General features: G+C 67.8%; 59 protein-coding genes and 2 pseudogenes (1 of these 61 only partly in view). 40 read left to right on the top strand and 21 right to left on the bottom strand.

Annotated features, from left to right (window positions below):
- The 5 genes from C8258_RS28505 to C8258_RS28485 all read left to right on the top strand — a co-directional run.
- A protein-coding gene (locus C8258_RS28505; RefSeq protein ID WP_063013120.1) for a cysteine synthase crosses the window boundary here: on the top strand, positions 1-902 show its 3' portion. 61 nt of this gene lie to the left of the window's left edge; 902 of the gene's 963 nt are visible here — the last part of the coding sequence; its start codon lies off the left edge, out of view; its stop codon occupies positions 900-902.
- 105 nt (positions 903-1,007) lie between these two features.
- Positions 1,008-1,778, top strand: a complete 771-nt coding sequence (locus tag C8258_RS28500) for a rhomboid family intramembrane serine protease (protein ID WP_369974825.1) — start codon at positions 1,008-1,010, stop codon at positions 1,776-1,778.
- 69 nt (positions 1,779-1,847) lie between these two features.
- Complete coding sequence (locus C8258_RS28495; RefSeq protein WP_106957790.1) at positions 1,848-2,612, top strand: cyclic nucleotide-degrading phosphodiesterase; 765 nt, start codon at positions 1,848-1,850, stop codon at positions 2,610-2,612.
- Between the two features lie 52 nt (positions 2,613-2,664).
- Positions 2,665-3,432: a ribonuclease PH gene (gene rph / locus C8258_RS28490; protein WP_036498678.1), complete on the top strand. Its 768-nt coding sequence runs from the start codon at positions 2,665-2,667 to the stop codon at positions 3,430-3,432.
- Positions 3,432-4,040, top strand: a complete 609-nt coding sequence (locus tag C8258_RS28485) for a non-canonical purine NTP pyrophosphatase (protein ID WP_036498681.1) — start codon at positions 3,432-3,434, stop codon at positions 4,038-4,040. The genes rph and C8258_RS28485 overlap by 1 nt, the downstream gene beginning before the upstream one ends.
- 200 nt (positions 4,041-4,240) lie before the next feature.
- Here the strand turns inward: C8258_RS28485 and C8258_RS28480 are convergent, their stop codons facing one another.
- The 3 genes from C8258_RS28480 to C8258_RS28470 form a co-directional block, all read right to left on the bottom strand.
- On the bottom strand, positions 4,241-4,666 hold the full coding sequence (locus C8258_RS28480; RefSeq protein ID WP_106957789.1) for a DUF3817 domain-containing protein: 426 nt from the start codon (positions 4,664-4,666) through the stop codon (positions 4,241-4,243).
- On the bottom strand, positions 4,663-5,118 hold the full coding sequence (locus tag C8258_RS28475) for a transcriptional regulator (protein WP_106957788.1): 456 nt from the start codon (positions 5,116-5,118) through the stop codon (positions 4,663-4,665). The genes C8258_RS28480 and C8258_RS28475 overlap by 4 nt, the downstream gene beginning before the upstream one ends.
- A 64-nt stretch (positions 5,119-5,182) precedes the next feature.
- Positions 5,183-6,058: an oxidoreductase gene (locus tag C8258_RS28470; protein ID WP_106957787.1), complete on the bottom strand. Its 876-nt coding sequence runs from the start codon at positions 6,056-6,058 to the stop codon at positions 5,183-5,185.
- A gap of 230 nt (positions 6,059-6,288) precedes the next feature.
- Here C8258_RS28470 and C8258_RS28465 point away from each other — a divergent pair, with 230 nt between their 5' ends.
- Complete coding sequence (locus C8258_RS28465) at positions 6,289-8,322, top strand: MDR family MFS transporter (RefSeq protein WP_106957786.1); 2,034 nt, start codon at positions 6,289-6,291, stop codon at positions 8,320-8,322.
- A gap of 55 nt (positions 8,323-8,377) precedes the next feature.
- Here the strand turns inward: C8258_RS28465 and C8258_RS28460 are convergent, their stop codons facing one another.
- A complete protein-coding gene (locus tag C8258_RS28460; RefSeq protein WP_106957785.1) occupies positions 8,378-9,586 on the bottom strand; it encodes an NAD(P)/FAD-dependent oxidoreductase in 1,209 nt (402 codons plus the stop codon).
- A 187-nt stretch (positions 9,587-9,773) separates the two neighbouring features.
- Positions 9,774-10,433 (bottom strand): PadR family transcriptional regulator, encoded by a 660-nt coding sequence (locus tag C8258_RS28455; protein ID WP_106957784.1) that lies wholly within the window; start codon positions 10,431-10,433, stop codon positions 9,774-9,776.
- Positions 10,434-10,812: 379 nt separating this feature from the next.
- On the opposite strand from C8258_RS28455, the gene C8258_RS28450 reads away from it, so the two are divergent.
- Positions 10,813-11,427: an NAD(P)-dependent oxidoreductase gene (locus C8258_RS28450; RefSeq protein WP_036498705.1), complete on the top strand. Its 615-nt coding sequence runs from the start codon at positions 10,813-10,815 to the stop codon at positions 11,425-11,427.
- A gap of 50 nt (positions 11,428-11,477) precedes the next feature.
- Here the strand turns inward: C8258_RS28450 and C8258_RS28445 are convergent, their stop codons facing one another.
- Complete coding sequence (locus C8258_RS28445) at positions 11,478-12,263, bottom strand: helix-turn-helix domain-containing protein (RefSeq protein ID WP_106957817.1); 786 nt, start codon at positions 12,261-12,263, stop codon at positions 11,478-11,480.
- A gap of 85 nt (positions 12,264-12,348) precedes the next feature.
- Between C8258_RS28445 and C8258_RS28440 the strand changes: the two genes are divergently transcribed.
- Complete coding sequence (locus tag C8258_RS28440; protein ID WP_106957783.1) at positions 12,349-12,786, top strand: hypothetical protein; 438 nt, start codon at positions 12,349-12,351, stop codon at positions 12,784-12,786.
- A gap of 41 nt (positions 12,787-12,827) precedes the next feature.
- Complete coding sequence (locus tag C8258_RS28435; RefSeq protein ID WP_106957782.1) at positions 12,828-13,487, top strand: pentapeptide repeat-containing protein; 660 nt, start codon at positions 12,828-12,830, stop codon at positions 13,485-13,487.
- Here the strand turns inward: C8258_RS28435 and C8258_RS28430 are convergent.
- Positions 13,484-14,221 carry a VIT family protein gene (locus C8258_RS28430; protein WP_051024369.1) on the bottom strand — a complete coding sequence of 246 codons (738 nt, stop codon included), beginning with the start codon at positions 14,219-14,221 and terminating at the stop codon, positions 13,484-13,486. The genes C8258_RS28435 and C8258_RS28430 overlap by 4 nt on opposite strands.
- 101 nt (positions 14,222-14,322) lie before the next feature.
- Here C8258_RS28430 and C8258_RS28425 point away from each other — a divergent pair, with 101 nt between their 5' ends.
- A complete protein-coding gene (locus C8258_RS28425; protein ID WP_106957781.1) occupies positions 14,323-14,970 on the top strand; it encodes a class I SAM-dependent methyltransferase in 648 nt (215 codons plus the stop codon).
- Here the strand turns inward: C8258_RS28425 and C8258_RS28420 are convergent.
- Both C8258_RS28420 and C8258_RS28415 read right to left on the bottom strand, forming a co-directional pair.
- Positions 14,942-15,904: an MBL fold metallo-hydrolase gene (locus C8258_RS28420; RefSeq protein ID WP_233225399.1), complete on the bottom strand. Its 963-nt coding sequence runs from the start codon at positions 15,902-15,904 to the stop codon at positions 14,942-14,944. The two genes, C8258_RS28425 and C8258_RS28420, sit on opposite strands and share 29 nt — an antisense overlap.
- 22 nt (positions 15,905-15,926) lie before the next feature.
- Positions 15,927-16,373: a MarR family winged helix-turn-helix transcriptional regulator gene (locus tag C8258_RS28415; RefSeq protein ID WP_199195884.1), complete on the bottom strand. Its 447-nt coding sequence runs from the start codon at positions 16,371-16,373 to the stop codon at positions 15,927-15,929.
- A gap of 93 nt (positions 16,374-16,466) precedes the next feature.
- On the opposite strand from C8258_RS28415, the gene C8258_RS28410 reads away from it, so the two are divergent.
- On the top strand, positions 16,467-17,414 hold the full coding sequence (locus tag C8258_RS28410; protein WP_106957780.1) for a phosphotransferase: 948 nt from the start codon (positions 16,467-16,469) through the stop codon (positions 17,412-17,414).
- Between the two features lie 19 nt (positions 17,415-17,433).
- On the opposite strand, the gene C8258_RS28405 is transcribed toward C8258_RS28410, so the two are convergent.
- The gene (locus tag C8258_RS28405; protein ID WP_106957779.1) at positions 17,434-18,000 is read right to left on the bottom strand and encodes a YbhB/YbcL family Raf kinase inhibitor-like protein; all 567 of its coding nucleotides are present in this window, start codon (positions 17,998-18,000) and stop codon (positions 17,434-17,436) included.
- A complete protein-coding gene (locus C8258_RS28400; RefSeq protein WP_106957778.1) occupies positions 17,997-18,899 on the bottom strand; it encodes a PHB depolymerase family esterase in 903 nt (300 codons plus the stop codon). The genes C8258_RS28405 and C8258_RS28400 overlap by 4 nt, the downstream gene beginning before the upstream one ends.
- An 82-nt stretch (positions 18,900-18,981) precedes the next feature.
- On the opposite strand from C8258_RS28400, the gene C8258_RS28395 reads away from it, so the two are divergent.
- The 12 genes from C8258_RS28395 (at position 18,982) to C8258_RS28340 (ending at position 30,045) form a co-directional block, all read left to right on the top strand.
- The gene (locus C8258_RS28395; protein ID WP_106957777.1) at positions 18,982-19,416 is read left to right on the top strand and encodes a MarR family winged helix-turn-helix transcriptional regulator; all 435 of its coding nucleotides are present in this window, start codon (positions 18,982-18,984) and stop codon (positions 19,414-19,416) included.
- A gap of 107 nt (positions 19,417-19,523) precedes the next feature.
- Positions 19,524-20,099 carry an isoprenylcysteine carboxylmethyltransferase family protein gene (locus tag C8258_RS28390; protein WP_106957776.1) on the top strand — a complete coding sequence of 192 codons (576 nt, stop codon included), beginning with the start codon at positions 19,524-19,526 and terminating at the stop codon, positions 20,097-20,099.
- A gap of 79 nt (positions 20,100-20,178) precedes the next feature.
- Positions 20,179-21,258, top strand: coding sequence for a calcium:proton antiporter (locus tag C8258_RS28385; RefSeq protein WP_199195883.1), 1,080 nt, complete (start codon positions 20,179-20,181; stop codon positions 21,256-21,258).
- 277 nt (positions 21,259-21,535) lie between these two features.
- Positions 21,536-22,381, top strand: a complete 846-nt coding sequence (locus C8258_RS28380; RefSeq protein ID WP_106957774.1) for an ABC transporter permease — start codon at positions 21,536-21,538, stop codon at positions 22,379-22,381.
- A 1-nt stretch (position 22,382) separates the two neighbouring features.
- Positions 22,383-23,249, top strand: a complete 867-nt coding sequence (locus C8258_RS28375; RefSeq protein WP_063013084.1) for an ABC transporter permease — start codon at positions 22,383-22,385, stop codon at positions 23,247-23,249.
- Between the two features lie 5 nt (positions 23,250-23,254).
- Entirely contained in the window at positions 23,255-24,280 is a 1,026-nt protein-coding gene (locus tag C8258_RS28370; protein WP_106957773.1) for an MlaD family protein, read from the top strand.
- Positions 24,277-25,275 carry an MlaD family protein gene (locus C8258_RS28365; RefSeq protein ID WP_106957772.1) on the top strand — a complete coding sequence of 333 codons (999 nt, stop codon included), beginning with the start codon at positions 24,277-24,279 and terminating at the stop codon, positions 25,273-25,275. Before C8258_RS28370 ends, C8258_RS28365 begins: the two co-directional genes overlap by 4 nt.
- Complete coding sequence (locus C8258_RS28360) at positions 25,263-26,309, top strand: MCE family protein (protein ID WP_106957771.1); 1,047 nt, start codon at positions 25,263-25,265, stop codon at positions 26,307-26,309. The genes C8258_RS28365 and C8258_RS28360 overlap by 13 nt, the downstream gene beginning before the upstream one ends.
- Positions 26,309-27,394, top strand: coding sequence for an MlaD family protein (locus tag C8258_RS28355; protein ID WP_106957814.1), 1,086 nt, complete (start codon positions 26,309-26,311; stop codon positions 27,392-27,394). The genes C8258_RS28360 and C8258_RS28355 overlap by 1 nt, the downstream gene beginning before the upstream one ends.
- Positions 27,391-28,440 carry an MlaD family protein gene (locus tag C8258_RS28350; RefSeq protein WP_106957770.1) on the top strand — a complete coding sequence of 350 codons (1,050 nt, stop codon included), beginning with the start codon at positions 27,391-27,393 and terminating at the stop codon, positions 28,438-28,440. The genes C8258_RS28355 and C8258_RS28350 overlap by 4 nt, the downstream gene beginning before the upstream one ends.
- Positions 28,437-29,393 (top strand): MlaD family protein, encoded by a 957-nt coding sequence (locus C8258_RS28345; protein WP_106957769.1) that lies wholly within the window; start codon positions 28,437-28,439, stop codon positions 29,391-29,393. Before C8258_RS28350 ends, C8258_RS28345 begins: the two co-directional genes overlap by 4 nt.
- A 22-nt stretch (positions 29,394-29,415) precedes the next feature.
- On the top strand, positions 29,416-30,045 hold the full coding sequence (locus C8258_RS28340) for a hypothetical protein (RefSeq protein ID WP_106957768.1): 630 nt from the start codon (positions 29,416-29,418) through the stop codon (positions 30,043-30,045).
- 25 nt (positions 30,046-30,070) lie between these two features.
- Here C8258_RS28340 and C8258_RS28335 read toward each other — a convergent pair whose 3' ends face one another.
- A complete protein-coding gene (locus C8258_RS28335; protein ID WP_106957767.1) occupies positions 30,071-30,550 on the bottom strand; it encodes a carboxymuconolactone decarboxylase family protein in 480 nt (159 codons plus the stop codon).
- Positions 30,547-31,641, bottom strand: coding sequence for a dihydrodipicolinate reductase (locus C8258_RS28330; protein WP_106957766.1), 1,095 nt, complete (start codon positions 31,639-31,641; stop codon positions 30,547-30,549). The genes C8258_RS28335 and C8258_RS28330 overlap by 4 nt, the downstream gene beginning before the upstream one ends.
- 127 nt (positions 31,642-31,768) lie before the next feature.
- On the opposite strand from C8258_RS28330, the gene C8258_RS28325 reads away from it, so the two are divergent.
- Both C8258_RS28325 and yidC read left to right on the top strand, forming a co-directional pair.
- Positions 31,769-32,065 (top strand): DUF6412 domain-containing protein, encoded by a 297-nt coding sequence (locus C8258_RS28325; protein WP_106957765.1) that lies wholly within the window; start codon positions 31,769-31,771, stop codon positions 32,063-32,065.
- A 113-nt stretch (positions 32,066-32,178) separates the two neighbouring features.
- On the top strand, positions 32,179-33,012 hold the full coding sequence (gene yidC / locus C8258_RS28320) for a membrane protein insertase YidC (RefSeq protein ID WP_106957764.1): 834 nt from the start codon (positions 32,179-32,181) through the stop codon (positions 33,010-33,012).
- On the opposite strand, the gene ctaD is transcribed toward yidC, so the two are convergent.
- On the bottom strand, positions 33,009-34,754 hold the full coding sequence (ctaD, locus tag C8258_RS28315) for a cytochrome c oxidase subunit I (protein ID WP_106957763.1): 1,746 nt from the start codon (positions 34,752-34,754) through the stop codon (positions 33,009-33,011). The two genes, yidC and ctaD, sit on opposite strands and share 4 nt — an antisense overlap.
- A 339-nt stretch (positions 34,755-35,093) precedes the next feature.
- Between ctaD and C8258_RS28310 the strand changes: the two genes are divergently transcribed.
- A complete protein-coding gene (locus C8258_RS28310; RefSeq protein WP_106957762.1) occupies positions 35,094-37,643 on the top strand; it encodes an ATP-dependent Clp protease ATP-binding subunit in 2,550 nt (849 codons plus the stop codon).
- Positions 37,644-37,657: 14 nt separating this feature from the next.
- Positions 37,658-38,068, top strand: a complete 411-nt coding sequence (locus tag C8258_RS28305; RefSeq protein ID WP_199195882.1) for a DUF1801 domain-containing protein — start codon at positions 37,658-37,660, stop codon at positions 38,066-38,068.
- Between the two features lie 73 nt (positions 38,069-38,141).
- Here the strand turns inward: C8258_RS28305 and C8258_RS28300 are convergent, their stop codons facing one another.
- Positions 38,142-38,858 (bottom strand): TetR/AcrR family transcriptional regulator, encoded by a 717-nt coding sequence (locus tag C8258_RS28300; RefSeq protein ID WP_106957761.1) that lies wholly within the window; start codon positions 38,856-38,858, stop codon positions 38,142-38,144.
- A 113-nt stretch (positions 38,859-38,971) separates the two neighbouring features.
- Here C8258_RS28300 and C8258_RS28295 point away from each other — a divergent pair, with 113 nt between their 5' ends.
- Together C8258_RS28295 and C8258_RS28290 are read left to right on the top strand one after the other, a co-directional pair.
- Positions 38,972-39,742, top strand: coding sequence for an SDR family NAD(P)-dependent oxidoreductase (locus tag C8258_RS28295; RefSeq protein ID WP_036498754.1), 771 nt, complete (start codon positions 38,972-38,974; stop codon positions 39,740-39,742).
- 104 nt (positions 39,743-39,846) lie between these two features.
- Positions 39,847-40,329 carry a nuclear transport factor 2 family protein gene (locus C8258_RS28290; protein ID WP_106957812.1) on the top strand — a complete coding sequence of 161 codons (483 nt, stop codon included), beginning with the start codon at positions 39,847-39,849 and terminating at the stop codon, positions 40,327-40,329.
- A gap of 13 nt (positions 40,330-40,342) precedes the next feature.
- Here C8258_RS28290 and C8258_RS28285 read toward each other — a convergent pair whose 3' ends face one another.
- On the bottom strand, positions 40,343-41,410 hold the full coding sequence (locus C8258_RS28285; RefSeq protein WP_233225398.1) for an AraC family transcriptional regulator: 1,068 nt from the start codon (positions 41,408-41,410) through the stop codon (positions 40,343-40,345).
- A gap of 9 nt (positions 41,411-41,419) precedes the next feature.
- Here C8258_RS28285 and C8258_RS28280 point away from each other — a divergent pair, with 9 nt between their 5' ends.
- Positions 41,420-42,892 (top strand): NAD(P)/FAD-dependent oxidoreductase, encoded by a 1,473-nt coding sequence (locus C8258_RS28280; RefSeq protein WP_106957760.1) that lies wholly within the window; start codon positions 41,420-41,422, stop codon positions 42,890-42,892.
- Between the two features lie 22 nt (positions 42,893-42,914).
- On the opposite strand, the gene C8258_RS28275 is transcribed toward C8258_RS28280, so the two are convergent.
- A complete protein-coding gene (locus C8258_RS28275) occupies positions 42,915-43,337 on the bottom strand; it encodes a PPOX class F420-dependent oxidoreductase (protein ID WP_106957759.1) in 423 nt (140 codons plus the stop codon).
- Between the two features lie 150 nt (positions 43,338-43,487).
- Between C8258_RS28275 and C8258_RS28270 the strand changes: the two genes are divergently transcribed.
- From C8258_RS28270 to C8258_RS33415, 3 genes and pseudogenes are all read left to right on the top strand, one after another.
- Positions 43,488-43,973: a methylated-DNA--[protein]-cysteine S-methyltransferase gene (locus C8258_RS28270; RefSeq protein WP_106957758.1), complete on the top strand. Its 486-nt coding sequence runs from the start codon at positions 43,488-43,490 to the stop codon at positions 43,971-43,973.
- Entirely contained in the window at positions 43,963-44,715 is a 753-nt protein-coding gene (locus C8258_RS28265) for a 2OG-Fe(II) oxygenase (protein ID WP_106957757.1), read from the top strand. Before C8258_RS28270 ends, C8258_RS28265 begins: the two co-directional genes overlap by 11 nt.
- Positions 44,708-44,998, top strand: a pseudogene (locus tag C8258_RS33415) (Ada metal-binding domain-containing protein); the annotation flags it as partial. The gene C8258_RS28265 and the pseudogene C8258_RS33415, both read left to right, overlap by 8 nt.
- A 3-nt stretch (positions 44,999-45,001) precedes the next feature.
- Here the strand turns inward: C8258_RS33415 and C8258_RS33410 are convergent.
- A complete protein-coding gene (locus C8258_RS33410; RefSeq protein WP_030516063.1) occupies positions 45,002-45,379 on the bottom strand; it encodes a hypothetical protein in 378 nt (125 codons plus the stop codon).
- Between the two features lie 375 nt (positions 45,380-45,754).
- On the opposite strand from C8258_RS33410, the gene C8258_RS28250 reads away from it, so the two are divergent.
- Positions 45,755-46,459 carry a VIT family protein gene (locus C8258_RS28250; RefSeq protein ID WP_106957756.1) on the top strand — a complete coding sequence of 235 codons (705 nt, stop codon included), beginning with the start codon at positions 45,755-45,757 and terminating at the stop codon, positions 46,457-46,459.
- Between the two features lie 25 nt (positions 46,460-46,484).
- On the opposite strand, the gene C8258_RS32710 is transcribed toward C8258_RS28250, so the two are convergent.
- Both C8258_RS32710 and C8258_RS28245 read right to left on the bottom strand, forming a co-directional pair.
- A complete protein-coding gene (locus tag C8258_RS32710; protein ID WP_156055668.1) occupies positions 46,485-46,658 on the bottom strand; it encodes a hypothetical protein in 174 nt (57 codons plus the stop codon).
- A gap of 118 nt (positions 46,659-46,776) precedes the next feature.
- Positions 46,777-47,775: an acyl-ACP desaturase gene (locus C8258_RS28245; RefSeq protein ID WP_106957755.1), complete on the bottom strand. Its 999-nt coding sequence runs from the start codon at positions 47,773-47,775 to the stop codon at positions 46,777-46,779.
- 217 nt (positions 47,776-47,992) lie between these two features.
- Here C8258_RS28245 and C8258_RS28240 point away from each other — a divergent pair, with 217 nt between their 5' ends.
- The 3 genes from C8258_RS28240 to C8258_RS28230 all read left to right on the top strand — a co-directional run bounded on the left by C8258_RS28240 (position 47,993) and on the right by C8258_RS28230 (position 51,565).
- Positions 47,993-49,237, top strand: coding sequence for a KasA/KasB family beta-ketoacyl-ACP synthase (locus C8258_RS28240; RefSeq protein WP_106957754.1), 1,245 nt, complete (start codon positions 47,993-47,995; stop codon positions 49,235-49,237).
- Positions 49,238-49,333: 96 nt separating this feature from the next.
- Positions 49,334-51,202, top strand: coding sequence for a long-chain-fatty-acid--AMP ligase FadD32 (gene fadD32 / locus C8258_RS28235; RefSeq protein ID WP_199195880.1), 1,869 nt, complete (start codon positions 49,334-49,336; stop codon positions 51,200-51,202).
- 162 nt (positions 51,203-51,364) lie between these two features.
- On the top strand, positions 51,365-51,565 hold the full coding sequence (locus C8258_RS28230) for a hypothetical protein (RefSeq protein ID WP_062963520.1): 201 nt from the start codon (positions 51,365-51,367) through the stop codon (positions 51,563-51,565).
- A gap of 54 nt (positions 51,566-51,619) precedes the next feature.
- Here C8258_RS28230 and C8258_RS28225 read toward each other — a convergent pair whose 3' ends face one another.
- Positions 51,620-52,786: a thiolase family protein gene (locus tag C8258_RS28225; protein ID WP_106957753.1), complete on the bottom strand. Its 1,167-nt coding sequence runs from the start codon at positions 52,784-52,786 to the stop codon at positions 51,620-51,622.
- Between the two features lie 221 nt (positions 52,787-53,007).
- Here C8258_RS28225 and C8258_RS28220 point away from each other — a divergent pair, with 221 nt between their 5' ends.
- The 3 genes and pseudogenes from C8258_RS28220 to C8258_RS33405 all read left to right on the top strand — a co-directional run.
- Positions 53,008-54,522, top strand: a complete 1,515-nt coding sequence (locus tag C8258_RS28220) for a hypothetical protein (RefSeq protein WP_106957752.1) — start codon at positions 53,008-53,010, stop codon at positions 54,520-54,522.
- Between the two features lie 44 nt (positions 54,523-54,566).
- Positions 54,567-55,406, top strand: a complete 840-nt coding sequence (locus C8258_RS28215; protein ID WP_106957809.1) for a DUF72 domain-containing protein — start codon at positions 54,567-54,569, stop codon at positions 55,404-55,406.
- A gap of 86 nt (positions 55,407-55,492) precedes the next feature.
- Positions 55,493-55,680: pseudogene (locus C8258_RS33405) on the top strand (MFS transporter); the annotation flags it as partial.

Here is a 55,680-nt window from a genome sequence, read left to right as displayed (position 1 = left end):
CGCTGTCGCCCCGATGGGACGGTGACGACCACGTCCGGTTGTGGGCCAAACTGGAGGACCGCAACCCGACCGGGTCGATCAAGGACCGTCCGGCCCTGCGCATGATCGAGCAGGCCGAGGCCGACGGCACGCTGCGGCCCGGCTGCACGATCCTGGAGCCGACCAGTGGCAACACCGGCATCTCGCTGGCCATGGCCGCCAAACTCAAGGGGTATCGCCTGGTCTGTGTGATGCCGGAGAACACCTCGGTCGAGCGGCGGCAGTTGCTGACCATGTTCGGCGCCGAGATCATCGACTCCCCGGCCGCCGGCGGCTCCAACCAGGCCGTCGCGAAGGCCAAGCAGATCGCCGCCGAACATCCCGACTGGGTGATGCTGTACCAGTACGGCAATCCGGCCAATGCCGATGCGCACTATCAGGGCACCGGCCCGGAGATCCTGGCGGACCTGCCGGAGATCACCCACTTCGTCGCCGGGCTGGGCACCACCGGAACCCTGATGGGGACCGGCCGCTACCTGCGTGAGAACGTCGCGGAGATCGATATCGTGGCCGCCGAGCCGCGCTACGGCGAACTGGTCTACGGGCTGCGCAACATCGACGAGGGCTTCATTCCGGAGCTCTACGACGAATCGGTGCTGACCTCGCGGTTCTCGGTGGGGCCCTACGACGCGGTGCGGCGCACGCGGGAGCTGGTGCTGGAGGAGGGCATTTTCGCCGGCATCTCCACCGGCGCGATCCTGCACGCCGCCCTCGGGGTGGGCAACAAGGCATTGCGCGCGGGTAAGCGGGCCGATATCGCGTTCGTGGTGGCCGACGGCGGCTGGAAATACCTGTCGACCGGCGCGTACGACGGCACGCTGGAGGAGGCCGAGGAACGTCTCGAAGGTCAGCTCTGGGCCTAGTAGTTCGGTGGACCGTCGCCTCGCGGCCGCACCGCCGGTCCTCGCCGCAGCGGTACCGTTGAGGGCGAGCGACCGGACGGCCGGTCTCGCGAGGAGGTGATGGCGGTGGCCGAGCAGATGGGTCCGTCGTTCGACCCGGATCGGATTGCCGCGCTGCGGGCCGAACTGCAGAAGTCCGCGGGAACGCCCGCCGGTTCCGTACCGTCCGGTTCGCAGTTTCCCTCGCCCCGGCCCACCCCCGCGGCGTCGGCGTCGGAGCCCGGACGTACCGCCGCGCTGAAGTTGTTGTGGCAGCGGGCAATTGCGATGACTCTCACGTTCGTGGCGTTGTTGTACGCGGTCGAGGGCGTCGACACCGTCTCGCATCACGACCTCGACGGTGCGGGGGTGCGGCCCCGGACGGCCGAGGGTCTGGAGGGCATCGTCTTCGCCCCCGTGCTGCACGCGAACTGGGCGCATCTGATCGGCAACACCCTCCCGGTGATCGTGCTGGGACTGCTGACGCTGCTCACCGGGATCGGTCGCGGACTGGCCGCCACCGCGATCGTCTGGGTCGTGGCCGGGGTCGGCACCTGGCTCACCGGCGCGAGTGGTTCGGTGCACATCGGCGCCTCGGTGCTGGTGTTCGGCTGGCTCACCTATCTGATCTCGCGCGGCCTGTTCACCCGCCACCTGTGGCAGATCCTGGTGGGTGTCGTGGTGGGGTTGGTGTACGGCTCGATTCTTTGGGGTGTGCTGCCCGGCCAGGCCGGAATCTCTTGGCAAGGGCATCTTTTCGGTGCGTTGGGTGGACTGCTGGCCGGCTGGGTACTCTCATCGAATGAACGTCGTCATCGTCGCGAGGAGAGTGCCGGCCGCCTCGCATCGTCGGGGTGACTGCGGAACTCGGCCGGCGATTTGGGGGATCCCCAGTTGAGTGAGAATGCAGCGTGGCAGCATGGGGGAATGCGACTCACCGTCCTCGGGTGTTCGGGCAGTGTGTCCGGCCCGGATTCCCCTGCGTCGGGCTATTTGCTGACCGGTCCGGATATGACCCCCACCGTGATCGATTTCGGTCCCGGCGTGCTGGGCGCGTTGCAGCGCTACCTGGACCCCGGCGAGGTCGACATCTTCCTCACCCATCTGCACGCCGATCACTGCCTGGACCTGCCCGGATTGCTGGTGTGGCGGCGGTATCACCCGAACCCGCCGACGGGGAAGGCCATCGTGCAGGGCCCGTCGGATTCGGCGCTGCGGATCGGTAACGCCTCGGCCGAGATCGGCGGCGAATGCGACGACTGGTCCGACGTGATCGATATGCGTCCCTGGCAGGAGGGCGCCGAGCTGCGTTTCGGTCCCGGCCATACGGTGGTCGCCCGCCGGATGTACCACCCGCCGGAGTCCTACGGCCTGCGCATCACCACCGCCGCCGGCCGCACCCTGGTCTACACGGGTGATACCGCCTTGTGCCCCGCGGTGTTCGAACTCGCGGAGGGCGCCGACGTGCTGCTCTCGGAGGCCTCGTGGACCCACGATCCGGCCAATCGCCCACCGGGCATTCACCTTTCGGGTACCGAGGCCGGAATGATCGCTGCCCGTGCGGGTGTCGGCGAACTGCTGCTCACCCACATTCCGCCGTGGACCTCGCGCGAGGACGTCATCGCGGAGGCCAAGGAGCAGTTCAGCGGACCCGTGCACGCGGTCTCGCCGGGTGAGGTCGTCGAAATCTGAGCACCCACCCCGCCGGGGCGGAGGCGTCGTACCCATCCCTTAGGCTGGCGTTGTGTCTAGACGAGCCGATGGCAGAGCGGACGACGAACTCCGCGAGGTAAGGATCACCCGGGGATTCACCACGCATCCGGCGGGTTCGGTACTGGTCGAATTCGGTCAGACGCGGGTGATGTGCACCGCGAGCGTCACCGAGGGGGTGCCCCCGTGGCGGCGCGACTCCGGATTGGGCTGGCTCACAGCCGAATACGCGATGCTACCGGCCGCCACCCACACCCGCAGCGGGCGCGAGTCGGTGAAGGGCAGGGTCGGCGGGCGCACCCAGGAGATCAGCCGTCTGGTCGGCCGGTCGCTGCGGGCGTGCATCGACCTGGCCGCGATCGGCGAGAACACCATCGCCCTGGACTGCGACGTCCTGCAGGCCGACGGCGGCACTCGCACCGCCGCGATCACCGGCGCCTACGTGGCGCTATCGGACGCGATCACCTACCTGGGCGCCGCCGGCCGCCTGGCCGACCCGCAGCCGATCTCGTGCATGATCGCCGCGGTCAGCGTCGGCGTGGTGGACGGGCGGGTGCGCTTGGACCTGCCGTACGAGGAGGATTCGCGCGCCGAGGTCGATATGAACGTGGTCGCGACCGACACCGGCACGCTGGTCGAGATCCAGGGCACCGGCGAGGGCGCTACCTTCCCGCGCTCCACCCTGGACAAGCTGCTGGATTCCGCACTGGCCGGCTGTGAGCAGCTGTTCGAGGTGCAGAAGCAGGCGCTCGCGCTGCCGTATCCGGGGCAGCTGCCCGAGCCGGGCGAGAAGAGGAAGTAATGGCGCGCCGGGTACTGGTGGCCAGCCGCAACGCCAAGAAGCTCGGCGAATTGCGTCGCATCCTCGACGAGGCGGGAGTCGCGGGTCTCGAGATCGTCGGCCTGGACGAGGTGCCGCCGTTCCCGGAGGCCCCGGAAACGGGCGCGACCTTCGAGGAGAACGCTCTCGCCAAGGCGCGCGACGGCGCGGCGGCGACCGGATTGCCTTGTGTGGCAGACGATTCCGGCCTCGCCGTCGACGCCCTCAACGGTATGCCCGGCGTGCTGTCCGCGCGCTGGTCGGGCCGCCACGGTGACGACGCGGCGAACAACGACCTGTTGCTCGCCCAGCTGGGAGACGTCCCCGACGACCGCCGCGGCGCACGCTTCGTCTCGGCCTGCGCCCTGGTCGCCGACGGCCGCGAGGTCGTCACGATCGGCGAATGGCCGGGCACGATCGCGCGAAAGCCGGTCGGCGACGGCGGTTTCGGATACGACCCGCTGTTCGTCCCGGACGGCGGAACGGTCTCGGCGGCCCAGCTCACCCCGGCGGACAAGGACGCCGCCTCCCACCGCGGCCGGGCCCTCCGCGCCCTGCTCCCCGCACTGGCAGACCTGGCGAAGTCCTGAAACATGACTCCCGCGCACCCCTGACCGCGTGCGCGGGAATCTGTTCGAACAGATCTCGGTCACCGCTGATTTGGTGAGCACATGGGTAACTCACCGGGTACGGGCCGACTTGCTACCGACTGACCGTCGGCCGCCAACGCGAGTTTCCCCGCACCTGAGTCCGGCCTGAAGACTCGGAGAGGCGGCTCAGCGGCTGAGCCTCAGCTCAAGAATTCGGCGCGGACCTGGCGGGTGCGGTAGTGCTCGCAGACGAAGGACAGGAACGGGATGGTGCCGGCCAGGGCGGTGATCACCAGCGTGAGCGGCTTCCAGCGCGTCTTGATGCCCAGGTCGATGGTGAACACCAGGTACAGCATGTAGAAGATGCCGTGGATCTGGCCGACGTAGAACAGCCAGTGCGGCGCCTTGCTGCTGTCGTCGAGCAGCAGGTACTTGTACACCATCTCCGCGCACAACAGCAGCAACCAGACACCGGTGATGTAGGCGAGCACGCGGTAGCGGGTCAGCGCCGAGCGGATGCGGCCGGTGTCGCGGGCCGCGGGGGCCGGCGTGGCGGCCGGTGCCGGTGTGGCGGCCGGTGCCGGTGTGGTGGTGGCGGCCGGGGTGGTGGGGTGGTCGGCGCTCAACCGGCTCTCCTCTCGGTGTCGGGGCCATCGAGCCCCACGGCGTGCATCCGCTCGCGCACATCCTGTGCGTGCAGATCGGCAAGATATTTGTTGTATTCGGCCAGCACCGGATCATCGTCGCGTGCGGCGGTCGGCCGTTCCGGCAGGATCCCGGCTGGGATCTCGCGCGGGGCAGCCCGTTCGACCCTCCGCCGGGCCGGGCTCGATGGCTCGGTGGTCTCCGATGCCTCGGCGTGCTGGGCGGCGGTATCGCGCTCGAGTCGCACGAACCGGAAGTAGGCGAAGACCACGAATCCGGCGAACAGCGGCCATTGCAGCGCGTAGCCGAGGTTCTGCGCGGTTCCGGACGAGGATTCGAACCGTCCCCACTGCCACCAGCCCAGCCCCAGGCAGGCCAGCGCGGCCACGACCACCAAGATGATCAGAGCCGGGCGACGATGTGGTGCGGACACGCCTACCACGGTACCCGGTCTACTACACGGCCCGTAGTGTGAGGTGCCCGGCGATCACCGCTGGTCAGAATTTGTAGGTGACGCCGGTCAGGCGCTCGGATTCCTCCCACAGCCGCCGCTGTAGATCGGTGTTCTTCGACAGCGAGCTCGACGGTGACGGCCGGACCGGACCGCGGGAACCGAACAGCAGCGTCGGCCCCCAGTAGATGTTCGGATCGGCGTCCGGCACGGTGGCCGCGAACAGGCTCGACTCGGCGGCCTTGCGCGGCGAGTGCCCGGCCAGGGCGATGAAGGGTTTGGCGACCTTGTCGAGCGGGGTCTCGGTGCGGGTGAACAGATCGGTGGGCGAGACACCGGGGTGTACGGCGTAGGACCGGAGGGCGGATCCCGATTCGGCCAGGCGTCGCTGTAGTTCCCGGGCGAACATCAGATTCGACAACTTCGACTGGGCGTAGGCGAGGTTGCGCTGGTAGCGGCGGTTCTCGTAGTTGAGATCGTCGATCCACAGCTTCGGCGTCTGCCGGTGCGCGATGCTGGCGAGGCTGATCACCCGGTCGCCGATGCGGTCCAGCAGCAGTCCGGTCAGCGCGAAGTGCCCGAGATGGTTGACCCCCCACTGGGTTTCGAATCCGTCCGCGGTGCGCGAGAAGGGGATGTTCATCAGTCCCGCGTTGTTGATCAGCACATCGAATTCCCCGGTGCGCTCGGCGAATTCGCGAATCGATGCGAGGTCGGCCAGATCCAGTGCGGATACCCGGACGTCTCCCTCGATGCCGTCGGCGACCTGCTGTGCGGTCGAGGTATTGCGGCAGGCCATGATCACGGTCGCCCCCTTGGCGGCCAGGGCCTGGGTGGTGTGCTTGCCGATACCGCCGTTGGCCCCGGTGATCACGAACGTGCGTCCGTGCTGCGCCGGGATCTCGCTGGGATTCCACGCCATGGTGAGACCTCACTGTTTACCGTTGGGGAAGGAGCCTCGTCGCATCCTCACCACCCGACCTTACTCCAGAGTAAGTTCCGGCGGTAGGGTTCTGTCACAGTGTCCTCAGGGTATCGATCGTGGTCTCGGTGCACTCGATTTGAGTGCCGAAGATTTGCGGTGTCGGCGAGCGAGCTGGCGTATTGCCGTGTTGCGCCGACCGAATCGGGCTCAGGGCACATACTGAGCTAATGTCCGGTGTTGCCGCAGTCGCCGAATCGCCCGCACCCGTGAGTCATACCCGCGCCAACGTCGTCTTCATCACCGTGGTGCTGGGGATGCTGATGGCCGCGCTGGATCAGACCATCGTGTCGACGGCGTTGCCCACCATCGTCGCCGATCTGGGCGGCGCCGGGCATATGGCCTGGGTGGTGACGGCATATCTGCTGGCCGAGGCGGTCGCCACCGCGCTGGCCGGCAAATTCGGCGACCTGTTCGGCCGCAAACTGATCTTCCAGCTCAGTGGCCTGATCTTCATCATCGGCTCCATGGTGGCGGGGCTCGCCCACGGCATGACGCTGCTGATCGTCGCGCGCGGTATCCAGGGTGTCGGCGCGGGCGGGCTGATGGTGACCTCGATGGCGCTGATCGCCGATGTGATCCCGTTGCGTGACCGGGGCAAATATCAGGGTGCGCTGGGCGCGGTCTTCGGCATCACCACCGTGGTCGGCCCGACGCTGGGCGGACTGTTCACCGACCATGCCAGCTGGCGCTGGTGCTTCTACGTGAACGTGCCGCTGGCGATTCTGATGATCGCCGTTGCGGCGCGGGCGATTCCGTCGATCCGCGCGGCGGTGCGGCCGGTGGTCGACTATGCCGGCATCGCGCTGGTCGCGATCGGTGTCAGCTGTCTGATCCTGGGACTGGAATGGGGTGGTCAGGAATATCCGTGGGGTTCGGCGCCGATCATCGGACTGTTCGCGGCCGCGGTGGTGCTGCTGGCCGCGTTCGTCTTCGTCGAGACACGCGCGGCCGAGCCGATGCTGCCGATGCATCTGTTCCGCAGCAACGTCTTCACCGTCTGCTCGATCCTCAGCTTCATCGTGGGTTTCGCGATGCTCGGCGCGATGACCTATCTGCCGGCCTATCTGCAGTACGTCAACGGTGTTTCGGCCACCGCGTCAGGACTGCGCACGTTGCCGTTGGTGGTCGGCCTGTTCACCACCTCGATCATCTCCGGGCAGGTGGTCGGCCGGACCGGCTACTACAAGTACTTCCCGGTCGCCGGTACCGCGGTCATGGCGGTGGGGCTCTATCTGATGTCGACCATGGGCCGGACCACGGGCTTCTGGCTGCAATCGCTGTACATGCTGATCCTGGGTCTGGGTATCGGCCTGGCGATGCAGGTGCTCACGATCGTCGTGCAGAACACCGTCCCGTACCAGGACCTGGGCACCGCCACCTCGGGTGTCACCTTCTTCCGGACCGTCGGATCGACTTTCGGCACCGCGATCTTCGGCACGCTCTACAGCAATCAGCTGGAACCGAATCTGCGTCAGGCGCTCACCGAGGTGCCCGGGGTGCCGCCCGCGGCGGCGCAGAGTCCGCAACTGCTGCACCAGCTTCCGTACGCGCAGGCGATTCCGATCATCGACGCCTATGCCGACACCATCGATTACGTCTTCCGCTGGGTGGTGCCGGTGGCCGTGGTCGGCTTCGTCGTGGCGTGGTTCCTCGAACAGGTGCCGCTGCGCGACAGCGTTCGTGCGGAGGCGGCCGATGTGGGCGGCGGCTTCTCGGTGCCCGATTCTCCGGATCGCACTGTCCGCCTGGAACATTCACTGGCAAACGTGTTGCGCAGGCTGCGGGACGACGAGCTGCCCGATCCGCGGATCCTGGCGGCCGCCGACAGTCCGCTCGGCCGGGATCAGGCCTGGGCCATCGGGCAGGTGAAGATGTTGCAGCGCGCCCGCGGATCGGCAGATCTGGCAGCCGTGGCCCGTGCGCACTGGATGCCGCCGGAAGTGCTGGAACCGGTGTACGACAAGGCCGTTCGATCCGGATACATCGAAGTGGACGGCGACCGAATGGAATTGACCGCGAGTGGCCAGGCGGAGTACGACCGCATTCTCGCCGCCTGGCGCAAGTGGCTGTGCCGTCATCTCGACGATTGGGATTGCGCCGACCCGGACGATCGCGCACTCTTCGACCGGGCGCTGGACAACATCGCGGCGAAACTGCTGGAGGAAGTGGAACGACCGGAGGCGCTGCGGCTGACGGTGTGATCACCGCCGGCGGCCGCAGCGCCGCCGAATTACCCTGCACTACAGGGTGATACGCTCACGCGACGGCGAGTTCGGCGCGCTCGTCGACCGGTGCGTCCCAGTCGATGGTGTAGCTCTGCTCGCGCGCCATGACCTCTTCCATCTTGAAGAGTTTGGTCGCCAGCGGCATGACCAGCGGCATCATCCGGCGCATCACCGGGCCGACGGTCTTCGACTGGTTGATCTTGGCGCCGCGGGCCGCGATCTTCTCCACCCGCGGACGGCGGATCCGTTCGTAGGCGGCGAAAGCCGTTGCCGGCGAATCGAAATCGCGCAGGCATCGAGCCAGCTGCACGGCGCTCTCGATGGCCAGCGACGCTCCCTGGCCGGTGCTGTTGGACGGCGCGTGCACCGCGTCGCCGACCAGGACCATACGGTCGCGATACCAGTGCGGCACCGGCGGCATGATGTGCAGGCCGCCGGTGACGACCAGCTCCTCCGGCGGCGTGTTGCGCACCAGGTCGGCGCCGGGGGTGTCCTCGGCGTAGACCTCGCGCAGTGTCCGCAACCACTGTTCGGCCGGAACCTCCCGAGCCTCGGTCAGCGAAAGATATTGCTTCTGCGGCAGATTCGCTCCCCAGGCGATCCGGCCGTCGGGCATGGGCCAGTACAGGTAGTAGGCGTTGCGGCCGTAGGCGAACACCATGGTTTCCGGCGGGACCGGAGCCGAGCATTCGGTGTAGGCGCCGAATCCGAGCATGCCGGTGTAGTCGGCCCCCGGGGCGTTCGGATCGATGAGCGTCCGCACGCGCGATTTGATGCCGTCGGCGCCGATGATGATGTCGGCGGTCGCGGTGGATCCGTCGGCGAACCGAGCGGTCACACCGTCACGATGTTCCTCGACGCCGACCAGGCGCTTGGAATATTCGACGGCTACACCGGCCTCGACGGCGTGATCGTGCAGCACCTGGTGCAGATCGCTGCGATCGATCGCGTGCAGCGGTTCCAGGCCGGCGGCGGTGGGCAGCTCGATGTCCCTGTGGCCCAACGACATCACCATGCGACGGATCGGCAGGGCGATCGCGCGCACGGCATCGCCGGCGCCGATGACGTCCAGGGCCGCCAGGCCGTTGGGGGCGAACCCCAGGGCGCTGCCGATGTTGTAGGCCGGTCCCGGATAGGCCTCGTAGACGGTGGCCTCGATCCCGGCCGCGCGCAGGGCGGTGGCGGCGACGGGGCCGGCGACGCCGCCCCCGATGACGAGGGCGGATGTAACTGCGGACATGGGAATTCTCCTCGAGTGGATGAACCCGACCCGATCCGCGCACGCGCTGCCCAGTTATCCTGAAGTTGCCATACTCGGGCTGGGTTCGCCTGCGTGAATGCGGTTCGAGAGGTAGGTGGATCGGGCTCGGCGAGGTGTTGCCGCACTTCGCCGGGCCCGGTTCGTATCGTGGTTTTCGTCCTGGATTTCAGTCAGCGGTCGGCTGCCGGAACGTCCCTCCTTCCACCATCGCGGCGATCTCGGCGGGCGGAATCTGCTCCGAGTGCGCGCGCCGCCAGAAATCGATGTCGGGGAAGGTGCCGGAGGCGAGTTCGGTGCGTAGTCCGGCGACCCACGCCGCCTCGGCCTCGAGCATCGCCACGCCGAATTCGGCCTCGACCAGAAAGAGCCGGGGCAGAAATTGCGTCTGCTCCTCGATTTCGCGGCGCCGCACGGCGATCTCCGCGGCGAGCAGCCGGGTGCGTTCGTCGAGCAGCGGGATCACCTCGTCCGGCGGCAGCAGGGCCACCACGGACAGGCCCGCCACGAACCGATGGGGTTCGGGTTCGGGGGTCGAGATCAGTTCGCGGATCCAGTCCTCGGCCTCGGCGCGGCCGGCGTCGGTGAGCCGGTAGATCGTCCGCTCGGGCCGGGCGCCGTCGCGCTCGCTGCCGATGACCTCGACGAATCCGTGCTTCTCGAGGTTCTGTACGACCGTGTAGAGCGACCCCCATTTGATGTCCATATCGCGGTCCTTGCCGCGTTCGCGCATCTGGGCCGCGATCTCGTAGCGGTGCATGGGACGTTCGATCAGCGTCGCCAGGACCGCCAGGGCCAGCAGATTGGCGACCTTTCGCTTCTTGGGCATCGCCCGCACCTCCTTACTCGTCTACGAATATACGTCTGCGAGTATGACTGCGGCAAGAGTCTGTTGCGTGATGGGGTGTGGGGTACATACGACGAGCACCCCCGGGAGGTGGCGTGCCGGCGCCGTCCCGGGGGTGGATCGTCACGAGCGACGCGCGCGTCCGCCGAGGGGCGGGCTGCCGGTGGGCGGCGACGACCGGGGCCGATGAGGGTTACCCCGTCGCTCGCGCCCCGCGCGAGACGGCGTGACGTTCGAGGGTGGGGACAGGTTCCGGATCCCCATATCTACTATTTGTGTACGTAGACAGTAGGTTAACGGCCCGGGTCGGTCAAGAGTGTCGAGCCGGCCGACCGGCGCCGGGCGGTTATCGTGATCCGTCGTGCGGATCTTTGTGGCGGGCGCTACCGGAGTACTGGGCGCCAGACTGACACCCCTGCTGGTCTCGGCTGGATTCGAGGTCGCCGGGCTCACGCGCTCGGAGTCGAAGGCGTCGATGCTGACCGGTTTCGGCGCCCGGCCCGTCGTCTGCGATGTCTACGACGCGGCGGCGCTGGAACAGGCGGTGCGCGATTTCGCGCCCGATCTGGTGATGCATCAGCTCACCGACCTGCCCGACGATCCCGCCGATCTGCCCGCCGGCCGGGCGGCGAATTCGCGGATGCGCCGCGAGGGCACCGCCAACCTGCTCGCCGCGGCACAGGCGGCGGGCGCGAAACGGTTTCTCGCCCAGAGCGTGGCGTGGGAGATGACCGGAGAGGGACAGGCCGCCAAACAGTTCCTGGAGGATGCGGTGCTCGGCGTCCGCGGCGTCGTCCTGCGCTACGGCCAGTTCTACGGTCCCGGAACCTACTATCCCGAGAACGCGGACCGGCCCGATCCGCCGCGTATTCATATCGCCGAGGCCGCGGCGCGCACCGTGGTCGCGCTGGATCTGGCCTCGGGCATCTATGCGGTGACCGAAGACGGCCGCGTGGATTTCGAACCGGTGCAATAGTTCCGAACCGGTGCAATAGTTTCCGACGCCCGCAGATCGTCGGCGACGGGTCATCCGGCGCGCTGGCGGAGCACTTCGGCGGTGGGCTCGTCGGCGGGCAGGAAGGCCTCGAGGTGCAGTTCCGCCAGGGAGACGTCGGTGGCGGTGGCGAACGAGGTGAGCGTGGTGATCAATCGCAATTCACCGGCCTCGCTGCGTAGACGCAGCGGCACCGCGAAGCCGAGGTAGCCGGGGCCGGGGTCGGTCTCCGGGAGATAGCTCTCGAATTCGGCGACCAGTTCCTCGGCGCGCGGATCCGGTGACGTGCGGTTGCGCGCCCGCATGGATTCGGTGACATGCCGGCCCCATTCGGCGAAGTTGACCACCCGCGGCGCCAGGCCGTCCGGATGTAATGCCAAGCGGCGCACATTGATCGGCGCGGTGAGCAGTTCGGGCGCACAGCCGTCGGTGAAGACGTCGAACGCGGCGTTCGCCTCGACCAGGCTTCCGTAGCGGTCTGCGATCAGCGCCGGATAGGGCATGTGGCCGGACAGGATCGTGCGCAGGGCCTCGCGTACCGGAGCCAAGTGCGGTGCGTCGACGCCGGATTCGTCGTAGGCGGGTGTGAAGCCGGCCGTCGCCAGCAGCGCGTTGCGTTCACGCAGCGACAGTTCCAGCGATTCGGCCAGCCGCAGCACGATGGCGCGACCCGGCCGGGAACGGCCCTGTTCGAGATAACTGAGATGGCGCTGCGTGGTGTCGGCGCGGATGGCCAGATCGAGCTGGCTCCACCGCCGCAGCCCTCGCCAGCGTCGCAGTTCCTGCGCGAAGGGGCCCGGTTGCGCGACTGTCGTCATGGGATCATCGTCGGCCCCGACGGGGCGCTTCGCCATACCCTGCGGGGAATCGCGCGAGTGCGCGCCGGCGGACAGACTCGGCGGCATGAGCTACGAACCCACCGATATCGAACTGAAGAATCTGCTCGACCGCTGGATCGGCCAGTGGAACGAGCCCGATGCCGGCCGACGCCGCGAGCTGATCCGCGAGGTCTGGGCCGAGGACGGCTATCAGATCCTGGTCAACCCGCCCGAGGGCATTCGCGATACCGCCCGCCAGTACGGGGTGTCCGTCCCCGCGGTCGAGGTCCGCGGCTACGACGCGATGTTCGCCCGCGTCACCCGGGCGTACGAGATGTTCGTCGCCGATGGTGAGCACTTCTTCGAAGCCGAGGGCGAGCCGGTTCGGCACGCCGGGGCCGCCGTCGCGCTGACCTGGGTGATGCGCTCACGCGCGAACGGCACGGTCGCCGGCTCCGGACTCGAGGTACTGACCTTCGACCCCGACGGGAGGGTGTGCACCGACCACGAATTCGTGAACTGAGCCGGCGTGGACCTGTCGGTGCGCATGTCTAGGGTGCAGGAATGCCTCGCGACCTCGCCGATCTGCCCTATGCCCGGAATCTGACGCCGCTGCTGGAACCGCTCGCGCCCGATACCGAGTACGAGCGGGTCCACCTCGACGCCACCGCCGTCGACGAGGTGTCGGCCGGCGGCTCCTGGTTCAGTGAGTCGGCGCTGACCGGTGTGGTGCTCGGCGGCGGCAGTCTGAATCACTGCCGATTCGACGACGTCTGGCTGCGCGGGGTGCGGTGGATCGGGATCGATGCCTGCGAAACCCGTTGGCTGGATGCCGAATTCGTCGACTCCGCGTGGTCCGGGGTGATCGCCGTCGACGCGCAGCTGCGCCGTATCCGTTTCGAGGGCTGCAAATTCGAATCGGTGAACTTCCGTGCGGCCACACTGCAGAACGTGACCTTCGCCGAATGCGTCTTCCGCGACACCGACTTCTCCGCCGCCACACTCCGGAAGGTCGATTTTCCCGGATCGCGGCTCGAAGGCGTCGCCCTGCACGGCGCCACCTTCAAAGATGTCGACCTGCGGGGTGCGGCGGCGCTGGACCTCATCGCCGATATCGGAACGCTGAAGGGCGCGATCATCACCACACCCCAGCTGATGGAGATGGCGCCCGCCTTCGCGCGAGCGGCGGGAATCATCGTGCGCGACAATCGAATCCGCGACTAGCCGCTGGAAACCCCGGGGATCTGGCCGATACCGTAGGTCACCGCCATGGCCAGCGCGCCACCGATCACCACCCGAAGGACGGCCCGGCGCCGATTGCTGCCGCCAAGGCGTGCACTCAGCGATCCGGTCGCCGCCAGCGCCAGCAGTACCGCGCCGAAAGTCACCGGAATACGCCAGTTCGCCGGCGGCAGCAGAATCGCCAGCAGCGGCAACAGGGCGCCGCAAGTGAACGCCAGCGCGGAGGAGAAGGCGGCCTGCCACGGGTTGGTCAGCTCGTTCGGGTCCAGACCCAATTCCGCCTCCGCGTGCGCGGCGAAGGCATCGTGGGCGGTCAATTCCTGCGCGACCTGCCGCGCGGTCGCCTCCGAGAGTCCTTTGTGCCGATAGATCTCGGTCAACTCGGTGAGTTCGTAATCGGGGTCTTCGGCGAGCTCCCGCTTCTCCAGCGACAGCAGGGCACGTTCGCTGTCGCGCTGCGTGCTCACCGAGACGTATTCGCCGACCGCCATCGACAGCGCACCCGCGACCAGCCCGGCCACACCCGCGGTGAGGATGGGCGTGGTGGCCGCGGTGGCCGAGGCGACGCCGACCACCAGGCCGGCGGTCGACACGATGCCGTCGTTGGCGCCCAGCACTCCGGCGCGCAACCAGTTCAGCCGGGACGCGAAACCTCCGCCGTGCGGTTCGTGCGGATGCTTCCAGCTCCCGGTCCCCACATTGTCGGAGTCGTCCACGGATGCAGAGTAGGCCGTCGCCCGGGCCGGGCGGTGGATCCGCGCCGCAGGCGAGCCGCGCCCGCCGGTGCGGCGAGGTCCGGATCGGTAGCATGCGTGGCATGAATTCCCTTGTCACGCGCGCTATGTCCACGGTCGCCGCGCAGCTGGGCAATCCGCACGGGGTGCTGGGCAAGGTGGTCGCGCGGATGCTGAACCGGGCCAATCGTTTCGCCATCGATGCCGCGGTCGAGGCGGCCGAGGTGGGTGCGGGGCAGGCCGCGGCCGATATCGGTTTCGGCGGCGGTGTGGGACTGTCGATCCTGCTGCGCGAGGTCGGGGAGGCCGGGACCGTGCACGGTGTGGAGATCTCTCCGGATATGTCGGCGCGGGCCCGTGCTCGCTTCACCCGCGACATCGGCACCGGCCGGCTGCGGATCGTCGAGGGCGGACTCACCGAGTTGCCGCTCGCCTCGGCGAGCCTGGACGCGGTGATCACGGTGAATACCGTCTATTTCATCGATGATCTGGGCCGGGCCTGCGCGGAGCTGGCGCGCGTGCTGCGCCCGGGCGGCCGGGTGGTGGTCGGTATCGGTGATCCGGCGGCGATGGCGAGGATGCCGTTCACCGCGCACGGCTTCCGGTTGCGGCCGGTCGACGACGTATCGGAGGCGCTGGAACGAGCCGGGCTGGCGGTCGAACACCGGCGGATCGACCGGCAGCCGATTCCGGCTCATCTGCTCATCGGCCGCCGGGGGAGCGAGGACTGAGCACCGGCAGTGCGACCACGTCGATCGCGCGACTCACGGCGCCGATCTCGTCGGGCACCGAGGCCAGGGCGATATCGACGGTGAAGCCCATCGGCGCGTCGAGCGGCCGGAGGAAATCGTCGTAGTGCATGGGCACCACGGTGGCTGGGCGCAGCCGGGTCAGGATTCGGCGCCAGTAGTCCGGTGTCACCGACCGTCCGGCCACCCCGGCGAGGAAGATGTCGACGTCGCGATGCCGGATCGCCTCGTCGACGAGGTCGGCGCTGCCCTGGTGATAGATCTCGACACCGGCCACCGCGATGTGGATACCCCAGGTCTGTCCGCAGCCGTAGGCCATCGGCGCCAGCGCGGCAAGGGATTCGCAACTGGTGTCGCCGGGGGACGGGATCCGGGTGCCGAAGGGGATCTTCGAATGCACGCTCGGCACGAAGGTCACCGTGAACGGACCGAGTTCGTAGCGGCGGTAGGGTTCCACCTCCACACCGCGCTCGCCGAGCCCGTGCAGATCCATGAGATTGCGCACCGATCGTGAGCCGTAGACCGCGCAGCCGAAGCGGCGCGCGAGCTCGGGCGCGTCCAAGGCGTGATCCCAATGTCCGTGTCCCACAACGATTCCCGCCACCTTGTCGAGGGCCGGGAGGAAGCGGTCGATCGATGCGGGATCGGGAAGTGCGGTGCGGCGGCGTACCACCGTCGACAGCGGCACCCGGGTGAGGAAGGGATCGACGAGCAGCGTCGTGCCCTCGTAGGTCATCCGGTATCCGGCGGTGCCCAGCCATTCGATCTCCAGACCGGTCGGCAGCGTGAGCGGCCGGGCCTCGAGCTCGCGCAAGGCCTGCGCGTCCTCGCGGTCGCGCGCGCTCTTGTGCAGGAAGTAACGGGCATAGCCTGCGGTGTGCCGAATCGGATCGAGGACCGTCGAGAGAGCGGACATCGGTCCATTGTGCGCGACCGGCTCAAGGCCGGTCTTCGGCGAGCACCTTGTGCAGGGCGGTGGCGAGAGCGCCGAGTTCGTCGGCCGCCAGACCGGCGAAATGCTGATCGACGACCGCATGGTGATGCGGAGTGGCCTCGTGCAACCGCTGCCGCCCGGCCGCCGTGATGGCGACGTATGCCGATCGGCCGTCCGCGGGATTGGTTTCACGGGTGACCAGGCCGCGCGCCTCCAATTCGGTGACCAGCCGGCTCACCCGGGTGCGGCTGAGCACCATGGTCTCGCCGAGGTCGCTCATCCGCAGGCGGGTGGTGCCCGCGAGTTCGACGAGCATGTCGTACCAGCTGGCGGGCATGCCGTGGCCCCGGCGCAGTTCGGCATCCAGTTCCGGGCGCAGGTCGACGTACACCCGCTGCAGCGCCCGCCACACCTGGACCGAGGCGGGTACTGAGCTCCCGGATTCCGGCACGCCGCCGATCTTAGACCGCCGCCACCCCGCCCGCCCGGCCGCGCGGATCGCCGGGCGGCGATAACCACTGGACACCGGTTCTACGATGCGGACATGGATATGCGCGCGAGCGTGGAACTTCCTCCCGATTGGCAGGCCCGGGTGCGCGGTGCTCTCGCTGACTCACCCCGGCCGGAGTTGGCGGACGGTGCAGGGCGCCTGCTGGGCGCGGGTTTGGACAGCGTTGCGCTCCAGCTGGATTCGGCAGGGGATGCCTACGTGCTGCGCCTGCCGCAGGATCCGCACGGGGCGGAAGGGATCGCCCGCGAGGCCGGGCTGCTTCCGGAGTTGGCCCCGCTGCTGCCGGTGCCGATTCCGCAGTTCCTGTTCACCGCGCCGAATCCGCTGGGGCCGGGGGAGTTCTGCGTGTATCCGCTCGTGCCGGGCGAATCGCTCGACGAAGCGGACTGGGCCGAGCGGGGACTGCTGCGCGCTGATACGGCACGCACGATCGCGGAACTGATCGAACGGATCCACTCGTTTCCGGTGGACCGCGCCCGGGACTTCGGTGTCGAGGTCACCGATCTGCGGGGTGATTTCGCCGCGGATCTGAAGTCCGTTCATGCCGAGGTGCTTCCGTTGCTGGACGCGGCCGAGGCCGCGGAGCTGTCCGGGGCGTGGCAGCGATATCTCGACGACGACGCCAACTTCGACTTCGAACCGACGCTCATCCATGCCGATATGAGCCTGGATCATCTGTTGATCAGCGGCGGCACGATCAGCGGACTGATCGACTTCGGCGATGTGGAGATCGGTGACCCCGACTACGACCTCTGCTACCTGTATCCGGAGGCGGGGCACGAGTTCGTGCGCGAGATCCAGCGGTGTCGCGCACGGGATCTCGGGCCCGTCGTCGAGAACAAGCTGCGCTTCTGGGCGTGTGCCGATCCCGCGCTCGACGTGCTGGACGCTGTCGAACAGGGCCGGACGGACTTTCGCGAACAGCGACTGACGGTCCTGCGGGAGGCGCTGCACAACTATCGGCCGAACGGCATGTCCTGAGCCCCCGTGCCCCTGCGCCTCAGGCGCGTTCGTAGAATCCGTCGATCCGCGCCCGGCCCACCGCCTGTGCGGCCGCCAGCACCTCCCGGGGTTTCGCGCTCTCGACGGATTTCCCCGCGGCCGTGGTGAGGGGCGCGCCCAGGGCGAACAACTCGAAGACGTACCGGTGCGGTCCGTGCCCCTTGATCGGCGCGGGGCCCATGTACCCGCGGCCGAATCCGGACCGCAGTACCCGCACACCAGCTTCGTCGGTATCGGCGCGTAACGCGTTGCGGGACAAGCTCCGCACCGACGGATCGAGGAGCGCGACGCAATGCACGAACGGCTTCCGCATCGGAGCATCGGGATCCTCGACGACCAGCAGATAGCCCGCCGAGGTGTCGGGCGCGCCGCTCCAACTCAAGGCGGGAGACTCGTCGGCGCCACCGATCCGGTGGGAGGCGTGCAGGATGTCGAGCGTGGTCTCCGGCTCGAAGTCCGGACTCGTGAGTCGGAAAACGGTGTCGCCGAGCAGGTTCGGCTGATTCCATGCCAGTTCCGATTCACCGGCGCGGCGATTGGCGAGTAGCTTGCCGAGGACACTCATCGGTTCTCCTTCTCCGACCGGGGTGGAAGTAGCCGCCGCGCCGCCGGTCGCAGGAGCGGGCGGGCGAAGTGATGGATTTCTACCGTGGCATCGAATTCCAGGGTGGATGCCGCGCCGGGAGTGCCGGCCCATTCCTCCGGCACGGCGACGCCCGGCCAGGTGTGGCCCCCGCCGAACACCGTCCATGCCGTGACGACGGTGTCGGCGATGCCGTGGGCGGCGGTGACGCGGCGCGAGCCGGCGGTCGTGACGGTGGTTCGGCCGCCCGCGCACCGGTCGAGCCTCGCCCAGTGGTCGGCGGTCGCGGCGGCGCCGAAAATCCGCCCGCGCGGTTCACCGTTCGGGCCGCGGTGCCGGGAGTGGCCGCCGGCGAGCGGGACCAGGGGATCGGCGTCGCCGTTGATCAGCATCGCCGACACCGCATGGGTCGGCCGCACCGCGGTCAGGTCGGCGGGTAGCGCCCCGGCCACCGCGGCGAAGACGGCGACCCGTTCGCTGCATTCGAGCGCGAGCCGATGAGACATGAAGGCGCCGTTGGATATTCCGGCCACGAGCGTTCGATCGGCCGCGGTCGCGTAGGTGTGCGCGCACCAGTCGATCAGGCTGCGCAGGAATCCCACATCATCGACCCCGTTCTCTTCCGCGGCCGTGACGCCGCGGCCGTCGGCCCAACTGCCGTAGCAGCCGTCGGGATAGACGACACCGACGCCCCAGTCCCCGGCGTGATCGGCGAATCGGGTCCAGTCGTGCATGAGCAGGCCGCCGCCTCCGGTCTCCGGTCCCATATTCCCGTGCAACGCGACGATCAGCGGACTGTCCGGTTCCCGGGGTGGCCGCAGGTGAAAGCTTCGCGGGTGGCCGTCGTGGGTCAGCTCGCCCGGAATCAGCTCGGCGGTCATCGGCTTCCCTCCACGCGGCATGCCCGTTCGCCGTCGGATTAATACAGTAATACTGCGCAGTTCTGCTGTAGATTAGTCGATCGTGGACGACGTGACAAACACTCGGGAAGCGATCGCCGAGGAGCTGCAGAGTGTGGTCGGCGCACTCGTGCGGCGCATGCGCTCGGCCTCACCGGCGCGCCGTATCTCGTTGTCGCAGTTGTCGATTCTCAAGCGGCTCGACCGCGAGGGGCCGGCCACGGTGGCCGATCTGGCGCGGGCCGACAAGATCCGGCATCAGACCGTCGCGGTGGCGGTTTCCGCCCTCGAAGGCCGGGGCCTGCTGAGGCGCACCCCCGATCCGGACGATCAGCGGCGCAAGCGGTTGCACATCACCGATGCCGGGCTGGAGCTGCTGTCGGAACGGCGCGAGGCCGGGTACGGCCACCTGGCCGAACTGATCGCCGCTCGTCTGACTCCCGCCGAACAGCGGCAATTGGCGGCGTCGCTTCCGATTCTGGGCAAACTCCTGGACTGAATCGGGGGAGATCTCCGGGACCTTCCCGATGTGCCGGACGTGGCCGCGGTGGTTTATTTCCTACCGGTGGACGCCCCGGTCCGCCGCGAGGTCGTGGGAGGGTCGTCGTGAATGCCGCCGTGGTGACGACGTGGATCTGGTTGAGCTTCGAGATCGGACTGGCGCTTCGGGATCGGTTGCGCAGCAAGGGATCCACCGCCCGCGACCGCGGAACCCGTACCACCATCATGATTGTCGTCGCCGTAGCGATCGGGGTGGCGAATGTGGTGTCGATCGTGCTGCCGGCCGACAGCGATCTGCGCTTCACCGCCCGTCACGAGGTCGTCTGGCAGATCGCCGGAGTCACGCTGATGGTCGCGGGGCTCGGTGTGCGGATCTGGGCTATCGCGGTGCTGGGCAAAGCGTTTCGTACCACCGTCGAGGTCGACACCGATCAGGCCGTCGTCGACCGGGGGCCGTACCACTGGGTGCGCCACCCCTCCTACACCGGAGTTCTGTTGCTCACCACGGGTTTCGGTGTCGCGGCGGGGAACTGGATCTCGCTGCTGCTCCTGATCGTCGTGCCCACCTTGGCATTTCTGCGCCGGATCGAGGTGGAAGAGGCGGCGATGGTCGAAACTCTCGGCCGTTCCTACGAGGACTATCGCGCTCGCACCAGACGGCTCGTCCCCGGTCTCTGGTAGCCCGTTACATCGTTCGGGCGAATGGAGGTACATCTCTCCTTTTGGTCGATTTGTCTGATTCGTCGGGACAATGGCGATCATGAAGTATGCGTTGACCCGACACTGGACGACCGTTGTTCCACTCCTGGCCGCCGAGGTGCTGGCAATCGCATGGTTCACCCATCCCACCGGAGCGGCGGCGGTACTCGTGGCGCTGGCGCTCGCGGGTGCGGTCCTGGCGGCGGTGCAGCATGCCGAGGTGGTGGCACATCGCGTGGGGGAGCCGTTCGGCTCGCTGGTGCTGGCGATCGCGGTCACGGTGATCGAGGTCGGACTCATCGTCACCCTGATGGTCTCCGGTGGGCAGGATGCCTCGACACTCGCCCGCGACACAGTCTTCGCCGCGGTCATGATCACCTGCAACGGAATCTTCGGCCTGTCGCTACTGGTCGGGGCGTTGCGCCGGCGCGTGGCGGTCTTCAACGCCGAGGGTGCGGGCGCGGCCCTGGCCACGGTCGCGACCCTGGCGACCTTGAGCCTGGTGTTGCCGACCTTCACCACCAGTAAGCCGGGCCCGGAGTTCTCCGGCTCGCAGCTGGCCTTCGCGGCGGTCATGTCACTGCTGCTCTACGGACTGTTCGTCTTGGTGCAGACCGTGCGGCATCGCGACGACTTTCTCCCGGTCGAGGCGACCGAGATCGACGAACACGATGTCCGCCCGGCCGCTCGCGCCGCGGGACTATCGCTGGCGCTGATGGTCCTCGCGCTGATCTGTGTGGTCGGGCTCGCGAAGATGGTCTCGCCCTCGATCGAGCGCGGGGTCGCCGCCGCGGGTCTGCCGCGCTCGGCGGTCGGTGTGGTGATCGCCCTGCTGGTGCTGCTGCCCGAAACGATCGCCGCGGTGCGCGCGGCCCGCCGGGACCGGGTGCAGGTCAGTCTGAATCTGGCACTCGGCTCGGCGATGGCCAGCATCGGTCTCACCATTCCGGTGATCGCCCTGGCGTCGATCTGGCTCGACGGGCCCTTGACCCTCGGCCTCGGCGCCACCCAGATGGTGTTGCTGGCGTTGACCGTCGGCGCGGGTGTGCTGACAGTTGTCCCGGGCCGCGCCACTCCCTTGCAAGGTGGTGTTCACCTGGTGTTGCTGGCCGGATTCGTCTTCCTCGCGGCGAGTCCGTAACGGCGAATCATTGTGGCGGGCCACACGTGACGCGGATCATAGCGATAGCAGATCAGTGCTGATAACAGGTTCTAGAACGCTCGTTTACTTAGAAAAACATGCATGTGAGCTGGATTTATCGCGGTACTTCGCGCAGGCCCCGGAGCGGCCACCCTCACACCGTGATCGGCTTTACTGTAACTAGTTGTAACCGATAGCTTCGTGTTGGCAGTGTTGCCGATCACGGAGAGACGATTGTGAAATTCGAGCCACACCGCCCGGACCGGGCCCGCCGCTCATGGCGCCGGTGACCCGGGCCTCCTCGGGCGCGTCCGCTGTTCGTATCGTTCGCAAGAATTTCTCGGACACCGTCGTGTCCGCACTGCGAACCTTCGGCAGGGCAGTGGATATCGCCCGGGAATCGGTGACCGGCACGACCACCGACATCGTCCGGCGCGAATTCCAGTGGCGGGAAGCGATTCTGCAGGCGTGGCGGCTGGTGACGGTGACCGCGATCCCCGCGATCCTGATCGCCATCCCGTTCGGTGTGATCGTCTCGGTGCAGGTCGGCGACCTCATCCACACCCTGGGCGCGGATTCGCTGCTCGGCGCGACCGGCGGGCTCGGCGTGATCAAACAGGGCGCACCGCTGGCCACCGGCTTCCTGCTCGGCGGCGCGGGCGCGGCCGCGATCGCCGCCGATCTGGGCGCCCGCACCATCCGCGAGGAGATCGACGCGCTCGACACGATGGGCATCTCGCCGATCCACCGGCTGGTGATCCCGCGGCTGGTGGCGATGATCCTCGTCGCGCCGCTGCTGAACATCCTCATCATCTTCGTCGGCATCGTCGCCGGCTATGCCGTGGCCGTCGGCGGGCAGAACGTCACCCCCGGAAGTTATTGGGCCACTTTCGGATCCTTCACCACCGTCGCCGACGTGTGGGTCTCGCTGCTCAAGGCGGTGCTGTTCGGATTCCTGGTGGTGATCATCGCCTGTCAGCGCGGACTGGAGGCCAAGGGCGGCCCGCGCGGGGTGGCCGACGCCGTGAACGCGGCCGTGGTGCTGTCGGTGGTGTCGATCGCGATCGTCAATCTCGGCGTGACCCAGGTGGTCGAGATGTTCCTGCCGACGAGGCTGGTCTGACGTGGCGATTTCGACCTATATGCCCAAGGGGCTCAGCCACTTCGTGCGCTTCTATCGCCGCCGCGGTCTGCTCCTGGCGCGCGTCGAAGGACTGGGTTTCGTCCTGGCCTTCATCTGGCAGGTGCTGTCGTCGATTCCCTTGACGCTCAGGCGGTATCGGGACGAGACGCTGCGCATCATCTCCGATATGACCTGGGGGCGCGGGTCGGTGATCGTCGGCGGCGGCACGGTGCCGATGATGATCGTGCTCGGCCTGGTGATGGGCGCCTCGGTGGCCGTCGAATCCTTCACCATGCTGAACATCCTGGGCATGGGCCCGGTGTCTGGCATCGTCTCGGCCTACGCCACGACCCGCGAGCTGGCGCCGATCGTGGCCGCCATCGGATTCGCCGCCCAGGCCGGCTGCCGCATGACCGCCGAGATCGGCTCGATGCGCATCTCGGAGGAGATCGACGCGATCGAGGCGCTGGGCCTGCGGTCGGTCCCGTTCGTGGTGACCACCCGGGTGATCGCCGGCGCCATCTCGATCGTGCCGACCTTCCTGATCGGGCTGATCCTGTCGTATCTGGCCTGCCGCGGGCTCATCACACTGGTACACGGCCAGTCCGCCGGTGTCTACGACCACTACTTCTTCCAGTTCGTTTCCGGATTCGACGTGATCGCCGCGGTGATCAAGGTGGCGATCTTCGCGACCGTCGTGATCCTCATCCACAGCTATTACGGCTTCTTCGCCACCGGCGGGCCCGAGGGTGTCGGCATCGCGTCCGGCCGGGCGGTGCGTGCGTCGTCGGTCGCGATCGTGGCCATCGACATGGTGCTGACGCTGATGCTCTGGGGTTTCAACGCGTCGATCGACTTCACGGGGTAGTACAGGTGCCGAATTACGGAATGCCCGGAGTGGCGGTGGACAAGCGGCGCTCGCTGCTGGTCGGCGGGGTGGCGATCGCGGTCGTGGCCGCCGTCGCGATCGCCTCGCTGGCCTATCGCGGCTTGCGTTCCGACGACAGTCTGCGCATCGCCCTGCACACCGAGCAGATCGGTGACGGCGTGCTGGCCGGCACACCGGTGCGGGTGGACGGTGTGCAGGTCGGCGAGGTCGCGGCGATCGTGCCCGCCGACGGCGGGACCCAGCGAATCAGTCTGCGGCTGGAACGATCTCAGCTGCACGGCATCGACGACAGCCTCCGGGTGGACTACGCGCCGGCGAACCTGTTCGGTATCAGCGAGATCGAACTGCGGCCCGGCTCCGGCGGCGCCCCGTTGCGCGGCGGGTCGACGATCGACCTGACCGGACAGCACGCCGACGCGGTCTACGACGCGACCATGGGGGGTCTGCTGCGCGGACTGTCGCAGACCGGCAACGCTCTGCTGACTCCGCAGATGGCCACGGTGATCGCCCAGGTCTCCAACGATGTGCGGGGTTTCACGCCGCTGGCCCAGGCCTTGATCTCGGTGGCGCAGACCATCACCGACAACCAGACGATGCCCAGCTCCGAACTGGTCGGACGGCTCGGCCCCGCCTTCGACGGCGGTGGTCGCTTCGCGGGCGCGACCATCCAGGTGCTCGATCTGCTGCGCAATATTCCACGGCTGCAGGATCATCGGGGCTCCTACGACGCCGGAACATCGGCGCTGACCGGTTCGGTGCTGCCCGCGCTGGCCGGTCTGGGCACACGTGCCGGATCCGAATTGTCCGGCGCCACAGACACTGTGGCGCCGATGCTGGCGGTCCTGGCGCAGCTGGTTCCGCATCTGCAGCAATCCGGCGCCGACCTCGCCGAACTCGTGCGCCGCCTGCGCGCCGGACTGCACGACACCCCGGACGGCCCGGTGCTCGACACGGAAATCGACGTGCGCGGCGTGCCGGTGCTGGCACCGCTGCTGGGAGGAATCCGATGAAGGTCGGCGCCGCCGCCTGGCGGCTGGGTCTGTTCGCGGTGGTGATGATCGTCGTGCTGTCGGTGGTTTTCACCGCGATCAAGCGGCCCGTCGCGGGTGACACCGATACGCATCAGGCGCTGTTCACCGATGCCAACGGGCTCAAGGTGGGCGACGACGTGCGCCAGTTCGGTGTGCAGGTCGGCAAGGTCGAGGACATCTCGCTCGACGGGGCACTGGCGCGAGTCCGGTTGTCGCTGAAGACCGATGCGCCGATCTTCGACAATTCGAAGCTCGCCATCCGCTATCAGAATCTCACCGGTCAGCGCTATATCGATCTGCAGCAGCAGCCGAAGCCGGGGACGCGGCTGCCGGCCGGCCGCACGATCGGCGTCGACCACACTGTGCCATCGTTCGATGTGACGAGCATGTTCAACGGTCTGAAACCGGTGCTGGCCACCATTTCCCCGGACGCGATCAACCAGTTCAGCGCCAGTATGGTCGCGCTGATCGAGGGCGACGGCACCAACGTCGAACCGGTGCTGGCCGCGATCGGCCGGCTCGCCTCCTACGTGGACAATCGCCAGCAGGTGATCGGCGCCCTCATCCACAACATGTCCGATCTGTCGCAGCGCGTCGGCGGGCGGGTGCACTACCTGGTGCCGCTGCTGGCCCGGCTGACCGACATCTTCGAGGCCCTGCAGACCAATATCGGCGGGCTGGCGCAGTTCGCGATGGCCGCGCCGTCGGTGCTGGGACCGTTGGACAGCCTGTTCGACGCCCTCGGGCTGCAGTCCGGCACCGATGTCGACGCGCTCATCCGGCGGCTGTTCCCCGACCCGAAAGAGGCCGTGGACGTCTTCGGCAAGTTGCCGGCCCTGCTCGGCGGACTGGACGCGGCCACACCGAAGCCGGTGGCGGGCTGGGAACCGCAGTGCTCCAAGGGAAATGCGGAGCTACCGCAGGTGGTGCGGGTGCTCGTCGCGGGACAGCAGGTGGCGATATGCAACGGCTGAATCGGTTCGGGTCCGGCCTGTTCCGGCCGCGGGATCGGCGCGTCGCGGACGTGGCGACCACCCGCCGCCGCGAAATCCGGCTCGGTATCGTCGGCGTCGCGCTCGTCGTGGTCTGCGCGGCCGCCGCCGGCATCCTGTACGTGGTGCCGTTCGGCAAGAAGACCTACAGCGCCGAACTGTCCGAAGCGCAGTCGGTGAAGGTCGGCGATGATATTCGCGTCGCCGGAATCCCGGTCGGCAAGGTGGAATCGCTCGAGCTGCATCCGGATCGGGTGCGGATGCGGTTCACCGTCGATTCCGACGTCTTCGTCGGCGATCGGTCCACACTCGACATCCGGATGCTGACCATTGTCGGCGGCAACTACGTCTCGCTGTTTCCCGCGGGCGAGAAACCACTGGGCGACAAGGCGATTCCGATGGATCGCGTGCGGCTGCCCTACAGTCTCGTGCAGACCTTCCAAGACGCGGCGCAACCGCTACGGCAGATCGACGGTGACACGCTGCGCCGCAATCTCGCCGCCCTGGACACCTCGATCGAGGCCGCACCGGATGCGCTGCGCACCACCCTGAACACGCTCGGTACCTACGTCGACGCGCTCAACCGGCAGCGCACCCAGGTCACCGATGCCATCGCGGTCGCCGATGAATACGTCACCATGTACGACGGGGCCAAACACGATCTCGGCCGCTTGATGGTCAACGTCAACCAGATGGAGACGCTGCTGGTCGACAAGCGCGCCGAACTGCGCGAGGGCGTGCGATTGCTGCGCGCGGTGATCGAGCGGGTCGCCGCGCTGGCGCCCACCTACGATTCGGCGCTGAAACCGAAACTCCAGCAGTTGAGTGACGCGCTGCCGCAACTGGAAAAGCTCGGTGGCGAACTCGAGCCGGTGATCGGCACGGTGCAGAGCCTGCAGCAGAAGTTCGCGCAACTCAGCGCTGCGGACGACGCGGCGACGGTCGACCAGTCGGGGCAGACGGTCGGCGCACCGGCCGCCCACCTGTGTATTCCGGTACCGGGGAAGGACTGCTGATGCTGCACAAGCTGCTCGGTTCGCGGGCCTTCATGTCGATCGCCGGGACGGCGGCCGTCGTCGCGGTCGCGGTGGTGGGCTATCTCGTCGCCTTCCAGCCGCTGAAGGCGACCACGGCCTACTGCGCGATCATGCCCGACAGTGTCGGGCTCTACCCCGGCAACCAGGTCACCATGCGCGGCATCACCGTCGGGACGGTGAAATCCGTTGCTGTGCAGGGCAATGCGGTCAAGGTCGAATTCGATGTCGACACCGATCATCCGGTCCTCGCCGACGCCGGTGCCACGACCCTGTCGGACAGCATCGTGGCCTCCCGCGAACTCGCGGTGGTGTCCGGCGGCAAGGACACCGCGCGCTGGGATCCCGCCCACTGCCTCACCAAGACTCTGACCCCCAAGAGCATCAGCGACACCCTGAACGCGCTGGCCCAGCTGTCGTCGCAGATCCAGGGCCCCGACGCCGCGCACCCCGATGCGCTCGCCCGCGGACTCACCTCGCTGAACAACGCCACGGCGGGCACCGGACCGCAGATCAACACGCTGGTGCAGAAGCTCGGCGCCGCGCTCTCCGCGCCGGACGCCGATATCGCCCATCTGGCAGGCATTTTCGATGCGTTCGCCTCGGTGTCCAAGGATGTGGAGGCGCACTGGGGTGAGTTGAAGGCGATGCTCACCCGCCTGGGCCCGGTCCTGGACCAGGCCACCGAGGATCTGCTGCAGCCCGGCGCGGCGCTGTTCGACGGCCTCGGTCGGGTGCTGCCGATGCTCAACGACATCACCACCCTGTTCGGCGATCCGATCATGCGCGCCCTCGACGACACGGTCCCGCTGGTGAAGTTCCTGCGCGCGAACGTGGGCTCACTGGCCCAGATGATCTCGCTGACACCGGTTCTCGCCCAGGCCGTGCGCACGGTCGGCGACTCCGGCGTCGGCTACGCGCCGCCGAAGGTGGCGATTCCGCAGGACCACGCCGACCAGGTGTGCGCGGCGATCGACGCCCTCGCCCCCGGGCGCTGCACCGCGGCCGACGGTCTGGCGAAGGTGGACATGGCGGCTTTGATATTCGGATTGGCAGGTGCGCGATGAGATTTCGGCGATTCACGCTCGGCTCGGCGATCGTCGTGGCGGCCGCGTTGTCGGCCGCCGGATGCGCGTTCGACCCCTCGTCGGTACCGGTGCCGGGAACAACGGTGTCCGGTCCGACCTACCACGTACGCATCGAGTTCTCGAATGTGCTGAACCTGCCGGCGCGCGCCAAGATCATGGCCAACGGCGCGCAGGTCGGCACGGTCTCCGGGGTGACCGTCGTGAAACCGGGCGCGGGCGGCTACGTCGTGGTCGACGCCGACATCTCGAAATCGGTGCGCCTTCCCGCGACCACCGTCGCCGAACTACGGCAGAACACGGTGCTCGGCGATATCCACGTCGCGCTGACCACTCCGCCGAACGGTTTCGGCACCCTGCTGCACGACGGATCCACGATTCCGATGGCGCAGACGAAACCGCCTGTGCAACTGGAGGACACGATGGCGCTGGTCGCCGCGTTCACCCAGGGCGGTGCGGTGACACAGCTGCAGGACGTCATCGAGCAGTTCAATCGCACGCTGCCGCAGGATCCGGCACAGACCGCCCGGATCTCGCACACCATGGCCACCGATGCCACGGATCTGGCGGACAACCTGGACCGCGTCGACGCGCTGCTCAACGGCCTGGGCACGAATGCGCAGGTGCTGCACGATATTCAGCCGGAACTCGACGACATCCTCAGCCGCACCTCGGTCGATCAGATGAACGGCATCACCGACTCCATCGTGGGCGTGACGAAGATCTTCGGTGGGCTCGGGCCGGTGGGTGCGTCGCTGACCTGGCTCGGGCCCGTGCTGCGTGATGCCGACGGGGCGGCCCGGGCGTTCGCGCCGCTGCTGCTCTCGGCCGGCCCGGTGGACCTGAGCCGTCCGTCGAATCTGCAGGCCGTCGTGGAACTGTTGCGCGACAAGGTGATTCCGTTCGTCGAACGCGGGCCGAAGGTGAACATCCTCGGTGTGCGCTCGGACGCGTCCGCGGACGTGCCGCCCGATCAGCAGACCGACCGCATCCTGGCGACCCTGCGGATGATCGGAGTGGTGCGATGAGGTGGGGTGCGCTGACCTCGCTGGGCGGCATCGTCGCGATCACCGTGCTGGGGGCGAGCTATCTGACCTTCGGCGTCGTCCGCGCCGACCCCTTCGCCGACTACCACCGAACCACCATGGTGCTGACCGATTCCGGTGGTCTGGGTGTGGGATCGCCGGTGCTGCTCACCGGACTCGAGGTCGGCCGCGTGACCGCCGTGCGTCATACCGCCGCGGGTGTCGAGGTCGGCATGCGGCTGGCCGCGGACAAACGGGTGCCCGTCGACAGCATGGTGACCATCGAACATCTGTCGGCGCTCGGCGAGCCGTATGTCGAATTCCGGCCCGTCTCGGGCAGCGGGCCCTACCTGCACGACGGCCAGCGCCTGGAAACGTCGAATGTGCGCATGCCGTTGTCCATTCCGGACGTCGCGCGGCTGGTCACCAAGACCATGAACCAGCTCGATCCCGAGGTGGTGGGCTCGCTGGTCGCCACCGCGAGCTCCGCGCTGAACGGCACCGACGCCGCGATTCCGCATCTGACCCGATCCGGAGATCTGCTGGCCGCCGCGATCATGAGCCGCAGCCCGCGAATCGCGGATCTGCTCAACAGCTTTCAGGCCGCGGCGGCCGACATCGAGTGGGCCGGCCCGGCAACCGGTACGGCCGCGCCGGCGTTCGTGCGGTTCACCCACGCCCTGAACGATCTGGTCACGGCGGTGGGCCGGATGGTGGACGCGCGTCCCGCCGGCAGCTACACCGAGGGCAACGGTCTGGCGCCGTTCCTGGCGAAGCTGACCGACCGGCTCGCGGAACTCGGCCCGGAGCTGAAGTCCCTGGGGCCGGCGCTCGCGCCGCTCGCGGAGGCGACCACGAATGCCGCGCCGCGCATCGACATCTCCGGTCTGATCACGCAGGCCCTCGACGATGTGGGCACCGACGGAACCGTGCGGGTGCGGATCAATGTCAAGTAGTACCACGGAGAAGGAGGACACCATGTCGAACGACACTGGTACCGAACCGAAGCGGGCAGTCGACGCGGAGGCCGAGTCCTCCGTGCCCACCACCACCACCGAGACCGGGGCCAAACCCGCGAAAGCGCCTCGCACACTGTCGATCCGGCTCTCCACCGTGGTCACCGCGGCGGCCGCAGTGGCATTGATCGCGTTGGCCGCGGTCTTCGGATCGCTGTGGCTGTCCGCGCGCGGCGATCTACACGACCGCGATGACCGGGCGGCGGCGCAGCAGCATGCCGAGCAGGTCGCCACCGATTACGCGGTCGGCGCCTCGAATATCGACTACCAGAACGTCGGCGCGTGGATCGGCAAACTGAAAGCCGGCACCTCGTCGCAACTGGCGCAGAAATTCGACGCCACCGCGCCGAAGCTGCAGGAGATCCTGGTCCCGCTGAAGTGGACCTCGTCGGCGACCCCGATCGCCGCCAAGGTGATGAGCACCGAGAACGGCCTCTACAAGGTCGACGTGTTCCTCAACGTCAACTCCACCAGCGCGCAGACGCCGCAGGGTGCGCAGACCACCGTCACCTACACGGTCGACATCGATCCGGGCAGCGGCTGGAAGGTGACCGATGTCGGCGGGATGGCCGGGGCTCTGCCCAAGCAGTGACACCCCTGCCGGAGCAGTAAAGCGGTCAGTGGCCGGGCAGGACGCACACGGTGTCGAGTCCGAGCACGCGGTTGAGCCGGCCGAACGCCAGCCACGAGCCGATGCACATACTCAACTCGACGATTTCGGCCTGACTGTAGTGCGCCCGCATCCGGGTCCAGAACGCGTCGTCCAGGTTGTGATGATCGAGCACGTAGCGTTCGGCGTATTCGGCGGCCAGCCGGGTCCGATCGTCGAAGGAATCGGTGGTGCGCCATTCGGTGACGGCCTGGTCGAACCCGACTTCGACCTTTTGTCCGTCGCGCTCGGTGCGCCAGTCCTGACAGAACAGGCAGCCGTTGATCTGGGCGATCCGCAACCGCGCCGCCTCGAATTCACGCAGTCCGAGGGTGCTGTGCGAGTAGACCGCCAGCGACAACTTCGAGGCGGCGGGCCCGATGCCCGGCACCATCTCACCCCAGACGTAGCCGATCGGATCCTTCCCCTCGGGGATATCGATGTTCATTGCGGTGTCCTTTCGGATGGGGCGCTCGCGAATCTGCCGACGGCGGGGCGCAAGGGAACGTCGAGGGCGTCGTAGAGACCGGGCTCGGCCGCGGCCAGCCAGTCGATGGCGTTGACCAATCTGCCGACGGCAGTGGCATTTCCGCCGGCGGCGCGGTTACCGCCCTCGGTCTCGGCCTCGACGGTCACCTCGATGCGCGGATCGCCCTCCACGATGATGCGATGCGCGCCCGCACCGTCGGGCGGCCGCGGCCAGTCCGATGCGCAGTCGGGATGGATGCGGGTGACGTGTTCGATCACGATGCGCGGCCGGCCGCCGACCATGCCCTGCACCTCGAACCGCACCGCGCCCTGCGTGCCCGCCTCGAAGTCACCCATCGCCGCGGTGGTCACCGTGGTGTCGAGGGCGCGGCGGTCCAGCGTCTCGCGGATACCGTCGAGTTCGGCGCCCAGGGCGCGTGCCATCAGCCGAATCTGCCCGCCCCACACCATGGTCGGGACGCCTGGCGCGGTCATCGGCGGTTCGTAGTCCATCGGCTGGCCCATCCCGACCAGGTAACGCACCGAATCCGGCTGGTCGTAGGTGGAATAGTCGAAGATCTCCTGGCAGCGGATCGTGTCCACCCGATGCCCCAGCCCGCTCACCAGCAACGGCAGCACGTCGTTACCCCACCCGGGGTCGATACCGGAGACGAACAGCGAACCGCCGCCGGCCGCGATCGCCGCCCGCACCGGCTCGCGCACCTCGGCGGGGGCGTTGCGGGGATCGTAGAGCGCGTAGAGCGCGGGCGTGACGACCACCGCGCCGGCGCGGATCGCGGTGACGATATCGCGCAGTGCGTCGTCGGGCCGGATATCGCCGGACGCGGCGTACACGACCGCGCGGGGATGGCGCGCCAGCAGGGCGTCGACATCGGCCGAGGCCGTGACGCCGAGGTCGTGGCCGAGTCCGGCCAGCCGGCCCGCATCGCGCCCGACCTTGGCCGGATCGTGCACCAGCACCCCGGTCAGTTCCAGTTCGGGATGTGCGTGCACGGCCCGGATCGCGGCACGGCCGACATTGCCCGTACCCCAGACGATCGTCGAGATCATCCCACCGACACTAGCAAGCGCTTGGTTCCGTGTGGGCGTTTTGCGTGGGTCGGTCCGCGGGCCCGCGTCCGGACATGAGGTCGCCGGCTGAGCCCGGCGTGCGTGGACGTTCGGTACTCTGACCGGCATGGCGATGCGGATCCGTTCGACGGCGCTGATGCTGTGCGCCGTCGTGCTGTCCATCGTCGCCGTCACGGTTGTGCCTGCGGGCGAACCGAATTCGCTGCTGGCGGTCGGAGCCGCGGCGATTCTCGCATTGGCGGTGGTCGCCGCCTGTTCCGGCCGGATGCGGCCGGCGCCGGTCGCGGTCCACAGCGGGCCTCCCGGCTCCGCGCAACAGCGGCGACGGGGATCCTTTCTCCGACAGAGCAATCCGGATACGGCGGGCCGGGTGCGGCCCAGGGCGCCGGGGCACCGGAGCTGATCGCGCGTCACTACGCCGGTGCTCTCGCCGGTCGAAGTGAACGCGTGGCTGCTCGGCCGACCCTGTTCACTCGCCCGTACCTTCACGGGTGCCTCGAAGTGAGGTGATATCCCATGCTCGATTTCGTGTACTACCCGGTCGCCGCTGTTCTCTGGTTGTGGCACACCGGATTCGCCGTCCCGTTCGGCGCCGCGAGCGGCCTGTCCTGGGCCCTGGCGATCGTCATGCTGGTGGTGACCCTGCGCGCCGTCCTGTATCGGCCGTACCTGGCTCAGGTCCGCTTCTCACGCACCATGGCCGTGCTGCAACCGAAGATGCGGCAGCTGCGCGCCGAATGCGGCGACGACCGCGAGCGGCTCGCCGTCGAAACCCGGAAACTGCAGCAGCAGCACAACTTCAACGTGCTCAGCGGTTGCCTGCCGGTGCTCGCGCAGTTGCTGATGTTCCTGGGACTGCTGCACGTGCTGCATTCCTTCGACCGCACCGCGGTCTCGCATGTGCCGTTCCTCGGCAGTTCCACCGCGATGACGGCGGCGCAGAACGCCGACACCGCGAATTACGTGTTCGCACCGGAGCAGGTGCGGTCGTTCCTGCACGCCGATCTGTTCGGCGCGCCGCTGTCGGCGACGCTCACCTCCGCCGATTCCGTCGCGTCGGTGGCCGTGGTGGCGATCCCGCTGGTGCTGATCGCGGCCGTCGCGACCCACTGCACCGCCCGGGCGTCGATCGCCCGCCAGCTCGAGACCACTGCGCAGATGCGGCTGATCAACGCGATGACACTGTGGCTGTTCCCACTCGGCACACTGGTCGCCGGACTGGTGATGCCGATCGGCATTCTGGTCTATTTCGCGACCGGCAACACCTGGACCTTCGCGCAGCAGCATGTGGTCCATCGCAGGCTCGGCCCGCTGGAACCCCTACCGCCACCGCCGGTCCCGACGATCTAGGTCCGTTCCGGTTCGACCGCCGCGGTCTCGTGCACGTCCGTATGCGGGGCGCCCCAGCCGATATGCGATTCGGCGCGCAGGCGATCGATCATGTGCGGATAGTGCAACTCGAATGCCGGTCGCTCCGAACGGATCCGGGGAAGCTCATAGAAGTTGTGCCGCGGCGGCGGGCAGGTCGTGGCCCATTCCAGCGAATTGCCATACCCCCACGGATCGTCCACCGTGACCACCTCGCCGTAGCGGTAGCTGCGGAACACGTTCCAGACGAAGGTGATCATCGAGAAGCCGAGGATGAACGAGCCGATGGTGGAGACGGTATTGAGCGTGGTGAAGCCGTCGGAGGGCAGATAGTCGGCGTAGCGGCGCGGCATACCTTCGTTGCCCAGCCAGTGCTGCACCAGGAAGGTGGTGTGGAAACCGAGGAAGGTGGTCCAGAAGTGGATCTTGCCGAGCCGCTCGTCGAGCAGCCGGCCGGTCATCTTCGGGAACCAGAAGTAGATGCCGCCGAAGGTCGCGAACACGATCGTCCCGAACAACACGTAATGGAAGTGCGCCACCACGAAATACGTGTCGGTGACGTGGAAGTCCAGTGGCGGGCTGGCGAGGATGACACCCGACAGGCCGCCGAACAGGAAGGTGACCAGGAATCCCAGCGCCCACAGCATCGGCGTTTCGAACGTCAGCTGCCCCTTCCACATGGTGCCGATCCAGTTGAAGAACTTCACCCCGGTCGGCACGGCGATCATGAAGGTCATGAACGAGAAGTACGGCAGCAGTACGGCTCCGGTGGCGAACATGTGGTGCGCCCACACCGCCACCGACAGCGCCCCGATACTCATCGTCGCGTACACCAGCGCGGTGTAGCCGAAGACCGGTTTGCGGCTGAACACCGGGAAGATCTCCGTCACGATGCCGAAGAACGGCAGCGCGATGATGTACACCTCGGGATGTCCGAAGTACCAGAACAAGTGCTGATAGAGCAGGTTGCCACCGGTGGCGGGATCGTAGATGTGGCCGCCGAGATGACGGTCGAAGGCCAGCGCCATCAGCGCCGCGGTGAGGATCGGGAAGGCCAGCAGGACCAGCACGCTGGTGACCACGATGTTCCAGGTGAACATCGGCATCCGGAACAGGGTCATACCCGGCGCGCGCAGCACGACCACGGTGGTGAGCATATTGACCGCCCCGAGAATCGTGCCCAGACCGGAGACGGCCAGACCCAGAATCCACATATCGCAGCCCACGCCGGGGGAGTGCACGACATCCGACAGCGGGGTGTAGGCGGTCCAGCCGAAGTCCGCGGCGCCGCCGGGCGTGACGAATCCGGCGGTGGCGATCGAGGCGCCGAAGAGATAGAGCCAGTAGCTGAGCGCGTTCAGTCGCGGGAACGCCACATCGGGCGCGCCGATCTGCAACGGCAGGATGCAGTTGGCGAAGCCGAACACGATGGGCGTCGCATAGAACAGCAGCATCAGGGTGCCGTGCATGGTGAACAACTGATTGAACTGCTCCGGCGACAGGAACTGCAGGCCCGGGCGGGCGAGCTCGGCCCGCATCAGCAACGCCATCAGCCCGCCGACGAGGAAGAACGCCATCGAGCTGACGATGTACATCATGCCGAGCAGCTTCGGATCGGTCGTCGTGACGATCGTCCAGATCTGCGAACCCTTCGGGGCGATCCGCCGGGGATAAGGCCTTACGGCTTCGATCTCGGCGGCGCCGCGAGATGGTGCTGTAGTCACAGTTCCTCCTCGAGCCCAACCATCTTCGAGTGTGGCACCGCGGCAAGATCAACGTGTTCGAATCCCGCCGGGCATCGATATGCGATCGGTGGTGATCTTCGGGACGGGGCCCATGCTCCCATCGATACCCACTTCACGGCGGATGGATCGCCGGAAACGTCCACGTGGATCGCTGGAAAGTAACGGATGCATCGGCGGCCGCCCCGGAAAGGGTGGCCGAGGGTACGGTGGGACCCGACCGTTTCGGAGTGGTTCTGCGAGTGAGTGCGGCGATGCGGACCGTAGCTGTCCGTTCGCTCGCCGCTGCGACGACGAGATTCCGAGATACGAGGTGTGGACATGACCGCTGCCTGGCCCAGTTCGTTCAATTCCTTCGACGACCTCTTCAACCGCTTCTTCGGCCCCGGTATGGCCGCGCAGCCGCCGGTGCAGCGCATCGATCTGGGGCGGCTGCTCAGCGACAGCGCCAAGGAGTTGATCGCGATCGCCCGGTCGGCCGCCCAGGACTGGGGAAATCCGGAGGTCACCGCCGAACATCTGCTCTACGCCGCCACCCAGGTCGAGCCGTCGCGCGGGATCATCGGCCAGCTGGGCCTGGATCCGGACAAGGTCGCCGCGCAGATGCGGGGTGCGGCCGGCAGCGGAGAGGCCACCGCGACCGCGGGCGGTCAGGTGGTGCTCGGGCCCGGCAGCAAACTGGCCCTGCGCACCGCACAGCGCAACGCCGCCGAGGCGGGATCCAGCTACATCGGCCCGGAACATATTCTGCTCGGCATCGCCGACAATCCGGAAAGTCCTGCCGCGCAGTCTCTTTCGGGTGCGAAACTGCCGGTCGCCGAGGGGCAGAAGAAGCCCACCGACACTCCGACGCTCGACGAATACGGCCGGGATCTGACCGCCGAGGCCCGCGCGGGCAAGGTCGACCCGGTCGTCGGCCGCGCCGAGGAGATCGAGCAGACCGTGGAAATCCTGTCCCGGCGGCGGAAGAACAATCCGGTGCTCATCGGCGATCCCGGTGTCGGCAAGACCGCGATCGTCGAGGGTCTGGCGCAGCGCATCGTCAACGGCGATGTGCCCAGCACGCTGGCCGATCGACGGGTGGTCGCCCTCGATGTGGGCTCGCTGGTGGCGGGCAGTAAATATCGCGGCGAATTCGAGGAGCGGCTGACCAAGATTCTCGACGAGGTCCGCGAGCACTCCGACGAACTGGTGCTGTTCATCGACGAGCTGCACACCATCGTGGGCGCCGGCACCGGCGGCGAGGGTTCGATGGACGCCGGCAACCTGCTCAAGCCGGCGCTGGCCCGCGGCGAACTCCATGCCATCGGCGCCACCACCATCGACGAATACCGGCGCTACATCGAGAAGGACGCCGCCCTGGAGCGCCGCTTCCAGCCGGTGCTGGTCCCCGAACCGTCGGTCGCCGACACCATCGAAATCCTGCGCGGACTCAGCGACGTCTACGAGGAACACCATCAGGTGCACTACGACGACGAGGCATTGGTCGCCGCGGCGGAGCTCTCGGACCGCTACATCACCGACCGGTTCATGCCCGACAAGGCGATCGATCTGGTCGACCAGGCCGGCGCCCGGGTCCGGTTGCGCACCCGCATGCCGGGCCCGGATCTGCGTGCGGCACAGGAGGAATTGTCGCGCCTCGAACGGGAGAAGGATGCCGCGGTCGCGGGCGAGGACTACGCGCGCGCGGACGAACTCAAGGGCGAGATCACCGCCGCCGAGGAGCGGGTCGGCCACATCACCGCCGACGAGGCGCCGACGGTCACGCTCGACGACATCGCCGAGGTGGTGTCCAAGCAGACCGGAATTCCGGTGTCGGAGTTGACCGTCGAGGAACGGCAGCGCCTGCTGCAGTTGGAGGACGTGCTGCACAAGCGGGTGATCGGGCAGGAGGAGGCGATCGTGGCGGTCGCCGAGGCGGTGCGCCGCGCCCGGGCCGGGATGAAGGATCCGAACCGCCCGATCGGCTCGTTCCTGTTCCTCGGCCCGACCGGTGTCGGCAAGACCGAATTGGCGAAAGCCTTGGCGGAGGCGGTATTCGGCGACGAGGACCGGCTGATCCGGTTCGACATGAGCGAATTCCAGGAGAAGCACACGGTGTCCCGGCTGGTCGGCGCACCGCCCGGATATGTGGGCTACGAGGATGCCGCACAGCTCACCGACAAGGTGCGCCGCCAACCGTATTCGGTGATCCTGTTCGACGAGGTGGAGAAGGCCCATCCGGACGTGTTCAACGTGCTGCTGCAGTTGCTCGACGACGGGCGCGTCACCGACGCCAAGGGTCGCACCGTCGATTTCAAGAACACCATCGTGATCATGACCAGCAATATCGGTTCGGATCTGATCCTGAAGGCCACCTCGGCGGAGCTCGACGCCATCACCCCGCGGCTGATGGAACGGCTGCAACAGCATTTCCGGCCGGAATTCCTCAACCGCATCGACGAGACCATCGTGTTCCATCGGCTCGACCAGGAACAGTTGCGCCGCATCGTCGATCTGGTTCTCGACGGCCCCCGTCGCCGCCTGCGCGCTCAGGACATCGAGCTCGACGTCACCGACGCGGCGCGGGATTGGCTGTCCGAGAACGGATATCAGCCCGAATTCGGTGCCCGCCCACTTCGCCGGACGGTACAGAAGCAGCTGGAGAATCAGGTGTCCCGGCTGGTACTCGGTGGCGAGCTGAACCCGGGCGACACCGTACGCGTCGACGCCGACGAGTCCGGACTGATCGTCGCCGCGGTGGCCGGCTCCGGAGCCGAACGCTCCCTCGACGCCTCGGCGAACGGCCAGAAGCCGAAGGGGAAGAAGGCGAACGGCAAGGCGGAAGCCAAGTCGGAGAAGAAGTCCGGAGCGAAATCCGGGAAGAGCTGATCCGGGAGAAGCCGGTGGTGAGCTACGTGGCCGACCCGCGCGTCGACGCCTACGTCGACGCGCTACCGGCCTGGCAGCGCGACATCTGCCGCGAGGTGCGCGAACTCGTCCACGCCGCCGACCCGGAGGTGACGGAGACCGTCAAGCGCGGGGTACGACCGTATTTCGTGCTCGACGGCAACATCTGCGCGCTGCTGGCGACGAAGACGCACGTCGACGTCTTCCTCTACGACGGTGCGATCGTGCCCGATCCGGCGGGCATCATCACCGGCGGTCACGACAACACGACGGCACGCACCGTGGGGATTCGCGAGGGCGAGAAGGTCGACGCTCCCGCGCTGTCGGCGATGCTGCGGCAGATCATCGCGAACAATCGCGCGGGCGGTTGGCGCAAGCTGAAACGCGATGCGGCACCGGCGGATTGATCGGAGAGGGTCCGGCAGAGGGCGGTTGATCGTCGTCGGCGGCGGATCGCACGGGCCGGCGCCGACGCGACCCTCAGCCCGACGCCGTCGTATCCGTAGGAGCTTGCGCATAGACGCCGGCGGTGAGTTCGCGCATACATCTGACCACCAGGGGAGCGGGTCCGCCGGATCGCGGTGCGGTCGAAGGTATTTCGTCGAGCTCGCCGACCGGTGCCGGCGAGTGCGCCGGGCTGTCGTCGTCGGCCCATTGCTCCAGTCCGATGCGGATCGCGCCGGCGGCCGCGGCGGCCAGCGTGCGCAGGCGCAGTGGATCGGTGTCCGGGGAAAGTTTCGTCAGCAGCTCGAGCAGGGCGTGCTCGCCGGTGAGATTGACCCGGAACCAGACCGCGCGCAGGGCCGTATCGTCGGCCATCGCGCGCAACAGGCCGCGGGTGATGTCGAGTTCGTCGCGGTCCACCACGGTCAGGGCGCGGATCGCGGCGATTTCCAGTTCCGCGATGGTAGGCAACCGGTCCGGTCCGTCGCCGAGGATGTCCAGCCAGCGAGACGCACCCGCCGACAGCATCGGTTCCACGGCATCCTCTTTGGTACGGCAATAGCGATAGAAGGTGCGCAGGCCGACACCGGAGGCGGCGGCGATCTGCTCGGCGGTGACCGCCGCGGTACCACGCTCGGCGAACAGGCGGGCGGCGGTGTGGGCGATCTCCATCCGGGTCGCCGACTTGCGCCGCTGGGCCAGATTCGGCCGCGGCGATGCGGTGGCGGACGGGCCGGTTCTCGACTCGGGCATGAGTCACCTCCTGTCCGCACAGTCTAAGCGCGATTTGTCACTCTGGCACAACATGCCACTCAGGCGTAGTGTGTCAATCGAACGGGAAAATCGCAGTTGAGGAGAGTTTCGCAATGGAGCGTTTCGCAGATCGCCGAGTTCTGATCACCGGCGCCGGATCCGGTATCGGCCGCGCCACCGTGCATCGCATCCTGTCCGAGGGCGGCACCGTGGTGGCCGCCGACGTCAGCGAGGCGGGCCTGGCCGAAACCGCGAAACAGGCGGCCGAGAAGGGCAGCGCCGATCGGCTGACCACCGTCACGATCGACATCTCCGACGAGTCCTCGGTGCAGGCCGGGGTAGCCAAGGCCGTGGAAACCCTGGGCGGGCTGGACGCGCTGGTCAACGCCGCCGGCATTCTCCGCTCGGCGCACACCCACGAGATGCCGCTGGCCGATTGGAACCGCATCATCACCACCAACCTCACGGGCACCTTCCTGATGATTCGCGAATCGCTGCCGGCGCTGCTGGACAGCGGCCGCGGTGTCATCGTGAACTTCGCCTCCACCTCCACCTACTTCGCGCACCCGTACATGGCCGCCTACGCCGCGTCCAAGGGCGGCATCATGTCCATGACACACGCGCTGGCCTCGGAATACTCCAAGCAGAACCTGCGCGCGGTGGCCGTGGCGCCCGGCTCGATCTCGAGCGATATGACCGACGGCCGCGGCCCGGGCCTGCCCGAGGACGCCGATTTCTCGCTGTTCACCAAGCTGATGCCGATGCTCGGCCAGGGTTTCGCCTCGCCCGACACGGTCGCCGGCGTGGTGGCCATGCTCGCCTCCGACGACGGCGCCTTCATCACCGGCACCGAGGTGCGCATCGACGGCGGCACCCACGCCTGATCGGCCCGAATCGGTCCGGGCCGTCCCGGTCAACGGGAAAGCCCGGACCGAAACAGAAACCTGTTCTATTGTGCTGGCGGGGCCGATACCAGGAGGTGACCGCGATGGATCTGGTTGCGTTGGAAGAGATTCGTGCGTTGAAATACCGCTATCTGCGGACGCTGGATCTGCGGGAGTGGGACGAGTTCGCCGATACCCTCGCCGCGGACGCGGTGGCCGACTACGGCTCGCCCTCGGGCGGTAAACCGCTGCAGTTCCAGGGACGCGACGCCATCGTCGGCTATCTCAGCGGCGCGATGTCCGGCACCATGATCACCTCGCACGTGTGCAGTCACCCCGAGATCGCGGTGGACGGTGACTCCGCCTCCGGCAGTTGGTGTCTGGAGGATACGGTCATCGTCCCCGAGCACGGGATCATGATTCGCGGCGCCGCGTACTACCGCGACACCTATCGCCGGGAATCCGACGGCCGCTGGCGCATCACGAGCACCGGATATCAGCGCAACTACGAGGCCATGATTCCGCTCGCCTCGATCCAGGGCTTCACCATCACCGCCAGCCGCTGGGATCCGAGCGTCACGCACTGAGCCGACCGGCCGCTCAGGCCCGGGCGGTGCGCCGGATCGCGGTGGGAGTGCTGTCCCACCAGCGGCGCGCGCAGCGGGTGAGGGTGGCCTGTTCCGCGAGGCCGAGCAGTGAGGCGATCTGGCTCATCGGCAGATCCGTCGTGGTCAGATAGCGCCGCGCCTCACTGCGGCGCACATCGTCGACGATGGCGGCGAAGCTCGTGTGCTCGGCCGCCAGGCGGCGCTGCAGGGTGCGCGGATGGATCGTCAGAAGCCTCGCCACCGAGTCGATCTGCGGGGCGGTCGTACCCAGCAGTTGCTGCACGGCGGCCCGCACCCCCGGCACGGTGGAGGCGCCGGTGTCGCCGGCCTGTTCGGCCAGGAACGCCACCGCCAGTCGGCGCAGATTCGCATCGCCGCCCGCGATGGCCCGCGAGGTGAGGTTGCTCGGCAGCCGCAGCATCGCCGCCGGTCGCTCGAAGCGCACCGGGACGCCGAAGAAGTTCTCGTAGGTCGCGCGCGAACCCGGCGGGCGGTACGGCAGCTCCACCGAGCGTAACCCGTATGGGCCTTCCACCAGCCGGATCAATGTGCGATGCAGGAATCCCAGGCCCAGGTCGGTGCCCTGGACGGGTTGCGGAAATCCGGGTTCGACGCCGTAGCGCAGGGCCGTCACACCGCGGTCGCCGTAGGGATCCGGTTCGATCGTCAGGCTCAGCGAGCGGGCGTGCACGAACAGGTAGCGCGAGGTGCACTCCAGCGCGTCGGCCAGGGTGGGGGAGCTGCGGATGGCCAGCGCGAGCGGTCCCAGCATGCCGAGGTCCTGCCGGGCGGCGATCCGCAGGCCCAGATCGGGACACCGCAGCCGGTCGGCGGCGATCTCCAGCACCAGGGCCATCGCCTCGTCGGAGACCAGCAGGTCGTCGGCGTCCAGGGCGGCGATCGGGTATCCGGCGGCGGCCGCGTATTCCTCCGCATTTCCCCCGAGTTCGGCCACGGTCGCGCGGAAACCACGCAAACCGGCCGAGCGGATCACCGACATGTCGTCCAGAATCAAATACTTGTCGTGCAAAGTCAAGAACGCCGGGGAAGGAACCAGCACACTGGAACCATGACCGCAGCTGGTGAATATGTCGATGTCGTCATCGTGGGCGCCGGTCTGTCCGGAATCGGCGCCGGTTACCGCGTGCAGACGGAATTGCCCGGAAAGTCCTATGCGATTCTCGAGGCGCGCGAGGCGCTGGGCGGCACCTGGGACCTGTTCCGATACCCCGGCATCCGGTCCGATTCGGATATGTTCACCCTCGGCTACCCGTTCGAGCCGTGGCGCGATGCCAAATCGATCGCCGACGGTCCCTCGATTCTGCGCTACATCACCGAGACGGCGCGCCGCCACGGGATCGACAAGCATATTCGCTACGGCACCAAAGTCGTTGCGGCACAATGGTCCAGCGCCGAATCGCGCTGGACGCTGACCGTGCGGCAGGGCGATGCGGAGCGCACTCTGAGCTGTCGCTTCCTCTATTCGTGCTCCGGCTACTACAACTATGACCAGGGGCACGCCCCCGAATTCCCGGGCGTGGAAACGTTTTCCGGCACCATGGTGCATCCGCAGTTCTGGCCGGAGGATCTCGACTACGCCGGCAAGAAGGTCGTGGTCATCGGCAGCGGTGCAACCGCCGTGACGCTGGTTCCGGCGATGGCCGAAGAGGCCGAGCGGGTGACCATGCTGCAGCGTTCGCCGACCTGGATCTCCGCGGTCCCCGGCCGGGACAAGCAGGCCGACAAGATTCGGGAACTGCTGCCGGCGGGCTTGGCGCACCGGGTGATCCGCACCAAGAACATCCTGTTCAACGTCGGTTTCTACCAGTACTGCCGGCGTCGCCCGCAGGCCGCGCGCAAGCTGCTGACCGGGCTGACCACTCGCATTCTCAAGGACGAGAAGCTGGTCGCCGAACATTTCACCCCGGAGTACAACCCGTGGGATCAGCGGCTGTGCGCGGTGCCGGACGCCGATTTCTTCAAGGCGATGCGCAAGGGCAAGGCCGAGGTGGTCACCGATCACATCGACACCTTCGTGCCCGAGGGCATCCGCCTGAAGTCGGGCCGGGTGTTGCCCGCCGACATCGTCATCTCGGCGACCGGTCTGAAGCTGCTCGCCTTCGGCGGCATCACGCTGGAGGTCGACGGTGAGCCGGTGAACCTGTCCGACCGGTTCGTCTGGCAGGGCACGATGCTCACCGGCGTCCCCAACTTCGCGGTCTGCATCGGCTACACGAACGCGTCGTGGACGCTGCGCGCCGACCTGACCTCGCGGCTGGTGTGCAAGGTGATCGCCCATATGGACCGGCGCGGATACGAGGCGGTGGTGCCGCAGCCGCAGGCCGAGCTCACCGAACATCCGCTGCTCGACCTCGCCTCGGGCTATATCCAGCGGTCCATCGGCGACTTCCCGCGGCAGGGCGACCGGCATCCGTGGAAGGTGCGCCAGAACTACCTGCTGGATTCGGCCACGACCATGCGCACGAATCTGGACAAGACGCTGCAGCCGGTCCGGCGCACAGCGGTGCTGTCGAACGCCTGAGCGCGGCGCCGGACCGGTCCGTTCAGCTCGCCCAGGGGCCGACCCCGCCGATCTTGTCGATCCGTACGCGGGTCAGCAATCCCGGCGGGGCGTCTGCGGGCGGGAAGTTCAGTCCCGGTGCGGCCAGTACGGCGGCCAACTCCTTCAGGAGTTCGGGCGCACCGCCCTCGACGATGCGCGCGGTGCCGGTGACCGACAGGTACGGGCGCATGAACTCGCTCGGCTGATCCGAGACGATGGTCAACGCCACCCGCGGATCGCGGCGGACGTTGCGCACCTTCAGATATTCGCCGAGATGTGCGCTGACCAGCTCGTCGCCCTCGGGGGTCGACTGCAGCGCCACCCAGACGACGGACATCTGCGGGCTGCCGTCGGCATTCAGGGTGACCAGGGTCGCGTTGGCGCCGGCGCCGACGAATTCGCGCGCGGAATCGGGAAGTCGCATATCCGCTCCGACGCCTGCGTGAACCGATTCATTCCCGCGGTATCCGCAGCCGCCGCGCGGCCGGGACGCGATGTCTGATTTCCGCCGGTATTCGATCCGGGGCTCCGGCAGATTGGGGAGCGTACGGATCGAATACCGAAAGGATCAGCAATGACGGTCTACACGACGACGGCGAGCCCGCTCGGTGAGCTGATGCTCGTCGGCGAGCCGCGCCCGGCCGGTGTCGCGCTCACCGCCCTGTCCATCGCGGGCGGGAAAGGTGGTGGAGCGCAACCTGATTGGATCGACGATCGCGCACCGTTCGCCTCGGTGATCGACCAGCTCGACGGCTACTTCGCCGGGCAGCGCACCCGTTTCGAACTCGACTACGCGGTCGAGGGCAGTGAATTCCGGCGTCGGGTGTGGCAGGCGCTCGACGACATCCCGTACGGCCGCACGGTGACCTACGGCGATATCGCCGCCCGGGTCGGTGCGCCGCGGGCGGCGGTGCGGGCCGTCGGGTCCGCGATCGGCGCCAATCCGGTGCTGATCGTGCGGCCGTGCCATCGGGTGATCGGCGCGAACGGCCGCTTGACCGGCTATGCGGGCGGGATCGACCGCAAGCGGCAGCTGCTGGAGCTCGAACATGCCGCGTGAGGCCGGCCCGGCACCGACCGGTCCGGGGCTCACCGCGACGCCGTTCGGCGCTCGGGTAGATGCGCAGGACTGGACGCGGATAGCGGACGAACTCGACGAGCACGGATACGCGCTCAGCGGATGCCTGCTGAGCGCCGACGAGTGCCGTACGCTCGCGGCGCTGTACACCGAGGACGACCGCTTCCGCTCCACCATCGAGATGTCGCGCCACCGTTTCGGGTCCGGCGAGTACCGCTACTTCACCCACGATCTGCCCGCGGCGGTGTCCGAGTTGCGTGCCGCGCTGTATCCGAAACTGCTGCCCATCGCGCGGAACTGGGCGCAACGACTGGGCCGCCCCGGTTCGTGGCCGGACGGCCTCGACGACTGGATCTCCCAATGCCACCGGGCCGGGCAGCATCGCTCGGCGCAGATTCTGCTGCGCTACGGCCCCGGCGACTGGAACGCGCTCCATCGAGACCTCTTCGGCGACATGATCTTTCCGCTGCAGGTGGTGATCGGACTCGATGCCGCCGGCTCGGACTACACCGGCGGCGAATTCCTGATGGTCGAACAACGCCCGCGCGCCCAATCCCGCGGCGCGGCAGTCGCTCTGCCGCAGGGGCACGGGCTGGTCTTCACCACCCGGGAACGCCCCGTACGGTCCGCGCGCGGCTGGTCGGCCGCGCCCATGCGCCACGGCGTGAGCGTGGTGCGCAGCGGGCATCGCCACACTCTGGGCCTGGTTTTCCACGATGCGTGAGGATTGCGGCGCGGGTGGTGAGGACGGAATCGCGGCGCGGGATTACGTACTGCTCGACGCGGATGCCGTGCCGTACCGCAGCCCGATCGCGGGCACCGTCGGCGGCCATCGGCGTCAGCGCATCTACGGGCGGCTGGACTGTCCGGCGGCACTGCGCGCACTGCGTCGCGGCAATTACGCCGCATACCGGGTGTTCTTCGCCGACGAGGCCACCGCCGTCGCCGCCGGATATCGTCCGTGCGCGCGGTGTCTGCCGGAGGCGTATCGGCGCTGGAAGTCCGGGCGTTCAGATGCTGCGCTGCCGCCGCCGGATCGGCGGCCGGGGCGGACCGATGTGCCGGTGCACCAACTGCAGGGCGGCCAGCAGGATCAGCGAGAATCCGGTGGACAGATAGTCCTCGGTCAGCACGCCGAGCACGGCGAGGCCGCCGAAGACCGGTAGTTCCAGCCACGAGCACCAGGCCAGTAGTCGGAGCCGGGAGGCGTGGGAATCGAGCCAGGCCAGTCCGTCGTCGACGATGTCGGCGGCCGTGTCGAACTCGACCAGCCCGTCGCCCACCTGCACGAAGCGATGTACCGCCTGCTCGCGACTGATCCGCCCCAGCCACACCTCGTCGATGAGCCGCTTACCTTCGACCGCAACTTCCGTGACGACCGCGTCCATTCTGCGCCAGTCCCTTTCCAGTTGGTCTCGCAAAGTGTAAGCGCCGAGGGCCGCAATCACCCCGCAATCCGGCCCTCCCAAGGCTGGGTGGCGCGACACGGGCGGGCCGGGACCGTGCGGGCGCGATGGCCGATCGAGGCGAATCGGACAGTGCCGCAGCGCACCCGGATCTCACGAGAAGGCGGCCCCGAAAGTCTTGGCGACGAACGGAATTCGGTACCGCCGCCATTGATCGCGTGCGCGTTCCCGCTTTTCGAAATAAGGTATGGAATACCTTCCTGTGCAATGGTTTACCTAAATTCGGGCAGCCTTTCTTTGCTGGCGGAGAAAAGGCTGCCGAGTTATTTTTGTCCGGTGCAAGCGGATACGGCGGTAATGGAGAGTGCGGTCCGGCCGGAAACTCACGGCCCGGGCTTGTCGGTGCGACTGAATTGGCTGCGGGCCGGGGTGCTGGGTGCCAACGACGGAATCGTCTCCGTCGCAGGGATTGTCGTGGGTGTGGCGGCGGCCACCACGTCGACGTCGGCGATCGTCACCGCGGGCGTCGCCGGACTCGCCGCGGGCGCGGTGTCGATGGCGCTGGGCGAGTACGTCTCGGTGAGCACCCAGCGCGACAGCGAGCGCGCGGTGCTGGCCGTGGAACGGCGCGAACTCGCCGAGGACCCGGCGGGTGAACTCGCCGAATTGGCCGCCATCTACGAGGGCAAGGGGCTGACGCCGGCCACCGCGTGGAAGGTCGCCGAGGAGTTGACCGCCAAGGACGCGTTCGCCGCGCACGCCGAGGCCGAATTGGGAATCGACCCGAGCGAGCTGACCAACCCGTGGCATGCCGCGCTGTCGTCGGCGACGGCGTTCACCATCGGCGCCCTGCTGCCGCTGCTGGCCATGCTGGTACCCGCGGCGATCCGGGTTCCGGTCACCGCGGCGGCGGTTCTGGTGGCCCTGGCCGCGACCGGCGCCGTCGGTGCCCGGCTCGGGCAGGCGCCGGTGCGGCGCGCGACGATTCGCGTGCTGGCGGGCGGTGCGCTGGCGATGGCGACGACCTATGCGGTCGGCCATCTGGTCGGGATCGCGGTCTAGCGGGCGGTCGGGGCGGCAGGCGAAATCAGCGGTTCCGGAACCGGTTTCCCACGCGCAGCCGGTCCATGACCGCGCGCATCTTGGCTTGCCGGTGCGGATCGCCGATCCGGAATTCGACGTGCACGACGGGATGGGATGCGTCGATCAACGCCACGGTTTCGCGGTCCGTGGAGTGAGCAGCGCGGGGTGAAGCGGTCATAACTCCCAGTGTGCACCCGCGGCTATTTTCTGGCAATGTGTTCTGCCGCTCTGTCGCTTTCGAAACCCAATCGAAATGCTCGGGGATGCAGTCGCTTACACCGCCGCGCCGCCGCCGCTCACGGCCGGGAGCCGACCAGGTCCCGTTTGCGGGCCTCCCGGGCCAGCGCCCGGTCACGCTGTTCTTCGAAACGCGCACAATCGTTTCGCAGTTTCTCCAGGAATTCCCCAAGGGTATCGCGCGCCCGGTCGCCGCGTGCGGTGAAGTCGTTGCGATCGAACACATTCCACTTGCGCAACACCGGCATCACCACGTCGTCCAGATGCTGGCGCAGATCGTAGATTCCGTGCTTGGCCATCAGCACGCCGTTGCGCCGCCAATCCGGCATTCCCGCGCCCGGCATCTGGAAATTGCACACGATATCGGTAATCGCCTCCAACGCCTGGTCGGGCGCCAGATCCAAAGCCGCCGCGCACATATTGCGGTAGAAGATCATGTGCAGGTTCTCGTCCGCGGAGATGCGCGCCAGCATGCGGTCGGCGACCGGATCCTCGCAGACCTTGCCGGTGTTGCGGTGTGAGACCCGGGTGGCCAGTTCCTGGAAGGTCACGTAGGCGACCGAGTGCAGGAATCCGGTGCCGGCCCGCTCCACCACGCTGGCCTTGTCGCTTTCGCGCACGAGTTTCATCGCGTCGTAGCCGTTGGTCATGTGGACCATCCGGGCTCGCTCCAGGGCCACGGGGTCGACCGCGCGGGTGACGACCAGATAGTCGCGAATCGCTATGCCGTGCCGGTTCTCCTCGGCCGTCCAGCGCCCCACCCAGGTGCCCCAGGCGCCGTCGGCGGAGAAGTTCTCGGCGATCTCGCGATGGTAGGACGGCAGATTGTCCTCGGTGAGCAGATTCGTCACCATCGCGGCGCGGGCGACCTCGCTCAGCCGTGACTGGGCGGGGTCCCAATCGGTTCCGCCGAGGGCGGCGAAATTGCGCCCCGCGTCCCACGGGACGTAGTCGTGCGGATGCCACGTCTTCGCCATCGACAGATGTCGATGCACGTTGCTCTCCGCCACGGGCTCGAGTTCCAGCAGCAACTCGAGTTGGGTGAGATTCCTGACCACGGTGTTGCCCTTCCTCGTTGTGGATCGCCGTGCGACGCTGCGGGAAGAAACCGGTACAGTGCAGTCACGACCGGGTTGCCGGGTGGCACTCAGGGCTGCGCCGGTCGTGTTCGCCTCGCTAATGTAGCCGCTCCACCGCCACCGTTGTCGCTCCAGCTTGTATTCGCCGCAGTGTTGCCCCTGTTCCGCAGTGTTGCCTGTCGAAAGTGAGCCGAGAATGACGGTTTCCAGCCGTATGCGCTACCGCGATGTCGTCGTCACCAGCCTGGCCGCGACCACGTCCATCGCCGGTGATGTCGACTCCACGTGGAAGGGACTGTTGAACGGTGAGAGCGGAATCGACGTACTCGACGACGGTTTCATCGACCAGTTCGAACTTCCGGTTCGCATCGGCGGTCACCTCAAGGTTGTTCCGTCCACCGTTCTGAGCCGCGAGGAGACCCGCCGGCTGTCCTACGTCGAGCAGATGGCGCTGGTGCTGGGGCGCGAGGTGTGGCGCAACGCCGGTGCGCCCGAGGTCGATCCGGAGCGGCTCGGCGTCTCCATCGGCACCGGGCTGGGTGGCGTGGAGGCGCTCATCGACGTCAAGGACAAGATGGCCAACGGCGGATATCGCCGGGTCAGCCCGCTGGCGGTGCAGATGATCATGCCCAACGGCGCGGCCGCGGTGGTCGGGCTGGAATTGGGCGCCAAAGCCGGTATCGCGACTCCCGTTTCGGCGTGCTCCTCGGGGTCGGAGGCCATCGCCAACGCGTGGAAGATGATCGTGATGGGCGATGCCGATGTGGTCGTGACCGGCGGTGTGGAGGGGTCGATCCAAGCCGTGCCGATCGCCGCCTTCACCATGATGCGCGCGATGAGCACGCGCAACGACGATCCGAAACGCGCCTCGCGCCCGTTCGACACCGATCGCGACGGGTTCGTCTTCGGTGAGGCGGGCGCGATGATGGTGCTCGAATCCGAGGACCACGCCCGGGCCCGCGGCGCCACCGTGCACGCCCGGCTGCTCGGCGCCGGTCTCACCTCCGACGGTTTCCACCTGGTGGCGCCGGATCCGGACGGCAAGGGCGCGGCACGCGCCATCGCCCGCGCGTTGCAGACCGCAGGATTGTCGAAAACCGATGTGGCACATGTGAACGCGCATGCCACGGCGACCCCGATCGGCGATACCGCGGAGGCTCGCGCCATCGCCGCGGCGGTCGGCAGCCACGCCTCGGTCTACGCACCGAAATCGGCGCTGGGACATTCCATCGGCGCCGTCGGGGCGCTGGAATCGGTGCTCACGGTGTTGTCGATCCGCGACAGCCTCGTCCCGCCCACACTCAACCTGGAAAACCAGGATCCGGATGTCGATCTGGACATCGTCAAGGGCCAGGCCCGGCCCGGGCGGATCGACTATGCGGTCAACAATTCCTTCGGATTCGGCGGCCACAACGTGTCGTTGACCTTCGGCCGGTACTGAGTTGCCCGGCCGGAGCCCCGCCGAGGGCGGGGCTCCGGGCTTTCGTTCCTGCGTGACTGTTCGTGCGTGACGTTCGTGCGTGAAAAGGATGAGGGAATGATCGGCGAAACCTTCGATGACTATCTGGATGAAGACGGCAACATCAGCATCCTGGGCGATGCGACCCTGATCGATTTCGTCGACAAGCACAGCGCGGCGAACGGGGACGAGCTGGCCTACCGCTACATCGACTATTCGCGCGAGCGCGACGGTGAATACCACGAGCTCACCTGGCGTCAGTTCGGTGCGCGGTTGCGGGCGGTGGCGGCCCGGTTGCAGCAGGTGACCCGGCCGCGGGACCGGGTGGCGGTGCTGGCGCCGCAGGGCCTGGACTATGTGGTGGCGATGTTCGCGGCGGTGTACGCGGGCAATATCGCTGTGCCGCTGTTCGACCCGGAGGAACCCGGCCACACCGACCGGTTGCACGCCGTCCTCGGCGACTGCCGGCCGACCGCGATTCTGACCTCGAGTTCCGCGGCGGGCGGGGTGCGGGAATTCTTCCGCGGTATGCCGGCCGGGCAGCGACCGCGCATCATCGCGGTCGACGCGATACCCGACAGCGTCGGCGTGGGCTGGACCCAACCGGACATCACCATCGACAGCGTCGCGTATCTGCAGTACACCTCCGGCTCCACCCGCACGCCCGCCGGCGTGGAGATCACGCACCGCTCGGTCGGCACCAATCTGCTGCAGATGATCGACGCGCTCGGGATCGACGAAACCGCCCGCGGCGTCACCTGGTTGCCGCTGTTCCACGATATGGGCCTGCTGTGTGTGATCCTGCCGGCGATCGGCGGCAAGTTCATCACCATCATGTCGCCGAGCGCGTTCGTCCGGCGACCCTATCGCTGGATCAAGGAGCTGGCCGCCGCCTCCGACGGCGCCGCAACCTATGCCGCCGCACCGAATTTCGCCTTCGAGCATGCCGCCGCGCGGGGGCGGCCGAAGGCGGGGGAGCACCTCGATCTGTCGAATGTGATCGGCCTGATCAACGGCAGTGAGCCGGTGTCGGTGTCGTCGATGGCGAAATTCAACGATGCATTCATGCCCTACGGCTTGCCGAAGACGGCGATCAAACCGTGTTACGGGATGGCGGAGGCCACCCTGTTCGTGTCGGCCACCCGGCGCGAGGACGCCGCACGGGTCGTCCACGCCGACCGCACCCGGCTCAACGCCGGGCACCTGGTCGAGGTCGATCCCGATGCGGAAAACGCCGTGGCACAGGTGTCCTGCGGATATGTGGCGCGGTCGCAGTGGGCGGTGATCGTGGACGACAACGGCGCCGAACTACCGGACGACAGGGTCGGGGAGATCTGGTTGCACGGGGAGAACATGGGCATCGGCTACTGGGGCCGTCCCGAGGAGACCGAGGCGACCTTCCACAACCGGCTCAGCGTCCGGCAGGCTGCTGGCAGTCACGCCGAAGGTACTGCGCCGCAAGCTTATTGGATGAGCACCGGCGACTATGGCGTGTATCACTACGGCGAGTTGTACATCACCGGCCGCGTCAAGGATCTGGTGATCGTCGACGGGCGCAACCACTATCCGCAGGATCTGGAGATGTCGGCACAGGAGTCGTCGACCGCACTGCGGCCGGGTTTCGTGGCCGCCTTCTCGGTGCGCGGTGACGAACTGCCCGCGGACCTCGCCGCCTCCGGGTGCGGCGGTGAACATCTGGTGATCGTGGCCGAACGGGGAAGTGGCGCAGCCAAACTCGACGCGGGTCCGGTGGCGGAGGTAGTGCGGGCCGCGATTTCGGCGCGCCACGGGGTAACGGTGCGTGAACTGCTCCTGGTGCCGGCCGGATCGATTCCCCGCACGTCGAGCGGCAAGATCGCCCGACGTGCTTGTAAGGCCGCGTATCTGACGGGAACCCTGCGTGGCGGCCACTGGCAGCAGGCCTTCCCGGATGTCTCCGACGAGTAGCCGAGGCGGATCGGGCGAGTGGATTAGGTGAGGCAATCCTCGTGTGCCCGTTGAGATGTCCTCTGGGCACCGGATTGTCCGGTACTTGTCCGTCGGCAACGGCCCGCTATGGAGTTACCGTGTAGCTACATCAACATGTAGAACCGGATATGGGGCAATGTCATGGAGTTGTCTACCGATTATCTCATTGTGGTGATGGCACATTCGGCGCCCACCCGGCCGTTGACGGTGGAACGTGCCCACCAGGTGATGCAGTTGCACACCGATTGTTCGACCGACGGCTGCGGCATCAAGCAGGCGGCGTTCGACGCGCTGGTAACCGCCGGGCATATCGTGCCCGACAGTTGCCGGCATCGCGGGTAGCGTGCGTCGGTCGGCGTCGGGGACGCCGACCGGCACACGTGATCCGATCGATCCTCAGAGCCGTTCGATGATGGTGGCGTTGGCGAGCCCACCGGCCTCGCACATCGTCATCAGGCCGTAGCGGCCGCCCGACTGTTCGAGGTGGTTGACCAGCGTCGCGAGGATGCGGACGCCGGAGGCGCCGAGCGGATGCCCCAGCGCGATGGCGCCGCCGCGGGGGTTCAGCCTGGCCGGGTCGGCGTTCAGTTCGCGCGCCCACACCAGCGGGACGGGCGCGAAGGCCTCGTTCACCTCGTAGGCGTCGATGTCGTCGATCGACAGTCCGCCACGGGCCAGCACCTTCTCGGTAGCGGGGACGACCGCGGTCAGCATCAGCAGCGGGTCGTCGCCGGTGACGGCGAACGAGTGGAAGCGGGCGCGCGGGCGCAGGCCGAGGGCGGCGGCCTTCTCCTCGCTCATGATCAGGGCCGCGGAGGCGCCGTCGGTGAGCGGGGAGGAGTTGCCCGGCGTGATGGACCACTCGATCTCCGGGAAGCGGGCCAGATACCGGTCGTCGGCGAAGGCGGGACGCAGACCGGCCAGGCCCTCGACGGTGGTGCTCGGCCGAATGGTCTCGTCGGCCTGCAAGGTTCCGGCCGCGACGATCTCGCGATCGAATCCGCCCGCCGCGGCGGTTTCGGCGGCCAGCCGGTGCGACCGAGCTGCGAATTCGTCCAGGGCGGCGCGGTCGAACTTCCAGCGTGCGGCGATCACTTCGGCCGAAATACCCTGCTGCACAAGACCTTCGGGGTAGCGATGGGCGATCGGGCCGCGATTGGCATCGGCGCCCTGGCCGTTGGAGAACATCGGGACCCGCGACATCGACTCCACTCCGCAGGCGATGGCGATGTCGTAGGCGCCGGCGATCACGCCCTGCGCGGCGAAGTGCGCGGCCTGCTGGCTGGAGCCGCACTGGCGGTCCACCGTGGTGGCGGGAACGGCCTCCGGGAATCCGGCCGCGAGCACCGCCGTGCGGGCGATGTTGAACGCCTGTTCCCCGCTCTGGGTCACACAGCCGGCGATCACGTCGTCGACCAGCGCCGGATCCAGGTCGTTCCGTGCGACCAGGTCGGACAGCACTCCGGCCAGCAAGGTGGCCGGGTGGACCTGGGACAGGCCGCCACCGGTTTTTCCCTTACCGGACGGGGTCCGGACGACATCGACGACGACTGCCGTGGTCATAGCCACTCCGATCGATCAAAGTTACTAGAGGTTCTTCCATAAGTTAACACCGATTCGCTTCTTTTCCGAGAGTGGGCTCGGTTTGCCGGGCCTCCGCGGCCCGGCGGCGGCGCGGCTCGCGGGCGTCGTCGGCTGCTGCGCGGTCCCCGGATGTGGCAGACTCGGCACGGCACGATGCGGCCGGTCGACGACCGTATGCGGAAGGTGATGCGGGAGTTGGGATGGCGAGTGCGCTGAGCGCGATCGAACAGCAGGTGGCCGACCACAGACGGGCCGCCGCCCAGGAACGTTCGGCCGAGGCCGAACTGCGCCTGGCGACGTCGCTGTGCGAACTGGCCAGGGCCTGCCTGGACACCAAGGCCGAGGGCGCCGACCGCGACCGCGCGCCCGCCGCGCTGGAACCCGCCCAGGAGGCGGTGCTGATCCGGTTGCACTGGCTGACCGCCGGTCATGTGACCGCGCAATTCGCCGGGCAGGTCACCGAGGCCCTGCGACTGTTCGAACAGGCCGCCCGCACCATCGGCCATCGTGAACTGGCCACCGCGACAATCCGCCAGGCCTGCGACGCGTATCACCAAGTGGCGCAGAACTATCCGATGGCGGCCGGGGTGTGCGCCGACGGTCTGTCCAAATGCGGGGTGTGGCTGTGCCGGCTGGATCCGGAGTCGGCGGTGGCGGCCAGTGCCGAGGCGGTGCGCATCCGCGCGGGCCTGTTCGCCGCCAATCCCGATCAGGCGGGGCGCTATCTGGCCAGCCTGAACATGCTGCTGCGCACGCTGATGATCGGCCGCGGGCGCAAGCAGGCGCTGGCGACCTATCGCGAACGGTATTCCGCGTGGACCACGCCGGAGATGACGACCCGGCTGCGGGAGACCTCGATCGACGAACTCGAGTTCACCAGCAAAACCCATGCCGCCCTGGTGAAGTTGGAATGTCCGACGCTCGAGCGGGCCGGATATCTCACCCAGCAGCAGATTCTGTACCAAACCGCCGGTGATCTGACCACGATCGAGGAGATCAACTGGAAGCTCGGCCTGGTCGGGCTCAAACCCCTCGCCGCCGGTGCGCTGGCGGACCCGCCGTCCAAGCCGATGGAGATCGCGACTTCCTACGGTGCGTTGAGTGTGCGCTGCGCCGCCGCCGACGCCGTGGCCCGGGTGCGCGCGGCGGTGATCGAGGCCTATGCCGCCGACGGCGCGCATCCGGTGGACAGCAGTGCCTTCGCCGGAGTCGGCGAAACCCATTGGCATATGCCCGATCCCGCCCTCAACGCCGCTCCGAACCTCGGTGACGACGTGGTGCTGCTGCAGCGCGCGGGCAGCTGGGTGCATGTGCTGAGCCTGTTCTGGGAACTCGCCCCCACCGGCAAAAATCCTCTGGCGCTGCGGCTTTCGCGGCAGTGGCCGGTGCTCGCGGTCAACACCATCGAGAATCTGACCTACGAATTGTGCTGGTACGCCGACGGTGCCGCCCGGCAGTTCGCCGCCCTGGGGCGACCGGCCGGGCAGGAGCCGCTGGACGAACCGCTGGCGCCGTTGGATTTCGCGATGCTCGCCGACTACGGCGCCGACTACGCCTCCGAAACCCAGGTCCGCGCGGCGTTCGGCAACTCCGGCATGTTCGCCAAACTGACCAACCTGCCCGCCAGCGGTATCCGGCAGGCCGGGCAGGCGCGTGCCCTGGCCGACTACGGCGACCAGATCCTGTTCTTCCGCGGCGGCGCACCGCAGAGCTGATCCGCCGCGCGGTGTTGTCACCGCCGGCGGATACCGTCGACACCATGACACTCTCGGTCGGATGCGCGCAGTGGACGCACGAGGCGTGGCGCGCGTATCAGCCGGATTCGCGACGGCGCCTGGGCGGGTATGCCCGGTACTGCACCGCGGTGGAGGGCAACACCACCTTCTACGCGACGCCGACTCCGGCCACCGTGCGGTCGTGGGTGGATCAGACACCCGAGGACTTCCGCTTCGTGCTGAAGCTGCCCAGAACCATCACCCACGAGCGCCGGATGCGTGGTGCGGAAACAGAATTGGCGGAATTCCTGCGCGCGGTCGAACCACTCGGGCCGCGCATTCACGCGCTGTGGGCGCAATTGCCGGCCTCGTTCGGGCCGGACGATCTCGGCGTGCTCGCCGGACTGCTGCACCGCCTGCCGCGCCGGTATCGCTGCGCGGTCGAGGTGCGCCACCGCGCCTTCTTCGCCGACCCCGAGGCCGCCGGCCGGTTGGAGTACGTGCTGGAACGCGTTGGCGCCGAATGGATTCCGTTCGACACCACCACCCTGTTCGCCGCGCCGCCGCGCAGTCCCGGCGAATACGAGGCGAGCGCGAAGAAGCCGCGGCTGCCGCGCCGCTTACGCGCACTGACCGAATATCCGATCGTGCGGTATCACGGCAACGACGATATCGAGGCGACCGTCGCCGGCTGGCGGCCGTGGCGCGATCTCGTCGTCGAGTGGTTGCGCGAGGGACGGTCACCGACGGTCTTCGTTCACACTCCGGACAATGCGGATTCGTTACTGCTGGCCCGGCGGTTCTACGATGACGTGCGGTCCGGCGGCGCGGAGCTTCCGGCCCTTATGGATCCGGCGCCGATCGAGCCGATGACCTTGTTCTGAGGAAATGAACGACCGCCGTACGCCCTCTGTATACGCTTCGAATCAACTCCACCATCCACGGCCGAACCGAAACAGGGCTTGGAAATATGACCACTTCGACCACCCGGGAGCCGGCGGCGCAGCCGGCCTCGGGCCCCGCGCCGAGCACTCTGTCGCATCGGCAGATTTTGACTATTTTGTCCGGTTTGTTGCTGGGGATGTTCTTGGCGGCGCTGGATCAGAATATTGTGAGTGTGGCGATCGTTCGGATCGCGAATAGTTTGCATGGTTTCGA

This window comes from Nocardia sp. MDA0666 (genome assembly GCF_003023875.1).
GTDB classification, from domain to species: Bacteria; Actinomycetota; Actinomycetes; order Mycobacteriales; family Mycobacteriaceae; genus Nocardia; species Nocardia aobensis.
Note: the sequence above shows the minus strand (reverse complement) of the source record. Positions and strands in the feature narration are given on the sequence as shown.

Coding starts and splice junctions, on each gene's coding strand:
- C8258_RS28495 (WP_106957790.1), top strand. CDS start 1,848: ATGCGACTCACCGTCCTCGGGTGTTCGGGCAGTGTGTCCGGCCCGGAT.
- C8258_RS28325 (WP_106957765.1), top strand. CDS start 31,769: ATGGCGATGCGGATCCGTTCGACGGCGCTGATGCTGTGCGCCGTCGTG.
- C8258_RS28400 (WP_106957778.1), bottom strand. CDS start 18,899: ATGACCGCCGAGCTGATTCCGGGCGAGCTGACCCACGACGGCCACCCG.
- C8258_RS28300 (WP_106957761.1), bottom strand. CDS start 38,858: ATGCCCGAGTCGAGAACCGGCCCGTCCGCCACCGCATCGCCGCGGCCG.
- C8258_RS28330 (WP_106957766.1), bottom strand. CDS start 31,641: ATGATCTCGACGATCGTCTGGGGTACGGGCAATGTCGGCCGTGCCGCG.
- C8258_RS28425 (WP_106957781.1), top strand. CDS start 14,323: ATGAATTCCCTTGTCACGCGCGCTATGTCCACGGTCGCCGCGCAGCTG.
- C8258_RS33410 (WP_030516063.1), bottom strand. CDS start 45,379: ATGGACGCGGTCGTCACGGAAGTTGCGGTCGAAGGTAAGCGGCTCATC.
- C8258_RS28350 (WP_106957770.1), top strand. CDS start 27,391: ATGAGATTTCGGCGATTCACGCTCGGCTCGGCGATCGTCGTGGCGGCC.
- C8258_RS28265 (WP_106957757.1), top strand. CDS start 43,963: ATGCCGCGTGAGGCCGGCCCGGCACCGACCGGTCCGGGGCTCACCGCG.
- C8258_RS28445 (WP_106957817.1), bottom strand. CDS start 12,263: ATGACGACAGTCGCGCAACCGGGCCCCTTCGCGCAGGAACTGCGACGC.
- C8258_RS28420 (WP_233225399.1), bottom strand. CDS start 15,904: ATGTCCGCTCTCTCGACGGTCCTCGATCCGATTCGGCACACCGCAGGC.
- C8258_RS28270 (WP_106957758.1), top strand. CDS start 43,488: ATGACGGTCTACACGACGACGGCGAGCCCGCTCGGTGAGCTGATGCTC.
- C8258_RS28225 (WP_106957753.1), bottom strand. CDS start 52,786: ATGACCACGGCAGTCGTCGTCGATGTCGTCCGGACCCCGTCCGGTAAG.
- C8258_RS28455 (WP_106957784.1), bottom strand. CDS start 10,433: ATGCCCAAGAAGCGAAAGGTCGCCAATCTGCTGGCCCTGGCGGTCCTG.
- C8258_RS28440 (WP_106957783.1), top strand. CDS start 12,349: ATGAGCTACGAACCCACCGATATCGAACTGAAGAATCTGCTCGACCGC.
- yidC (WP_106957764.1), top strand. CDS start 32,179: ATGCTCGATTTCGTGTACTACCCGGTCGCCGCTGTTCTCTGGTTGTGG.
- C8258_RS28250 (WP_106957756.1), top strand. CDS start 45,755: ATGGAGAGTGCGGTCCGGCCGGAAACTCACGGCCCGGGCTTGTCGGTG.
- C8258_RS28230 (WP_062963520.1), top strand. CDS start 51,365: ATGGAGTTGTCTACCGATTATCTCATTGTGGTGATGGCACATTCGGCG.
- C8258_RS28310 (WP_106957762.1), top strand. CDS start 35,094: ATGACCGCTGCCTGGCCCAGTTCGTTCAATTCCTTCGACGACCTCTTC.
- C8258_RS28215 (WP_106957809.1), top strand. CDS start 54,567: ATGACACTCTCGGTCGGATGCGCGCAGTGGACGCACGAGGCGTGGCGC.
- C8258_RS28240 (WP_106957754.1), top strand. CDS start 47,993: ATGACGGTTTCCAGCCGTATGCGCTACCGCGATGTCGTCGTCACCAGC.
- C8258_RS28405 (WP_106957779.1), bottom strand. CDS start 18,000: ATGAGTGTCCTCGGCAAGCTACTCGCCAATCGCCGCGCCGGTGAATCG.
- C8258_RS28335 (WP_106957767.1), bottom strand. CDS start 30,550: ATGAACATCGATATCCCCGAGGGGAAGGATCCGATCGGCTACGTCTGG.
- C8258_RS28470 (WP_106957787.1), bottom strand. CDS start 6,058: ATGGCGTGGAATCCCAGCGAGATCCCGGCGCAGCACGGACGCACGTTC.
- C8258_RS28220 (WP_106957752.1), top strand. CDS start 53,008: ATGGCGAGTGCGCTGAGCGCGATCGAACAGCAGGTGGCCGACCACAGA.
- C8258_RS28360 (WP_106957771.1), top strand. CDS start 25,263: ATGCAACGGCTGAATCGGTTCGGGTCCGGCCTGTTCCGGCCGCGGGAT.
- C8258_RS32710 (WP_156055668.1), bottom strand. CDS start 46,658: ATGACCGCTTCACCCCGCGCTGCTCACTCCACGGACCGCGAAACCGTG.
- C8258_RS28380 (WP_106957774.1), top strand. CDS start 21,536: ATGGCGCCGGTGACCCGGGCCTCCTCGGGCGCGTCCGCTGTTCGTATC.
- C8258_RS28345 (WP_106957769.1), top strand. CDS start 28,437: ATGAGGTGGGGTGCGCTGACCTCGCTGGGCGGCATCGTCGCGATCACC.
- C8258_RS28275 (WP_106957759.1), bottom strand. CDS start 43,337: ATGCGACTTCCCGATTCCGCGCGCGAATTCGTCGGCGCCGGCGCCAAC.
- C8258_RS28385 (WP_199195883.1), top strand. CDS start 20,179: ATGAAGTATGCGTTGACCCGACACTGGACGACCGTTGTTCCACTCCTG.
- C8258_RS28290 (WP_106957812.1), top strand. CDS start 39,847: ATGGATCTGGTTGCGTTGGAAGAGATTCGTGCGTTGAAATACCGCTAT.
- C8258_RS28485 (WP_036498681.1), top strand. CDS start 3,432: ATGGCGCGCCGGGTACTGGTGGCCAGCCGCAACGCCAAGAAGCTCGGC.
- C8258_RS28410 (WP_106957780.1), top strand. CDS start 16,467: ATGGATATGCGCGCGAGCGTGGAACTTCCTCCCGATTGGCAGGCCCGG.
- C8258_RS28460 (WP_106957785.1), bottom strand. CDS start 9,586: ATGTCCGCAGTTACATCCGCCCTCGTCATCGGGGGCGGCGTCGCCGGC.
- C8258_RS28340 (WP_106957768.1), top strand. CDS start 29,416: ATGTCGAACGACACTGGTACCGAACCGAAGCGGGCAGTCGACGCGGAG.
- C8258_RS28365 (WP_106957772.1), top strand. CDS start 24,277: ATGAAGGTCGGCGCCGCCGCCTGGCGGCTGGGTCTGTTCGCGGTGGTG.
- C8258_RS28465 (WP_106957786.1), top strand. CDS start 6,289: ATGTCCGGTGTTGCCGCAGTCGCCGAATCGCCCGCACCCGTGAGTCAT.
- fadD32 (WP_199195880.1), top strand. CDS start 49,334: ATGATCGGCGAAACCTTCGATGACTATCTGGATGAAGACGGCAACATC.
- C8258_RS28295 (WP_036498754.1), top strand. CDS start 38,972: ATGGAGCGTTTCGCAGATCGCCGAGTTCTGATCACCGGCGCCGGATCC.
- C8258_RS28280 (WP_106957760.1), top strand. CDS start 41,420: ATGACCGCAGCTGGTGAATATGTCGATGTCGTCATCGTGGGCGCCGGT.
- C8258_RS28435 (WP_106957782.1), top strand. CDS start 12,828: ATGCCTCGCGACCTCGCCGATCTGCCCTATGCCCGGAATCTGACGCCG.
- C8258_RS28355 (WP_106957814.1), top strand. CDS start 26,309: ATGCTGCACAAGCTGCTCGGTTCGCGGGCCTTCATGTCGATCGCCGGG.